Source organism: Nostoc sp. UHCC 0302 (genome assembly GCF_038096175.1).
In the GTDB taxonomy this organism is placed as follows: domain Bacteria; phylum Cyanobacteriota; class Cyanobacteriia; order Cyanobacteriales; family Nostocaceae; genus UHCC-0302.
The window spans coordinates 4,616,951-4,674,621 of sequence record NZ_CP151099.1 but is presented as its reverse complement, the minus strand read 5'-3'; the positions used below and the strand labels follow the sequence as shown (position 1 = coordinate 4,674,621).

Genomic DNA, 57,671 nt, shown 5'->3' with positions numbered 1-57,671 from the left:
CTGATAGGAAAAGAAGATACCCCCAGAGTCAATAGTTATTAGTGAGATTAGATGACTATTGACTACTGATTAAAGAGGGCTGATTGATAAGACATTGTAAGCGCCAAAAATTTTTAAAATTTCTGTGTATGAGGATAAATCTGCTAAAGCAGATTTCATTTGTGGTGTGGCTACATCTGATTCTAAATCAACAAAAAATAAGTATTCCCCTAGCGATCGCTTCGTTGGACGAGATTCAATTCGGCTAAGGTTAATCCCTAATTGAGCAAATACTTGCAAGGGCTTAAGCAGCGCTCCTGGTACATTTTTAGGCACGCTAAAAGCTATTGACGTATGGCTAGCACCTGCTGAAGATATGTAGTAGTTAGTGTCTGCATCAGCCTTACTTACTACCCAAAAGCGAGTACAGTTTTCTGGATAGTCATTAATGCCGTTGGCAAGTATGGGCAGATTGTACAGTTGAGCGGCTCTGCTAGATGCGATTACTGCTGCGGTTCTATTGCTTTCCAGTTGTTGTAACGACTCTGTTGTGGAATTAGTTGGAATCAGCTGGACACTTGGAAGAAACATCTCTAACCACCCCTGACATTGTGCCAGTGCTTGCGGGTGAGAATATACAGTTTTAATGCCATCTAAATCAGTGGCGTAAGAAATTAATGTATGGGCGATCGGCATGACTAAAGCCAACTGAATTCGCAAACTCTCTAACTGCCATAGTGTATCCATTGTCATGGTTACACTTCCTTCAATAGAATTTTCTACTGGCACAACAGCTAACTGGGTTTGTTCTTGAGCAACAGCTTGGAGTGACTGGGCAATGCTGGGATAAGGGCATAAGACAGTTTCAATTCCCGTCTTGTTGACTAGCCAGTTGGCATAAAAAACAGTTGCTTGTTCTGCATAAGTGCCTGGAGGCCCTAAATGAGCAATGGATGTAGTCATAATATTTATGAGTTATCTGTTAAATTTATAAACTATCTTGTGGGTAAACCCAGCCTTTTTTAATAACAAGGAATTCAGTAGTCAGAATTCAGCATAAATCATAAATTCTGTACAACTGATGGATGAATGAACGGATTTAAATCCTTTACCAAATTTTTGATCTGGTGCAAAATAACCAGTGGCTATGCCAGAATCCACAACGGAAAAGCATTCTGAATTCTTCAACTTATGACTACGTACTTTGCTTTTGGGTAGCACAATGATACAGTTTGTAGCTGTATTCACCAGCAGATTTTCCGTATTGCTTGTCTGCAACACAGTGCTGAGATTCCAGATCGACTTTAGTGCGGAATTCAACTAACCACAAGTCTAGAGGTCGTGGGATTACTGATAGTTTTTCTTGAAATACTTGCAAAGCTTGAGTATAAGTTTTAGTTTCTGAATCTTTATGAGCCAGGAAAAACTGTAAATTTTGGGCAGGCAAATTTTGAAACTCCCAAGCTAAGCCCATCATTCTCCCAGTTTGCCCGTGGTGCAAGTGGGTAGTAGCAATTAGCACATCGCCTTGAGATGCTTTTTGGATAATAGATGCGAGGATATCAGGACGTTGATTTTGCAGGTAGCCTAGATTCCAGGTTGCTGTCACTCCTCCAAGCACTGCCATTAACCAAATTATGCTCACCGCAACTTTCCTATCTCTCAGAAACCAGAATTTATGGTGATACTTGTTTAAATTCTGTACTTGGTTCCAGCAGCCAGCTAATGCAGCGCTCAAGAGTAAAATTATTGCCGGAGTATAGAAAAATTGGAAACGAGCAGCTAAAGTTAAGTCTTTACCTAGAATGTAGGTAAAACACAAACACAAAGCGATCGCCCCGATAACATACTCATTTAAAATTTGAATAGCTAGATGAGAATCAGCATCTTGCTGCTGGAGTTTTAATCCATGAATGAGATTAGGCAAGCTCCAAAGTAAAAATAGCATTGTTACTACACCAGAAACAACTACAATCGCCAAAGGTAAGTTTGTAATTGCTGAAGGTAATAGTAAGAGAATACTCATAATCCAAAGTAGTAATCGCCCTATTGGTTCTATCCATCTAGTATAAGTATTACTAGCTACAATCCAGGTTGTAAGTTCATTACCAGGAATATTTTGCAAAGTAGGTATCCAGACGAGGCAACCAATCAGAGTACCCATAGCAACTATCAAGATACGCCACCAATTAGATTGCACTAGGGCAAATTTTCTCTGCTTGATTGTTAGCCAAAATTGCTTTAACAATACAAAGCCTTCAGCACACAAAGTTAGGGTGAAAAAATAATGAGTTGCCACTCCTAAACTATTGATGATTACCCAGGTGAATACTACCCACATTTGCAGAGATTGCTGTCGATGGATAGCCTGAATTGCTTTAATAAAGCAACATAAAGAAGCAATCACCAACAAAATTGCTAAAGTGTAATGACGGGCTTCTTTACCCAAGAAAACAGTGTAGGGCGAAACTGCCATCATTGCTGCTGCTATCTGAGCTACCAACTTTGAGCGAAAGGCTAAATAGCCAAAGCCAAACATGGCAGGTATTGATACTACCCCGAAAAAAGCACTGAGCGATCGCGCCACCCAGATTGAGGCTAGTTCACCTATAGGCGAAAACATTTTCATCCAGAAATGAGCTAGCACAAAATAGAACGGTGGATGAGTACTCTCATTAAATAAGTGTTTAATAACTGTGCTAATCCCAGCTATTGGGATAGGTTGCAATGGTTGCAAAAGAACATCTGAACTAATGATCTGATTGAGTGGTACTGTGCGAAAACTATTGCCCAAGCTAAAAACTAACGTGGCACACTCATCAGTCCAAGGGGGTAGAGATGCTAGACGCCCAAAGCGTAGACTAGTGCCAATCGCTAACCATAGCAGTAGTAAAAGTATGTGATAGCGGTTCTTCATGAACGCGATGTCAGTTGATTTACATCTAACAATTTATTAAAGGTCTAAAAGAAATCAGTCCTAAAAAAATACAAGCCAATTTAATTCCTTAATGAACAATAATTAGATAAAGATATAAATATGCAACCGTAATAAAAAGCTTGCAATGTACTATTTATTACTTGCTTTATTTAATTGATCGGGTTCTTTTATCCAATTACTTGCATTAGGCTAGTCTACCTGATATTAAGGTAATGCAAAGTCTAAGAAATCCTAGTTTTCAAGTATTTTTCAAAGAATCTTGGCTATTTAAGCTAAACAAGTACCTGTTCATTGATATAATTTATCTTTCTCAAGATAGTCCACACAATTTTTAAAACTATCTCAATAGTGAAGGATAACTATAAAAAAATATAGTTTTTCAAATCAGATAGGTATAATAAATATTTTTTCCACTAAATAAAAATATAAATATAAAAAAATAATTAATAATAGAAGTATCAAACAATTACTTCCTTTAATTCACCTCATGGCTACCAAGTTTACTGCCTCTCAATCGGTGGAAATTGCTGTACCACAGCAGCCTATCCCTATTCAGCACTACTTGCGTCAGCCTGAACGTCTGGTTAAGGCTTTGGTCGATAATAGCCGCATAAAAGCCATTTCAGAGGAAGTATTTCGCTTGAAAATGCGTCCGTTGACTTTTATGTCACTGAGTATTCAACCAACTGTAGACATGAGAGTCTGGGCAGAATCAAATGGAACGATTTGTTTGCGATCGCTAGGTTGTGAAATCCGTGGTTTCGAATATATTAATCAGCGCTTTTCCTTAGATTTAAAAGGCTATTTGTCTCCCCATCAAACAAGCAGCGGCACTCGTTTACAAGGAAGAGCAGATTTAGAAGTACAGGTTGAGCTACCACCGCCATTTTCATTCACTCCCAAGCCAATTTTAGAAGCCACTGGCAATGGGCTACTCAAGAGTGTACTACTGACGGTCAAGCAACGATTACTACATCAACTTCTGGCAGATTATCGTCATTGGGTAATATCACAAACTAAATTCACAAACCTTGACGATGGCAGTGCAGAATTACCCATTTTGAATCCTGAGTAATAATTTAATCACTCAGCAACGCCAGTTGCTTTAAGTCTACAAAGGCGACGGCACTTGCTCCACAACCGAGAAACCCGTCCAACGGAGTTGCGCTGCCTCCTCAGCACTAAGTTTGACAAGGACGAAAAGACTTGCGATGTAGAGGAGAGGGGCCATACTGTTGTAGAGCTAGTAAATGCCGCGGACTGCCATAACCTTTGTTACGAGCCAAGTCGTACATTGGGTACTTTGATGCCAGACGCAGCACCAAATCATCACGCCAAACTTTAGCAACAATGCTAGCAGAAGCAATAGTAAGCGATCGCTCATCCCCCTTCACGATCGTTTGTTGTGGTATTAGTAAGTCTTTTACTCGCTGATTGCCATCAACCCAACAGACAGCAGGCTGTACGGAGAGCTTCAGCACAGCCCGCTTCATCGCTAACAGTGTTGCCTGCAAAATATTCATCTGGTCAATTTCAGCAGTTGAAGCAAAGCCAATTTTCCAGTCTGTCGCCAGCCCACAAATTTGCTGCGCTAGCAGAGTTCTACGAGAACTAGAGAGTTTTTTACTGTCTTTGATTTCAGCTGCTATCAGTTTTGGCAAAGCATCAGCTGGCAGTATTACAGCTGCTGCAACTACAGGGCCAAAGAGAGCGCCTCGCCCTACTTCATCCACGCCTGTAACCAGCCCTTGAAGACCTGACAAGGTGGAAAACTCCAGCCAGCAGGATTCACTTGAAGGTATAGGTGACAAAAGAGCAGCGTCAGTTTGCTCTGTCTTTACCATAAGGTAATATTAACTTTCGTCACTCGCTGAGGAACGACGGCGGCGGCGACGGTTAGCAGTGGAAGCGCTGTTGGCTTCATTTTCATCCTCGTTGCTGAACTGTTCTGAAGAGTTGGTGGTAAATCCTGATGGCTCAGTTATCTCTGGCAAGAAAGATTTCTGTTCTGGTTGCTCAACAACCTTTGGTACAGGTATCCTGCTTGTGGTTACTTCTGTGCTTACCCTTTCATGAACAATCGAGTCTAAGTTTGATTCAGTTGGCGTCGTTGTCGCTGATTGCCCAGGCTGAATGACGTTAATAATCACAGACTTGGGATTTTTGACCTCTTGCTCTAACTTCACTAAAGGAGAGACTCCCATTAAGGCAAAGATATCCTGTTCAGGCAGCGTCATCTCTACAGTCCTAATCTCCGGTGGTTCTACCACTGGTTTTACTGGGTCTGTCTTAATAACTTTAGTACGCTCTGATCTTTCACTCCAACCTGATTTACCTAGGGTGGGTGCAGGTATCTCTGGTGTTACTCCTAGTTCGACTTCGTTATCAAGGTCTAAGTCTGGCTCGTTAACAAAAGCTAAGGGATTGGCACTAACCCGCCCTTCATCTTTCCCATTCACCCCATTGATGCCAATGCGATGCCGACGATTACGGGTACGGCGTTTGTTGTTATCGCCAAGTTCTTGATAGCTAGGATGGTTGATTAGATTTAGGTTACCCAATTCTGAGTCGCCATCGAATGGTTCGCCAAAACCATCATAAGTTTCTCGTGGTTCTGGAGTCCGGGCAACTGGCTGACGTGGTTCTCTGTGAGGTACTGATACAAAACGCTCTGGTATTTCTACTGGTATTGGCAGTCTGTTGTCGTTTTCTCCTGGCAGACGTACTGTATGCCCTAAACCGCCACAGGTGGGGCAAGTGTCACCAAACAATTCGTAAATGTTTTGTCCCTGACGCTTGCGGGTCAATTCTACTAAACCGAGTTCAGTCAGTTGGGCAATTTGAGGACGAGCTTTATCTGCTTTGAGTGCTTTGTTAAAGTGTTCGAGGACTTGAAGTTGGTCGCGCCGTGATTCCATATCAATGAAATCTACAACGATTACCCCGGCAATATTTCGCAGACGCAACTGGCGAGCGATTTCTGTTGCGGCTTCGCAGTTTGTCCACAGTACTGTTTCTCTAGCTGTTGCTGATCGCGTAAAGGAACCGGAGTTGACATCAATTACGGTTAATGCTTCAGTCGGCTCGATAATGATGTAGCCCCCAGAAGGCAAGTCTACTCTGGGTCTTAAGGCTTCTCTAATCGCAGCATTGATCCTGAAGTATTCTAAAATCGGAGAGCGATCGCGATGGTGGTCAATTAACAATCCCTGCGGTGTCTGACCTCCACTCCAATTCTGCAAATACTGTTTTACCCGCTTCAAACCAGTACTGGAATCTACGACAATCCGATTGACATCTGCGCCGTACATATCCCGCAATACGCGCTGGATAAAATCGTCGTCCCGGTTAAGCAGTGCTGGCGCACGGGTGGAATGTGCTTCCTGCTGAATGGCTTCCCATTGCTTTTGCAGCACTTCCAAATCTTCCATAATCGCTTCTTCTGGTTTGCCTTCTGCTTCTGTACGCACTAGCAAACCCATCCCCGCCGGCTTGATCAAAATCGCCAGCGCCCGTAAGCGGTTACGCTCACTTTCACTTTTAATCCGCCGGGATAAATTTACACCTCTGCCATAGGGCATTAATACTACGTAACGTCCAGGTAAAGTAATGTTACCTGTTAGCCTGGGGCCTTTTGTCCCCGTCGGCTCTTTCATCACTTGCACCAAAACTTTTTGCTGTGGTGCTAATAGTTCCGTAATTGCCGCAGCGGTGCGCTTGAGTTTTAACGGCCCCAAGTCAGTTACATGAATAAAACCATTACGTTCGGGATCTCCGATATTAACAAAAGCGGCATCTATCCCTGGTAATACGTTTTCTACTACACCTAAATAGATATCACCTATTTGGTGATGTCCTGTAGCAACTACGAGTTCCTGTATTTGATCTTCAGAAAATACGGCAGCAATTTGATGCTGCTCCGCGATAATAATTTGTTTTGGCATTCAATTTCCTCAAAAATTGGCAGCACCAATAGGCTTGGAGGTTCGTTATGCCTCTCGCCCCTGCCAGCCCTAAAAGGCGCTACTGATAATAAAAATTGCGTATCTAAGCTCAAAGTTAAAGAGCTACTGAGGTTGTGATTGGTTTACACGACTGATTATTCCAGAACGGCTGCATATTGTTTAAGCAATTAAATCAACCGTCCGTGGTTGATTTTTGATGCAATACTCTCACCGAAGAGAGTCCTGAGTTGTAAGTTCAAAGTCCTGAGTGAACTTTTGACTCAGCACGCTTGTTTTTAGAGCAACCGACTGTAGTCGTTTAGAAAAAGAAACTAGTTCTGTCTTCTATTCCCCGGATTCATTCATCCTTAAGGGTTTCACTCAGCAAGAACTCCAAGCGGCGGCTAACGCGGGCTGTTGAAGTTCGGTAACTCAGCGAGAAGCATCTGAAGCGGCTTTTGCTGCTCAGAAGTTCCGTGACTCAATACTCAGCACTACTGTGGATTAGGCATTCAGCAGTTGTTTTAAAAAACATAGAGTTAGAGAAGCTGACGGAGACTGTTGTTGATTACTGATTCACTAGGTAGCTATAAAGAGAGTGTTCTTTAATCTGCTTACTTTTTGTCTGGAATAAAATCCTAGAAGTTGCACTCTAATATCTTTGCTATCGCCCTCTTATGTACGAGGGTATTGAATCAGTTTGTTCAATGCAGCGCCAGAAAATTTCTCTTCACCCCATTCTAACGCAACCTTGCTAAAAATCAATTCCCATGATGTGCCACATCAGAGGCAACTACCAGCAAGTTACCCTTTATGGATTATACACCTAAAACTAACCGATTGCGGTGAATGTGTATGAGTTGAAAATCTGCACTAGCGATAATTTGTAGCATAGACAGCATTTGTTCGGGACGCAATATCAAACCATCTTGGCGATAGCTACCTACATAACGCATCACAGATATGGACTCTGCTTTGTTGCTGTGGGTTTCTACTAATTCCAGTTCAAATAAGCGATCGCGCAGATTTATTAACTGGCTCTTGCCTGACTTAGTTGTTTGCTCGTACCACATCTCCTCTTTAGCTTTGATTGCATCAACCCACTCTTGCCATTGTGCAGGTGTGGTTTCATTATCTGCTGCTACGGTGATCAAATACTCTGCTGTTGCTAGCAGTTGGGAAGCAGCACTAGCTTTTAAATCCAATTGTGCTACATGATACACAGGTATATCAGTTGGCAGAAGGCTTGCTAGCTGTTCCCGGAAAGTATCGACTTCCACTGGTACAGTTAACTCAAAATCCACAATTTCGCCACTACTGGTAGCTCCTAAAGCGAGGGCAGTTGCCACAGAAATTCGCGGTAAAGGATGAAACCCACCAGTATAAGCGACTGGTAAACCTGCTCGTCGCACAACTCGGTCAAACAAGCGTAGCAAATCTAGATGACTAAGCAAAGCCATATTGCCTAGCTTACCAAACCAAACTCGCAGTCGTTGTGCTTTAGTTGTGTTGGGAACAAAATCACCAGCAAATTCTGGAATAGCAGGCGCTTCGATAACAATATTATGTCCGAAATCAGTACCGCAGACGCCACAGTGAGAACAGCCGTCAAAAGAGCAATCTGGTACAATTGCCGCTTCTAGAGCGCGTTGCAAGTCTTCTTGCAGCCACTTTTTGTCAATTCCTGTATCAATATGATCCCAAGGCAAGGGAGCATTGAGTGAGGGGGATAAGGGGGATGAGGAAGATACTACTCCCTCATCTCCCCCATCTCCTCTGCGCCTCTGCGCCTCTGCGTGAAAAAGATTCCACTCGCCGTTTTCTACTTGGCGGTATTTCCAGTCTAGATCAGCTTGGGCGATCGCACTTCCCCAAGCTGTAAAAGCCTTATCTACATTGTCATACCAGGAATCCATTCCTGCACCCAATTCCCAGGCACGGCGTAGCACTTTGCCAAGAGTGCGATCGCCTCGTCCAATAAAGTCCTCCATTGCCGAAATGCGAACATCGGTGAAATTCACCTTTACTCCCTTGATGCGGCGGAATTCTTGCCGCAGTAGGCTTTGCTTGCGCTTAAACTCAGTGGTAGAAACTGAGTGCCACTGAAAAGGCGTATGGGGTTTAGGCGTAAAGTTAGATATTGTCAAGTTAAAGTTTAGAGGTTTTCTGCCTTTGCCTCGACATTCTCGTTGTAGCCAGCTTACCGTTTCCACAATACCCAAAACATCGCCATCTGTCTCCCCCGGCAAGCCAATCATAAAATACAACTTGATTTTATCCCAGCCTTGCTCCCAGGCAGTTTTTACACCCCGTAGTAATTCTTCATTTGTCAGACCCTTATTGACTATATCTCGCATCCGCTGGGTTCCAGCTTCTGGAGCAAAGGTCAGTCCAGCTTGACGTGTACCGCCAAGGATATTGGCAATATTCTTATCAAATCTGTCTACCCGCTGGCTTGGTAAAGTCAGAGAAATATTTTCATTTTTGAGACGATTTTTAATTTCCATCCCCACCGCTGGTAGGGACAAATAATCGGAACAACTTAGAGATAGTAGGGAAAACTCATTGTAACCAGTTTCCCGCATCCCCTTTTCAATTGCTTCTACTACTTTATCTGGCTCTACATCTCGTGCCGGTCGGGTGAGCATTCCTGGTTGACAAAAGCGACAGCCGCGAGTGCAACCGCGCCGGATTTCGATTGTTAAGCGGTCATGCACGGTTTCCACATAAGGAACTAGCCCAATGGAATAGGCTGGTATGGGCGTTGCAACCCTTCGTAGAACTCGTTTTGGCACATCTGGGCGATTCGGATGAACTGAGCCATCTTCTGCCATGTCGTAAAACTGGGGTACATATACGCCTGGTATTTGTGCCAAGTCCAGTAGTACTTGTTCTCGACTTAATCCTGCTTGTTTGCCTTCTTCTAACACCAAGCCAATCTCAGGCAGCAATTCTTCCCCATCTCCAAGGGCAAAAAAGTCAAAGAAGTCAGCGTAAGGTTCAGGATTCGATGTTGCCGTTTGTCCACCCGCAAAAATCAAGGGAAATGGGGACTGGGGGCTAGTAACTGAGGATAAGGAGGAATGGGTATTGGGAATTTCTTCCCCTCTGCCCCCTTGCTCCTCTGCTCCTCTGCCCCCTTGCCTCTCTCGCCACGTCAGAGGAATTCCGGCTAAATCCAACATTTCTAAAATATTGGTTGCTCCTAGTTCGTAACTGAGGCTAAAGCCTAAAATGTCAAATTCCGTGAGCCATCGCTTTGACTCTACGGCAAATAAGGGTGTATTTGTTGCGCGTAGCTTCTCTGCCAAGTCTGGGCCTGGTAGGTAAGCGCGATCGCATAATTGACGCGGCTGGGCATTCAAAACGTTATAGAGAATGATATGCCCCAGATTGGATGCACCGACTTCATACACTTCTGGGTAGGTTAACACCCAGCGGATTGCTGCTGTGTCCCAAGGTTTGTGTACAGCTAAGCGTTCGTTACCCAGGTAACGCGCTGGTTTTAAAATATCCGATGTTATTAATTGTTCAACTGCAACAGCCACTGTGCTATCTTCTAGCTACCTTAATTACAGCTACTCACCTCCAACCTTAGCATTGATTAGGTCTCCCAACAGAGTTAAATCGTGCAAATTTACATAAAGTATGCTCCTTACTCCAGCTTTGCAAAAGTTATATATTCACTCTTGGGTATAAAGGCATTAATTTATGTAACAAAACTTCTCAGCCTCATTAAGCTAGGAGATTGGCTAACGGCACAAGCCGCTTGTGAGATTTTCTGTTGGTAACTCAGTTTCGTCTTCCAATATTTCAAAAATCCTATCGAGTTGAGTCATTTCAAAAATAATTCTCAGAGTCGGAGAAATAGAGCAAAGCTGGAAACCCCGTCCTAAACTTCCAGCCAGCTTGAGTGCAGAGACCAATGCCATCAAGCCTGCGCTATCTAAAGATTCTACTGCCGCTAGATTCACTACCAAGACGGAAATTCCATCTTGTGCCAAAGCTGTGGTCAAATCTCGTTCAAATTCCAAGGCGTTAGCAGCGTTGAGAGCGCCGTGGGGACGAATAACTGCAATTTTGGGATATTTAAGTACTGCTTGCATAGCTACATCCTATTACCTATTAAAAGTTATTGAAGCGTCAACCTGAAGTTTATTTGAACATAAACTCTTTTCTATTGCATCGACCATACGTCTTAAGTCTCTTTGCTGAATCTTTATTGCTTTAGTGGTTCTATTTAAAGATTGTCCTAAATACAGTTTGAAATGTATTTATATATACTTTTTTTTTACCAGAGTTCAAAAACAATCAACATAGACAGCCATTAAGTCAACAAATTATCCGTAACTATGCTGAGAAAGCTTGCTTAGTCTATCACTCAAGCCGATTTAACTAAAGCTAGGTGTAGGTTAAATGCTTTCATAATCATAGTTACCAATGCCAGATTACAGCCTTGATAACAAGTGAATTATTAAAGTAGATTGTGATCTTAATCACTAAAGTTTTGATATTGGATCACAATTTATACTTACGCTTATCGAGGATAATCGAGGATAATTTAGTATTATATATAATTGGTTCATTACCTATGAGAACTAAGTACGTTATTCGTCAATTAGTAGAAAAAGCTCTTGATATTAAAAAGCTAACTCCAGAAATAGAAAATGAAATCAATTCAGAATTGACGGAATTGGGTTACATATCTGATGTTGACTATGAAGCATTGGAATTATTAATGGCAGAGATGGATGCTGGTCGAGTGCAGCTGGTTCCCAGCTGGGGATACTAATCTTAATTGATTTGCAATCAAGGTTTTTACCTAAATGCAGTTAGTTTACTCAAGAATAATCCTACTACTTTACTTTCTTAGTCTTTGTGGAAGCAGGAGACTACACGTTAGTAACAGATCCTGATTATCCTGTGTACCGCACTTCAACAATTTTCGTGGGTGGTGAGTCTTTTGCTATGCCCCTGAAGGCGGACAATAATTATTTGCCTGACTTGAACATGATTCCGGAAGAAGTTGCCCGGCAGGCAAAATTGTTGTGGATTAACTACCCCAATAATCCTACTGGGGCAGTGGCAACGCTAGATTTTTTTGAGGAATTAGTAGCTTTCTGTAAGCAGTACGATATTTTGCTATGTCATAACCACGCCTACTCAGAAATGGCATACGATGCCTACAAAGCACCAAGTGTGTTATAAGTTCCAGGCGGAAAGGATGTGGCGGTTGAGTTTCACAGTTTGTCCAAGTCATACAATATGACAGACTGGCGCGTTGGTTTTGTTGTTGGTAATGCGATCGCTATTATTGGGTTGACACAGGTAAAAAGCAACGTTGATTCTGGTGTGTTTAAAGAACTGGTGTGTTTAAAGAAATTTAAGCCTGTGCGATCGCTGCTTACTTTAGCATTACTGAAGCAGAACTCTAGGCAGTGATGTCAGCTTACCAAAGTCGCCGCGACATCACAGTTAAACGATTGCAATCTCTAGGTTGGCCACTTGAGCCGCCTAAAGCTACCCTTTACGTGTGGACACCTGTTCCACCAGGATATACTTCAACAGAATTTGTATCTCTGTTGCTTGACAAATGTGGCACTTTTGTGCATCCAGGAAGGGATTTTCTCGGATCGCTTTAACTATCCCTGATGAACGGCTAGAAGAAGGCATCCAATGGATGAAATATATCGGTATTCGTTACGGCTCATGAGTGATTGGGAACTGGGGAGTTAGGGTAAGCGGGATAAGAAAACTAGCTCTTGACTCTTGTAAAGACGCGTAGACGCTCGAAGAGCGGCTTCTCGTAAGAGTATAATCGCGTCTGTACGACTCCTAACTCAGCACTCTCCATGCCCCATACCTAATCCCCAACTCCCAGTCCCTGTTGATATGCTTGCCAAAATTGCTGAATAAACTGATTTAATTGCAGTTTAGCAACTGAGTCAGGTTCATTTTTTGGTTCTTTTGCCAAAACTTGACTCAAAAAAGTAATTACTTCTGTGTCTATGGCTGGACGAAATAAATGTAATGGCCAAAGTAAGTCAGAAGCATCTCGCAAATCGGTGATTATAGGTGGTTCTTGGATGTGAGTTACAAGCACTAAAGGACGCACCCAACACGATTGGCGGGAAACTACAACTTGAATGACTTCTGCATACAGGTTACTGTCGCCATGCTCTAAAGACACAATTTGTCCCGGTTGAAAATCTAGGCTCATATGAATCATTACGCAGCTTGGGCAACGGCAAGGATTGTTTAGCAGTTTCCTTAATTTTAAAAGCGAGAATGCACTAAGCTCAAGGCAAACTCCTGTAACGCAAAAAGGCAAGGGTAAAGAAGACGCTACTTTTTAGTAAACTTCTGTTAAATTAGGGTAACATTGTCTCACTAACACTATCTTAGACATACGTCTATAAATTCCTGGATAATACTGCTGTACTCAAATTCTGGCAGTAAAAAACTCTAGTGTCAGCGTATTTGGATAGAAATACTATACAATAAGTAAATAACTGTTAAGCGATCGCTTGGCAGGAATTTTGTTGTAGTAAATCTACGAGAAAAGAGCAAAGAGCAGTGTCAGTTGAAACCATTGAAAAGCGTTCCACATCCCGTAAGCTCGCGCCTCGGTATCGCGTTTTGCTCCATAACGACGACTACAACCCTATGGAGTATGTAGTGCAGGTACTGATAACCACTGTGCCGAACCTTACCCAGCCCCAGGCTGTTAGTATTATGATGGAAGCCCACACTAACGGGTTAGCTTTAGTCATTACTTGCGCCCAGGAACACGCTGAGTTCTATTCCGAAACATTGAAAAGTCATGGTTTAAGCAGCACAATTGAACCTGACGAATAGTCAAGAGTCAAGAGTCAAGAGTCAAGAGTCAATAGCCATAGTCTGGAGTCCAACTGATTTATATGTGGGGTATTCAATTTTGAATTTCCACAAGAAATTGACTGGTGATTGTTGACTTATTTACTATGAAAATAAACATTTTCCATTTAGCCCAGCGCCCTGCCCCTATCAGGCTGGGTTGTTTTATTTTAATGTTATTGCTGCTATGGTTGCCCTTGGCTGCACCAATTTACTTACTGGTGGATGATTCAAACTTAGTAAGTATTTTGACAATGGTTGTGTTATATGTGGAGTTTATTTTCTTACTTACGTTATGGGGTAAGTATGTCTACCAACAGCCGCAAATACTGCGAACTTATGGCTTAGAATTCACGCGACAAAATGGTGTGGATTTAGTGCGTGGTTTGGCTATGGGAATAATTAATATTCTCATACTTTTTGGCATACAAGGTTTATTGGGTTGGCTGGTTTGGCAACAACCGAAAGTTTTCTTGTTGAAAATAATTTTAGAGGGTTTACTTGTTGGCTTAGGTATTGGATTTGCCGAAGAATTATTATTTCGAGGCTGGTTGCTAGATGAGTTACAGCGGGATTACAAGCCGGGTGTGGCACTGTGGACAAATGCGATCGCATTTGCTACATTGCATTTTATCAAGCCGCTGGAGGCAATTATTCACACACTGCCACAATTCCCAGCTTTAGTACTGCTTGGGTTAACGCAAGTATGGGCCAAGCGGTGGCGTCGTGGACGCTTAGGTTTACCAATTGGTCTACATTGTGGTTTAGTTTGGGGCTATTACATTATTAATGTTGGCGGAATAACAAAATCTTCTGGTCAGGTTGCTGATTGGGTGACTGGTGTAAATAATAATCCCCTTCAAGGATTGATGGGGGTCGTGTTGATGAGTGTGCTGGCATTGGGGGTACGGGGACGGACAGTGAAAAATTAAAGAGTTGTATCCAATTTGAGTTGAATTTGTAAAGTTGTAGCGATCGCTTTTTATAAAAGGCGATCGCTTTTATTTTACTTATGCCGTCTCCTGTAAAAGATACTGCACTTTTCCCAATTACGAATCCCTCTCAAGCACTGTACCCACTAAACATACCTTATTCAAATTAACGCCATTCAAATTTGCACCTTCTAACTCTGCACAGAGCAAATTCGCCCCTGTCAAATTCGCCCCTGCTAAATTCGCCCCCCGCAAGTCAGTTTCTTCGAGATTTGCTTCACTCAACAAAGTCCCTTGCAAATCAGCGCGACTCAAGTCTGCACCTTTGAGATTTGCCCCCGTCAGGTTTGCACCCCGCAAGTCAGCGCCTCGCAAGTCCACGCCTTGTAAGTTGACGTTCATCAAATTCGCGCCACTCAAGAAAGCACCCGCCAAGGATACATCGCTGAGTCTCGCTCCCATCAAGTTAGCGCCCCGCAAGTTGCTACCCCGCAAGTCAGCACCTGTTAAATCTGCTTGCATCAGGTTTGCTCCCATCAGGTTCGCCCGCAAGTCAGCTTCTTGGAGGTTCGCCCCCATTAAGTTCGCTCCCTCTAAATGCCCACCTTCAAGTTTGGAAGCATTGAAATTAGCCCCAACAAGAGTAGCGCCAGCCAGATTAATCCGGCTTAAATCAAGTTGGGAGAGTTCCTCGTCTTCTAAATTGGCTCCTGGGAGTTGTTTTAGCTTTCCTAATCTAATGGCTTCAATATTCATTTGGGGTAACTACCAATCTCTTCACTAGTCTTGCTGTGGCTATCCCATCGGGAATCAAGTAGCCAAATACCGGCGCTGAATTTGGGTGTCATTAGCGGTAAGTCGAGTCCCTGCTGCAAGCCCATGACTAACAAAGCTAGGGTATCTACAAGTTTAGGGTCAAAGCGGGTGGATTGTTGTTGTCTGCACTCATCCAAAGCTTCAGTAAATATCTGTTCTCGGCTCTGATTTGACAATTTTCGCTGATTTAATCGCCACTGAAAGTCTGCCAATAATGACAACATTCTCGACTCTAGGGGAATTTCATCTCCAGCTAAACCTGCTGGTTGCCCTGTGCCATTCCACCACTCGGTTTGGTGAGTAATTATTTGAGCAACTGCTCGCAGTCGTGGCATAGTTCGCAATACTTGCGCCCCCGGTACTAAGGGACAAGTTAAGGGAGTACTAGGGGCATCTTCCTGATAGCGTGTAGCTGTACCAGGTGCGAGGACGCTTTCTGCTTTTTGTAGTGGATCTATGCGATGCAGTAAAGCTGCCAATCGCAATCTTTTAATCTGCCATGCCGGAAGATCCAAAAGCTGTCCCATTGCTTCAGAAAGTACTACTACTTCCGTTGCTGCCATTGGATTGTTGACATCTGCCATATCCATCAGTTGCGCCATCCGCAAAAATGCTTGGATTTCGTTAGAAACCAAGTTACGGTCTAGGGCTTGTTGGCTAAGCGCTGTGGGTAAGGATAAACTATCCTGTCCAGTTTGGAGGTAATCTACTACGCGGGAGACAACTGCACTCAAGTTTTCAGCTCTGGTAATAGATGGTACAATTTCTTGTTTATATGCTGTAAGTTTTTCTGCTAATTCTGGATTGTATTGTTTAATGTGGGCGATCGCTATTTGTGCTGTCTCTTGCACTAACTGTGGCTCAAATGTCCACAATCCATAGAATTTACGCTCTAAGTCTGATGTTGGTACTCCAGTACTGCCATAATCAGCTTCTGATAACTCTTGACAAATTACCATAGCTGTGTAGTTTGGCGACAGGATAATCAAATGCCACTCTTGCGCTACTGGATCATCTGGATTTAATCCTACTAACTCTACGTTGTCTAGTTGACTAGTAGAATGTTCACTAAACCCAGAATCAAGGGCAGCCATGATGGCAATTTTGTGGCTGTGCTGGGCGATGTCTGCATATCGTTGAGCTTCTTGCAAATACCATTTGCCCTGTTGAAAGGCTGTGATGACCAAAGGCTCACCATCATTGGTTAAGATGTGGTCTTCTAAGGCATGGCAAAGAGAAACTAGGGTATTTTTGTAGTACACTCCAAATCGAATTGGCCTGGTACTATGGCGATGAGCTATTTCTAACTGTTGTAGAATTGAACCTTCTAACATGGGATTGGGTGAAAAGAATCGCAGAGGGAAAGTATGGCAGGGAGCAGAAGAGAGACAAGGAGATTAAATATGCTCTTGTCTGATTCTGCGAATTTTATCAAACAGCTGCTAACTGTTTGTTTTTTGTTTCCATTGGCGCACAAAGAGCGGCTTCTAAGTCGGCACAACCCAGTTTTTCTTCTAAGATTTTCATGACTTCCCGTCCGAAGTCATTAGGGTTTTGTTGCCAAGCTTGCAAGCAGACTTCTCCAAAGAATGAACCAAGGGGTTCGGGATTCCAGAGAAGTTTTTTAGCTGTCCACGGCATCAAGCTCATTGGATCATAACCAGGTTTGAGGATGCCTTCTTTAAAAGCATATTCTTCTAAATGGGTATGGGGTTGTAGCCCAATGAAGAATATGGCAGGTTCAACTTTATCTGCACCAAAAATCCGTTCTAGTTCGCGATGATAGGCGATAGTTTGGCGGATGGTTTCGGGGCGTTCGTCAATGACGTTAAATGAGTAATTGACGGAAACTAAATCGTTGAAGCCAGCTGCTTTCAAGTCGCGACAGTTTTGCAAGACGGTTCGCAGATTGTACCCCATCCGCATTTTCCGTACTAGTTCTTGAGAACCACTGGTAATACCAATTTCAAAGTAATTCATCCCGGTTTTTGCCATCAACTCACACAACTCTGGTGTTAGGTTATCGGCTCTAATGTATGCTGCCCAGTGGATATCAGTCATACCCGAATCAACGATTTTCTGTAATAGTTCTACAGCATCATCGATAAATTTTCGCGCTGGGATGAATTGGGCGTCGGTAAACCAGAAGTTGCGAATACCACGATCATATAATTGGCGCATCTCAGCAACAACTTCATCTGCTGGATTGATGCGTACCTGTTTACCTTCAACAACTGTGTAGACACAATAACAGCAATTGTGGGGACAACCGCGCTTAGTTTGTACGCCGATATAGAAGTCTTGGTCTTGGAGGTAATAGTTAAATTCCGGCCAGATACTTTCGATATAGTCGTAGTTACAAGCTGTTTTCTCTATTGGTGTGGGTTGTTCGTGGATCAAACGCTGTCGTGGTTGATTTTCTCCCACAACATAACAGCGTTCATCTCGAAACTCTCTGCCACTTAAAAGTTTTTCCAGCAGAGTTTCCCCTTCACCCACAGAAATAATTGTCTGTTGGGGTAAGCTTTTGCCCAGTTGTTCGTAAAAGACGCTGACAGCACCACCACCCACAACTACACGCGCATCGGAGTGATATTGTTGGGCGCGTTTTAAACCGCGTTTGATTAATGCTTGGTTGCGCCACAACTCTTGGTAGTAAGCGATGAAGATTCGTAACCCGCCCAAACCCCCACGTAATTTTAAAAGGGGATTCTTGGCATAGTAAAATTCAAAGGCGTTTTGCAGCGGGTTACCACCACGTCCACCGACAGGAGCATAAATTTGAATATCGCGCCACGAATAGACTAGTAGCGTGGGCTTGAATTCATCGATACAACGGTCTAACGCCTTGGCGTAGTCTAAAGGTGGCACTGTTCCCAAATCAAAAATCCGCTGTTCGATTGCAGGAAATAACTTGTGAACGTGATCACTCAGGTAGATAACCCCAATGGGAAAGATGGGGTTACAGGGAAGGCGAACGTAAAGAATTCGATTTTCCATTGTGCGTGTTTTAACTTCCATCTTGCCAATCTTCAGGAGAAAGCTCGATAAATATCTTTTCTTAAAGCTGTTGTTTGTTTGCTTTTCTCAATCATCATCATCATGCTTGACATTCCAGCCGATTTTTGATAAATAAAGACATTCTCCAAACAACTGTGGAAAACACTAATATTGCTGTGCATAAAATATGCATGGCATCTAATAGAGAGGCTTTATGAAGAAATTTTTCATATAGCTTTACCATAACACTGAGTTCATTCATTAAGCGATGATCCCAGCCTATTAGTCATAGGATAGATGGAATGGAAAAACTCACTCGCTAGATGGACAAAGAATTAAGGGATCGACACGATCGCGATCGCTTGACTCTTTGCTTTCTGGAAATTCAAGCTTTTTGAACAGAAAAAAATATCAAAAATTTTCATTTATAGTGTATTATTTTACGGGTAGCAAATATATTTACAAAAATTTTATAACTTAGATAAATCTTTAGATAGAAATAATCTCTAAAGGTTCAGATGGTAGTCGGAGTTACAGCAACTGGGATCAGTCAGTGTTAGGCTTGGCTAGTGTAATTTAAAATTGTGGCGTAAAGCTCCTCAGCAGTTATGGCTCAAATATTAGACTCTCTACCACCTGAGCAATCGGGGAAGATTCTCTGCTGCTATATTAATGCCACGAGCAAAATACAGGTGGCTCGCATCTCCAATATTCCCAATTGGTACTTTGAACGCGTTGTTTTTCCAGGGCAGCGCCTTGTGTTTGAAGCTCCACTCAAAGCCAATATGGAGATTCATACGGGTATGATGGCAAGCGCAATTTTATCCGATAGGATTCCATGTGAGCGCCTTATGCTCGAAGAACCTGGCAGTTATGAGTTTGATACAAACTCATTAGCAGTAAAAGACCAGATTAATACCAAACCATTGGTACAAACAATTAATACAAAAGCTGGAGATAGTACAAAACCCTTACAAGTTGCTGGTTTCGCATCAGTTGATTAATTAAAAAAAACAATTTTGCTTAATTAGAGGGTTGCTGAATTCAGCAACCTTTTTTATTATTTGTTATTTGTCATTGGTTATTGGTCATTGGTCATTGGGCATTGGTTATTGGGCATTGGTTATTGGGCATTGGTCATTGGTCATTGGTCATTGTCCTTTTTTATTCCCCCTCATCTCCCCCTCCTCCACTTTCCGTCTAAAATCATCATTATGAATTTGCCTTCTTTTCTCTGGTTATGGAAAATAGCCGCTTGGTCGATGGGGTTGTCCCTGTTGGCGTATTTGATGTTAGCTGTCACTGGCGTTTTGATGTTTCGGGCGAGAACTTTGCAGGAGTACCCTTTATTTTTCTCATTTATCGGTGGAAGTAATAAGGCGCGATCGCTTCACTATATAATCGGCATCAGCATGGTTAGTTTAGTGCTGCTACTGCTGGCAATTGGCATTGTTGGCACTTTGGGACACTTTGGTTCTTTAGGACACTCGTCTCACTTAGTAGCTGGGTTAATAGTGGTAGTGTTAGTTTTACTGTCTGCTTTGAGTGCTACGCAAATTCGTGCCAGACGACTTTGGGCTAGACCTTTACATATTGGTATAAATGTTGTTCTGTTTGTAGGCTTTGCCTGGGTGTCTTTAACTGGTTGGACTGTAGTACAAAAATATTTGCCTTAATTTAAATACTGCGCCTTTACTAAATATCTGCTGAATGAGAAACACCATATAGGCAGCAGGCGGGGTAAGCCAAACACCTACTTTACAATAAAGAAAAGCATAGTGATTGAGCCGTGACAGAAAATTCAGCCAATATTTCAGCTTCTGTTTTTCGCCTTTCTCCCTTAATTCGGATTACCCTGTTGAGTCTGTATGTAGCACTTACAGTTCCATTGCCTTTCTTAGCGCAGGTAACAGCTGCACCTGTACCACCAGAATTATTGTGGATAGGGATTAGCATCGGCTTAGTCGCCCTGTATGCGATATTGACTGAACGAGTAACAGTAGATGACCAAGGAATTCAAGTTACTTACCCTGCTTGGGTTCCTCGCTTCTTTCGTAAAGGTTGGTTCTTACCTTGGTCAGAAGTCAAAGCATTAAAACCCCGCACCACAGGTCAAGGAGGGCTAGTTTATTATTTCCTTAGCGAAGATGGTAAGGCTTATTTATTACCGATGCGTGTAGCTGGATTTGCCCGTTTTGTACAAATTGTGCAAGCAAAGACAGGCATCGACACCACAGATGTTCGCCCTTTAGCGCAGCCGTGGATGTACCTAATTTTACTAGGATTCACCCTGCTGCTACTATTAATCGATGGCTGGACGATCGCCACAGCCCTAACGACTGCACAATTAACTTAAAATTGTCATTTGTCATTTGTTATTCCCCTCATCCCCCACTCTTTTACTCCCCAGTCCCTAATCGCCAGTACCCAATCCCCAGTCCCCTTGGAAAATGCCACAGCAACAGCCATACTACGGCTAGAACAAGTAAATCTGTATGCAAAACTGAAAACCCAACTTCCGGGTAATCAGCATGGTTACCCCATGTTGCAGGATATTTCCTTTGAGGTATTCCAGGGCGATCGCATTGCAATTGTCGGTTCATCCGGTGCTGGGAAAACCTCGTTATTACGCCTCCTCAACCGCCTAATAGAGCCTAGCAGCGGTAAAATATATCTAGAAAATCAAGAATATCGCCAAATTCCTGTTCTTCAACTACGCCAAATGGTGGCACTTGGATTGCAAGAGTCGAAGTTATTAGGGATGACAGTTGGGCAAGCCTTAGCTTATCCCTTGGTTTTGCGTGGTTTGCCCAAAGATATAATTGAGCAACGAGTCAGTCACTGGATAGAACAACTACACATTCCTAGTGAATGGTTGGGGCGGACTGAGGTGCAACTTTCAGTTGGACAAAGACAGCTAGTTGCGATCGCTCGTAGTTTAGTCATCCAGCCTAAAATTCTACTATTAGACGAGCCAACCTCTGCCCTGGATGCTGGTACAGCTTCACGTGTGATGCAAGTCTTAATCGAGATGAACCAAACACATCAAACTACGATTTTGATGGTAAATAACCAACTGGAGCTAGTCCAGATGTTTTGCACGCGATTATTACACCTACAACAGGGACATTTATTAGCAAATCAAAGAATCTCTGAGATAGACTGGCTGAATTTACAACAAAGTTTGATGCAAGCAGAAGCCCAAAACGATTTTGGATTTTAGAGAAGAGACAGGGGTTAAAAGTCAAGAGTCAAGGGTAGAGACGCGATTAATCGCGTCTGTACAAGAGTTAGTATTTATCTCCCTTATCTCTCCTATGCCCCATGACGGCAGTTACTCCACTTGGGGAAACCCCTACAGTCCTTCTCCTAAAGGAGACGCTCCGCGTAGCTTGCTTCCCCATAGGGGTAAGGGCATCCTACGGCAGGCGCTAGCCTCTCCCCTTGGGAGAAGACCATACTGCCTCCCCCATGCCCTATGCCCCATTCAAACTTGAGTACTAAGCGTTGAACGTTGATTACTAAATCTTTCTTTCGTTAACTTTGTTTGTGGTTGTGGAATATTGACATTCAAAATTTCCATGTTAAATCGATATCCTACATTACGGATAGTTTGAATCAAACTAGGTTGTCGGGGATCAAGTTCAACCTTTTTCCGCAGCGATAAAACGTGAGTATCAATGGTACGCGGATTATCAATGGCGTCAGGCCAAGCACGACGCAACAATTCCGATCTACTTAAAGGCACTCCCCCAGCTTGTGCTAAAACGTACAGCAAACTAAATTCCTGCGGTGTTAAGTCGATGAACTCCCCCTGAAAACGAACGCGGCGCTGTACTAAATCGATTTGCAAAGTTCCATAATCTAAATAAGCTGGTGCAGTAGGTGTCCGCTTGCGGCGAATTAATGCCTCTACCCTTGCTAAAAACTCTTGCATTCCAAAAGGTTTGCACAGATAGTCATCTGCACCCGCCTTTAAACCTGCAACGATATCAGCTTCATTATTACGAGCTGATAGCATTAAAATCAGAGGCTGCTGCTGGCGATGCAACCAACGACAAAATTCAATCCCATCACCATCAGGTAGGTCAGCATCCAAGATGACCAGTGTAGGTTGATGAGTTAAAAATACTTCCCTTGCTTGATAAATGCTGGCGGCTTGATGCACCCGGTATTCCAGTTGTTGCAAGTGCCAACCCAGCAACGACCTTAGATGGGGATTCCCCTCAACGATTTCAATACAAACCGAACCCACGGTGGCAAGACCCCTTAGCGTCGATGATTTTCAAAGTAACAAGCCCATGCTCAAGGTTTTGTAGTCTTTGTTACTTCAATTGCTATTATCTTTACATTTCCTTATAGAAAGAGTGGCAATATCTTTAATCGGAGCCTTGCCAAAAGCCGATTAGTAATATTCTTAAATTTTTGTTAGACTTATCAAAAGTTCTTTAAGGTACATCGCTTGATACTAACAAGTTATGTAACCTAATTGACTAAATGCCACCAAAAGCATCTTTTAGCCCATAGCTAAAATACATTTCATTGTGCAGAAATTAATCCTGCATACTCCTATCTAATCAGGCTGTTGACAGATAAAATCATAAGAAAAGCTGAGTAAAATAATCATATTCCAAGTTTTCTGGAATACGATTTAACTAGATTGTAGCTGCTGGGAGTGTTATCTAAAGTCAAGTTAATAACTTTGAATCGATGCCAATGTGAAATTAAGACTTCACATTTTGGCGTGAATCATTTACAATTCTCATTCCAAAGAGATTAATACAGCAGTTATGCTCCAAGACACACAAACCATCCGCTATTACCAAAGAATTACCGACGCCTTCGTCGAGTTGTGGAATCGCGGTTATCGTACGGATGATATGCGGATGTATTTGGATGGATATTTAGCCGCACTGCGACATGGTAATGCCATTGAACCGCTTTTAATTCATCGTCTAGAAGAGGAAGCCAGCCGCTACTTGTACGATGCATCAAATTTTGCTGTGACGCAGCCACAGCGACAACACGATTACTACTAATGCCCTTGCTTCGGTAGTTTATAGTAACCGTACATTGCCGCAGATGATCATAACATATTATCTGTAGTAAGCAACGGGTTGCAGTGGTGTGAAATTTTGGAGTTATTGTATTGATAAAACGCTTCCCCTCAGTCTTCTTGGTAAAACCAAGAAGACTGAGGGGGTTTTTGATTTACCTGTTTTTGCCTGCACAAAAAAGATGCCATTAGTTTTTGGTTAATGGCATCTTTTTTGAGTTAGAACACCCTGAAACAGTATACAAAAACCAAACTAGACTGATTGAGAACTTGTTTGCTTTTTACGCTTCAGCCATAATCCCATAGCACCAGCAACTACTGCACCACCAAGAGTAAAAGGTTCGGGAACTGGTTTAATACTAAAAGAAGTCACATATACTCCTTTGAATGGGGAGTATTTATCATTAACCCGCTCATATACTCCATAAATAGGAGTTTCTAGACCCACATCGAATGCGCTTGGTATAAAGCTGCCATTTTCGACAAATAAAGATAAGGAACTATACCCGGCATCAGATCCGAACCTCACAGTATCATAAAATACACTACTAGGAGCGTAGGTAGAGAAATCAGCAACAATAGCGCCACTAGAATTCCGTAGTCTCACATCCCGACTTTCTATATCAACACTTGTACCATACGTAGTAACAGGTAGTTGTTCTACATCTACTGTGAATGTTCCATCAAATGAACCACTTACTACATCTGGAATCTCATAATCTGGCTCTGCGGGTTTTATGTAACTTGCATCCCCAAATGTTCCAGAAAAACTGTATGTTTTTAGTGTTACAGCATTAGCTTTTATTGTTCCTACAGCAGCCAAAATAGCAAAACTTAGCGCTGTTGTGGCACTAGCTTGAGATAACTTTTGCCAAGGTAATCTATTGAACATGGTTGGTTGTTACAAAAGTCTTTTGCTAGTTAAATGCTCTCAGTATTTATAACTAAAGACAAGAACAAGATGTACTCTTTATAAAAACATTACATTGCTATTTTTCTCATCTAGTTGTACGTTAAATCATTAAAAACAAGCAATAACATAATTTTTACTGAGTTTATAGCAATCTTATAAATATTATTTACTAGTAAAATATTTGATATAAATTTTACAATAATTAAGTAATACAAGTAATATTAAAAAATCTTGCAAAATTATCGACATTATTTACTGGTGTAGCGATCGCTATATTTGCAAAGCCTAAATATGATTAGTCAAGCTCTGGCTGAAGCTTGGCATTTATTTCTCACTTTTTTACAAATACGAAAATCGTTTAATCGCTAAGTTGAAATCTGCTGTATATAACAGTGTGTTAGGCTAATGCCATAACAACCCTACCTAAAATTTACTAATTGTAGGATAAGTCAAGTATTTGTAGTATAAATATATTAAAATCAAAAAACCCTCGAAAATTAGGACAACACGACAATTATCCCAGTTTTCAAGGGTGCTACAAACACTAGATAAGCTCTATAGCTAGTAGGCAAAAAGTCAGCAGCAAACCAAAGCTTACCCAGTAAAGGGAATTTTAGGAAGCTAGCGCTACTTCTACCTTTTGTTGCAATTCGCCTTTCTGATAAAGTTCAATTAAGACATCTGAACCACCGATAAATTCACCATCAATGTACACTTGGGGAATTGTTGGCCAATTGGAATATTCTTTAATTCCTTGACGGATTTCAGAGTCTGATAGAACATCAACTGTCTCAAAGGGAACTCCCAATGTATTGAGAATTTGCACAACGTTGTTGGAGAAACCACATTGCGGCATCAACTTGTTTCCCTTCATGAAAACCAAAATCTTGTTTTGTGTTACCAAGTTATCAATTTTCTCTTTAAGTTCTGGCGTCATGGTTTTTCTGTTTCCTATGTTGCGTTCAAGAATGAGGAATGAAGAGTGAGGAGTTAAAAATTCATAACTCTTAACTCTTAACTTTACGAAACGGCTGCTGTCTGCCAAGCTTCAGGAGTATATGTTTTTACTGCCAAAGCGTGTATTGCTTCAGTAGACAATGCTTGCTGTAACGCACCGTAAACTAACTGGTGTTGTTGCACTAGTCCCTTACCCGCAAAGTGCAATGAGACTACTGTCACCTGATAGTGGTCACCGCCACCAGTCAAGTCTTGCACCTGAACCTGGGCGTCTGGTAGTTCCGCCTTGATCATTGCCTCAACCTGCTGCGGACTAATCATCGCAATTCCTGAAAAAACTTACTTTTCTATTATTAACAGATATATAACAAATGCCTCTGCCAATTTCTGGTTTTAGCAAAGGGAGTGGGGAGTAGGGGAGTGAGGGAAGCTAGGGAAAAAAATTAATAACTATGACCAGTGACCAATTTTGAAGATAGACAGCCGTATACTTTGTTGTGTACAAAGTATAAAAATACTTGTTTATTTAGTTCCCAGTCCCTAGTCCCTAGTCCCTAACCCCCATTACCCCTTATCCCCAAAGGGGGCCCCACCTTCCCCACTACCCGTTTGCTTATTTTTGCGATGAGGAAGATGAACCACCTTGTCGGGGATAAGGAGCATCAACAAAACCTAACTCCAATAACTGTTGATAGGCTTTTTTACCTAAATCCCGCGTCGGGTTTTGACTTTTAACAATTTGGATCAACAAAGGTACGGCTAATTCTGGCTGATTTTGCGCTCTATGTACCAATGCTAACTGATAGGTGGCTTCATCTCGCTTTTGGGCGGTTAATAGTGCTTTTTGACGTTGGGAATCGGAAACTCGATTGTCAATTCCAGAAAAGCTAGAGTTTAACTCTTGATAAAAATTAGATAGCTGATTGTAAACTTGACGTGCTTCTTGGAGTTTCTTGGCAGCTAAGGGGTAGTTTTGAGCAGAAACAGCTTGATCTGCGTCTTTCATGAGGCGATCGCCTCCTTCAATGCTCAAAACGCTGTTACTTTGAGTTACAGGACGCAGGTTATTGGGATTGTTGGGGTCGATTGGTTGTGGTTGGCTAGTGGTGCCTGGTAACTGTGATACCTGAGCATTAGCAGGTAATAGCAGACTGAAGGCTGCTATGACTGATAGAGAAGTCAAGCGCATCAAGGTAACAGCGGCAGCAGTGTTCATGGGGTCAATTAGTGTGACAACTATATAGAAAAGGTATTTAACTTTGGGTATCTTAACTCTGTTTTCGTCTCGGACAAAGCAAAGCTATATCCTAAGTTTCTTTGATTTAGACCGAAAATCGGTTCAATAGAGTTCCCATCGCCCCTGTATACTAATTAACTAAAATCGTCTTTATGAGCGATCGAATCAATTCCTCTGATTTTTCAACCACAGGTGTACCAGCAAGCAGCTTGGGATTAGTTTTACAACGCGGTGGTGAAGAGCTGATTTTAGAAAAAGCTTTAGACCGCTTCACCGTCCGTTTGACTGCCGACTTTCCTCCCCAACAATTATCTCAGGTTAGTTGGGCTATTTGGCGCTGGAGTATTCCTCAAGCACAGCTAGAACTATTCACGATTGCACCAAACCAGTTAGAAACGGCGATGTCTCGATCACGCGCTGACCAAAATGTTGTTTTTGCCAGTCATATTTATAAACTTAAGGATAATCCTGGCACTTTTGTTTATCTCAATGACCAAATCACAATTCAATTTGCTAATTCAGTAAACAATGCCAAGATTGATACCATAGCAACCTCATTCAACTTAGTCCAAGAAAAACCAGTCCTTGGTCTTCCTAATGCTTTTGTGTTTCTTGTCAGCAAACAAGCAACAGAAAATCCCATCAAAATCGCCAACCAGTTACAAAAGATACCAGAGGTCTTAGCTGCTGAACCTAACATACTGGTGCAAACTGAGCGACATTACAAACCCCGCGACCCTCTTTATTCTCAACAGTGGTATCTCAACCACAACGGTGGTAAAGAATTGGCAGCGGCTTCTCATATTTCTGTAGAGAAAGCCTGGGATGTAACTCGCGGGTTGCGTTCTGTGATTGTGGCTGTTGTGGATGATTCTTTTGATTTGAACCATCCAGATTTTCAAGGTAGTGGAAAAATTGTTGCACCTAGAGATTTAAAAGAAAATGACTTTTTACCCCTGCCGAACGAGAAGGAAGCTAGTCATGGTACAGCTTGTGCTGGGATAGCGCTAGCAGAAGAAAATGGTACAGGAATTGCCGGAGTTGCCCCTGGTTGTGCATTAATGCCAATTCGCAGCACAGGATTTTTAGATGATGAATCAATTGAGAATATATTTAACTGGGCAATCGACAAAGGAGCCAGTGTCATTTCTTGCAGTTGGGGAGCATCGGCTGTTTACTTCCCGCTTTCTTTGCGCCAACGTGCTGCTATCACTCGTGCTGCCACCAAAGGTCGCAATGGCAAAGGTTGTGTGATTTTATTTGCTGCCGGAAATGCTAACCGCCCAGTAAACGGTACTGTGAATGAGAAAAATTGGCCGAAAAATATTTTAAATGGTGATACAGACTGGTTAAGTGGTTTCGCGATACATCCAGATGTAATTGCCGTTGCTGCTTCCACTAGCTTGAATAAAAAGGCTGCTTACAGCAATTGGGGGGTAAATATTTCGGTGTGCGCCCCTAGTAACAATGCCCCACCGGGAATATCTTTTCAGGAGACGGGTTTTGTTTACACACAACCGGCGATCGCCTCTGCCCTTCCAGGATTGGGAATGTTTACCACCGACCAATTAGGAGCCGTTGGCTATGATGCTGGCGACTTTACCAGCAACTTTGGCGGCACTTCAAGTGCCACTCCGGTAGTTGCAGGTGTCGCTGCACTAGTTTTGTCAGCAAATCCTGACTTAACAGCGCAGCAGGTCAAACGTATCCTTGAAGAAACCGCTGATAAGATTGTTGACCCTGACCCCGACCCCCAGCTTGGTTTACGTGCAGGTACTTATGATGGTAGTGGTCATTGCCAGTGGTTTGGTTATGGCAAGGTAAATGCAGCGCGGGCAGTGCAAGCAGCGCAGCAGTTGGATGTGACTGTATCAAGTGCAAAAAGACAGGTACAGGGAGCAAATTCAAATCCGGTAGAGATTTCTGATAACGATCAGCGAGGGATAAAGAGTGGAATTGCGATCGCAGAAACTAGCTTAGTCAAAGATATTCAGGTAACACTTAACATTACTCACGATTTTTTAGGCGACTTAGAAATTTATTTAATTGCCCCTGGTAATCAGCAAGTCTTGTTACAAAGTCGCACTTTAGGGCGTCGCACCAGTTTACAAACAACTTATACAATGCGATCGTACCCAGCACTCAAGCAGTTCCTCTCTCTACCAACTAAAGGAAACTGGCAGTTGTGGCTCATTGATTATGCACCGCAAGATATCGGGAGATTAAATACTTGGGAATTAGTCATTAGTTATTAATCATCAGACTTGTTACACAAATATTTTTTGTCTTACGTAGAGGCACTCCAGGCGTAGAGAGAAATTTGAGCTAATGACAAAGTACAAATGACAAATGACAAATAACTACTGATTACTCAGTACTGTCTGCTTCTGGGCGATTTCTGATTGTTGATAGCTTAATTGTTTTAGTGCTTTTGCTAAATCATCTGTGAGGCGTTTGGAATTTTCTTTAATCTTGCCATACTTATAATCTGCTACATTTATTGGGCTACCAATGTGAATGGTGACATCTGTACCCCAATTAGGATAAGGTTCGCTGTAATTGATGCCTACAGGTATAATTTTAATTCCCAGCCTTGGCTGACTAACTTCAGCAGTTAAAGACAAGCGGGCAATTCCTGGCTTTAAGGGGTGAAGTTCACCATCACGGAAAATATTACCTTCTGGATAAATAACCAACATTTCTCTGCGTTGAAGTAATTCAACTGTATGACGCAGAGTAGTGATAGCTGGACGCTGAGAATCTACAGGAAATCCACCCATACGACGGACAAACCAGCCTTGCAGACCTTGGCACTCATCGATAGTTACCATGAATTGCAGGTCTCGACCTGTCACGTAACGACCAGTGGCGTAGGGTAAAAGCAATGAATCCCAACGCGCCCGATGGGTAGGAGCAAGGATAACCGGCCCATTTGTGGGAATATTTTTTTGTCCGGTTATTCTAATCCGTCCAAAGAATAATGGTAATAGGCAGTGATGCCCCAATAAATACGCCAGAGGGCTTAACCAAGGAGAAACCCCCGAAGTAGTCGGAGCCGCCTTAGTATTTGCTGGAGTCTTCACTGGTGCGTACTGACAGGGATTTGATGAAGAATAAAATTCCATCATGACAGTGGCAGCTGATTGTCTAGTAAAATTTAACGAAAAGCCTGACTAGTTACACCGTAGATTCTCTTGCGTAAGTTTTGTTGCACAGCTGGACAGTTTGACCTCTGTCTGTTAATTTCTCTAATTTCTCTGACGTCGTTTGGTAGCAAACCAATCTTGCAACTGCTGCCGACAAGCTGACTCTAGAATGCCTCCGATTACTTTTAGGCGGTGATTAGAAGCGGCGCTATCAGGTATGTTAGTAACCGTACGAATTGCGCCAGTTTTTGTATCGTCCACTCCGTATACAAGTAGTCCAAGACGTGCTTGTACGATAGCACCTGCACACATCGGGCAAGGTTCTAGAGTTACATAGAGGGTGCATTCATTAAGGTGCCAATTTTGTAAACTTTTACCAGCTGTCTTGAGAGCAAGAATTTCCGCATGAGCCGTGGGGTCTTTGTCGCGTTCTTTTCTGTTTTCTCCTTCAGCAAGCAAATTGCCTGCTGAATCAATTATAACAGCACCAACAGGGACTTCACCTGCTTCACCTGCTGATTGTGCCAATTCTATGGCACGATTCATCCATTGGCGGTGTATAAGATATTCTGTGTAACTAGATAACATAATCTTATCGCTAAAAAATTGCAAGGCTCAAGATTATAGCGATTCTTGGATGAATAAAGGAGTCAGGAGACGCGATTATACTCTTACGAGAAGCCGCTCTTCGAGCGTCTACGCGTCTGTACAAAAGTCAGGAGACGCGATTAATCGCGTCTGTACAGTTATTTCTCCTTCTGCTCCCTTGCCTTCTCCTGCCTCATCTCCAATCCCAGTTCCTTTGAAAACTTCTAAATAGTAGCTTGGGTTAAAAGTGGGTCTAGTTGACCTTGTGTATCTAGTTGATAAAGGTCATCACAGCCGCCAACGTGCTGATTGTTGATAAAAATTTGTGGTACGGTGCGGCGTCCATTGGCACGTTCTGCCATTTTAGCTCTGGCAGCTTCGTTCCCGTCGATTTTGTACTCAGTGAATTTTACACCTTTCCACCACAGCAGCAACTTGGCACGGATACAGTAAGGACAAGTTTGCCAAGTATAAATTTCTACGTTGGCTTTTACTTGCTCTGGATGGCGATTTAACAGAGGGTTGAGAAAATCCAGCATATTGATTTTAAAAGAGATTTTAACTATCTCTAGCCTAGATCATTGCTGGTGTTGTTATCGCATTGGCGCTGGAACCCACTTCTGAAAACTCTCTAGATGATTCCAATAAGCTAAATATCCAGTCAATGCCCAAATTAGAGCAGCTACTACCAGCACAGCTGCACCAATTAGCCGCCAAGTTCGGTTCGTCTTCCAGTAGAGAGTTGGTGCAGCGCAGATACCTGCTAATCCAGTAAGAATAAAACCTACTCCTGACAAAAGCGGTTGTTTTGTCATATTTAAGTTGATGATGCGGATACCGATTAAGACTGCCACTAAACCAGCGAAGAAAGCATAAATTGCTATTGTCAGCAAATCCCAACCTTGAGACAGAGAAATCGCAGCTGCAACGAATAAGACACCAAATAGGATACTTGTCTCACCGAAAGCAATGTTAAAGCTACCAGTGATAGGCCAGGTGAAACTCATGTGTAGACCAGTTGTTAATGCGATCGCACCTGTTATCCCAAATCCCGGAATCCATTTTTTCTGATAAGCGCTATCTATTCCACGATTCACATAGTCAGCCAGTAGAACTAAACCAGCTACCATATTGATCAACATGAGTGTGATGTAGTCAATAAACATGATTAACCTCGTTAAAAGTCCTTCTGGGTTGAGCTAGTTTTTTAAATAATTTTACCAATTTTATTTAATAAATTGTTTTTATTTATACACAATACTTAAGTAGATGGGTTATGCAACCCTCAGCTTGAAGATGAACTACGCTGTATAAAGTAGAAGTAAAAATAAGAATGTCATAACTGGCACTTTTGTAACCACTTAGCAGTAAAACTTAACTTTCCGCCACGTGTATCCGCCCTTTGGTAGACTTGAAAACTGAAATAGCCAGATAAAACGACGGAAATTCAAGCAGTTTGAGAGGGCGGACTCTGTGGAAAATACACTTGGGTTAGAGATTATTGAGGTAGTAGAGCAAGCCGCGATCGCGTCCGCAAAGTGGATGGGCAAAGGCGAAAAGAACACCGCTGACCAAGTAGCAGTCGAAGCTATGCGGGAGCGGATGAATAAAATTTATATGCGCGGTCGCATTGTAATTGGGGAAGGGGAACGTGATGATGCTCCGATGCTCTACATTGGAGAAGAAGTCGGTATCTGTACTCAACCAGATGCCAAAAACTTCTGTAACCCGGATGAACTAATTGAAATTGACATTGCAGTTGACCCTTGTGAAGGTACAAACTTAGTAGCATACGGACAACCTGGTTCGATGGCTGTTTTGGCAATTTCTCAAAAAGGTGGATTATTTGCTGCGCCTGACTTCTACATGAAGAAATTAGCAGCACCTCCAGCAGCCAAGGGCAAAGTTGACATCAACAAATCAGCCACAGAAAATCTGAAGATTCTCTCCGAGGCGCTAGACCGCGGGATTGATGAACTTGTGGTAGTAGTAATGAAGCGCGATCGCCACAACGATTTAATCAAAGAAATCCGCGACGCTGGCGCCAGAGTGCAACTGATTTCCGATGGTGACGTAGGTGCAGCAATATCTTGTGGTTTTGCTGGGACTAATATTCATGCACTCATGGGTATCGGTGCTGCACCTGAAGGTGTAATTTCTGCAGCTGCAATGCGTGCTTTAGGTGGACACTTCCAAGGTCAATTGATCTACGATCCAGAAGTAGTCAAAACAGGTTTAATTGGAGAAAGCAGACAAGCCAACGTTGACCGTTTGAAGTCTATGGGTATCAATGACCCTGATAAGGTTTACGATGCTCATGAACTTGCATCTGGTAAAGATGTACTGTTTGCTGCGAGCGGCATTACCAGTGGTAACCTCATGCAAGGTGTACGCTTCTTTAAAGGTGGTGCTAGGACTCAAAGCTTGGTTATTTCCAGCCAGTCACAAACTGCTCGTTTTGTGGATACTATTCATTTGTTTGAGCAGCCTAAAGTAGTGCAATTGCACTAGTAGTTAGGGAGTAGGGAGTGGTGAGTAGTGAGTTCTCTATTCCCTACGCCCTACTCACCACTCCCTAGAAATTAATAACCCATTACCAATTATTGATAAGAAATGAATATTGCAGTGGTGGGGTTAAGCCATAAAACAGCCCCAGTTGAAGTCCGGGAAAAGCTGAGCATTCCAGAACCACAAACCGAAAGCGCGATCGCTCATCTGATCAGCTATCCTCATATTGATGAAGTCGCAATCCTTAGCACTTGTAATCGGCTGGAAATTTATATTGTTACCAGCGAAGCAGACCAAGGTATTCGGGAAGTCACTCAGTTCCTTTCGGAATACAGTAAATTACCTGTGCCTTCTCTAAGGCAACACCTGTTTATGCTGCTGCATGATGATGCCGTCATGCATATGATGCGAGTATCCGCAGGGTTAGATAGTTTGGTACTCGGAGAAGGTCAAATTCTGGCTCAGGTGAAAACTACTCATAAACTGGGGCAGCAATATAACGGTATAAAAACCATTTTGAATCGATTATTTAAACAAGCAATTACTGCTGGTAAGCGAGTTCGCACTGAAACCAGTATTGGCACTGGTGCAGTTTCCATTAGTTCGGCAGCTGTAGAGTTAGCGCAGATGAAAGTCGCAAATTTAGCAGCTTGCCGAGTGGCAATTCTCGGTGCTGGTAAAATGTCACGGTTACTGGTGCAACATCTGCTTTCTAAGGGTGCTGTAGAAATTAGTATTGTAAATCGCTCTCGCGATCGCGCTGTCGAATTGGCAAAGCATTTCCCTGGACAACCAATCCAAATTCATCTGCTTTCAGAAATGATGTCAGTGATTACTAATAGCGATTTGGTATTTACAAGTACCTCGGCAACAGAGCCAATACTTGACCGCGCTAAATTGGAAATGGTTTTAGAACCCCAGTGTTCTCTAATGTTATTTGATATTTCTGTACCGCGTAATGTCGATGCGGACGTGAATGAATTAGAAAATGTGCAAGCTTTTAATGTCGATGATTTGAAGGCGGTAGTAGCTCAAAACTACGAAAGCCGCCGCAAGATGGCACAAGAAGCAGAGCGACTTTTAGATGAAGAAGTAGATGCTTTTGATATTTGGTGGCGCAGTCTAGAGACTGTCACTACCATTAGCTGTCTGCGGAATAAAATCGAAACTATTCGCGAACAAGAATTAGAAAAAGCTTTGTCGAGATTGGGTTCAGAGTTTGCAGATAAACATCAAGAGGTAATTGAAGCTTTAACACGAGGAATTGTTAATAAAATTTTGCATGACCCGATGGTGCAGTTGCGAGCGCAGCAAGATGTTGAAGCTAGACGGCGCTGTATGCAGACGCTGCAAATGTTGTTTAACTTGGATGCCGAGGAACAGTTTAGCTGAATATCACAGGAGATAAATTCCCAAAGGATTTTCTTGATGTGTATTCTACTGCTAGGTGTGTGGCTATTTTTTAATTTAGCCTAGCACCTAGCAGTAATCTTTTAGTCTTATCGAAGTTTAATTTTTATCTAATTTTTGGTTGTGTCTGAGAACACGTTTGAGGTTATGGGTAATTACCTTTTTCGCTTCAGCTAATTTTTATTGAGTAATGCTCATAAGCTTAATAATACCTACACTCTTTCATATGTTGCCGAACAATTCTAAAAAAAACGATTAAGCAACAGACAAAGCTAATCGCACATCCAAATACACTCAGTAGTAGAGAAGATTTGGATTTTTAATCAATAAGATTTCAGTTACTTATAAGAGTGGTTTTGTTGTAGCTCTATACTTCATTAAAGCTCCTTGACTAATTACAGTCTGCCCATTTCTTCTACTAGTGGGAATTTGTCTTTTTGTAGAGCCATGTACGGCGAACTTTGGTCTAAACCTAAGAATCTGACCGCTTGTACAAGCGAAGTATCTCGTTAAAGAGTACTCCCTCTTCTTGTGTTTCTAACTGATAAGGGATACAACACGGCGAAATGTAAAGAACAAATTAAGAAATCTCAATTTTATACAGAAAAAACCTAAGAATTAACATTAATTAACAAACAACGACAAAGCTCATGCTGCGTCTGAGGAGGACAGCACAATTAATTTGATTTCTTTCTAATTAGATTGAGGTCGAATTTGCTTATCACAAATTATGAAAAAAGAACAATTTCAGAACCTGCTGCAATTTTTTAAAGCTTTAGCAGACGAGAGCCGCTTGAAGATTGTTGGTATTCTAGCGAACCAGGAGTGTAGCGTCGAAGAATTGGCGGTGCTATTACAACTCAAAGAACCGACGGTATCTCATCATCTGGCAAAACTCAAGGAATTGAATTTAGTAACTATGCGTCCTGAAGGGAATAGCCGTCTATATCAATTGGATAGCGAGGCTTTGCAAAGTATCAGCAAGAAAATTTTCGCCCCGGAGCAAATTGCATCTTTGATTGAAGATGTGGATACTGAAGCTTGGGAAACTAAAGTCTTAAAGAACTATTTTGAGGGCGACAACCTCAAAGAAATTCCCGCTAGCCGCAAAAAGCGCCTAGTAATTCTCAAGTGGTTAGCGAACAAGTTTGAAGTGGGGGTTCAGTACCCAGAACGCACGGTTAATGAAATTCTCAAGTGCTATCATGCTGACTACGCTACCTTACGACGAGAGTTAATTGGTTACCAGTTAATGCAGCGAAACAATGGGATTTATTGGCGTGGGTTTTAGTTATGTTGATGGAAGGGTGTCTTGCTTGCAATGTACTAGCTGGAAAGGTAAAAGCGCCTGGGGGAGTTATTTACGAAGATAATTACTGGGTTGTAGAACATTCTCTCAGCCCTGTTCTGTTACCAGGATATTTAATTATCAAACTCAAACGACATTGTGAACATTTAGCAGAACTTACACCAGAAGAGGCGATCGCATTGGGTAAAATTATCCAAAGCACTTGTTTAGCACTTTCACAGGTAGTTCAACCAGCTAAAATTCATGTTTGTTCTTGGGGGGAACAAGTCAAACACATCCACTTCCACGTTATTCCTCGCACCTCAGATATGCCTGTAGGAAACCTAGTACTATTAATTTATCTACGGATAAAAAAGTTATGGAATCAATTAGGTTTAGGCAAGTGGGTAAGCGACGCCCAAGCAGCAGAAACCGCCGCCAAAATCCGCCAAGAATTTGTACTAATTTGTAATTCGTAGATTCGTAGGGGCGTTTGTAATACGCCCCTACTTCAGATTCAATCTGAGCTTCCTTGTTTCTAGCTGATAAGTTATTTACCTAAATAAGCTTCTAAAACTTTCGGATTAGTTTGAATTTCTGCTGGTGTACCATCAGCTAAGTTTTGTCCTTCTGCAAGTACCCAAACGCGATCGCACAAAGACATAATTACATCCATATTGTGTTCAATAATTAAAAACGTCATCCCGTCTTGGCGGTTCCAAGCGATAATGCGATCGCATATATCATCAATTAATCTCGGATTCACCCCAGCCGCTGGTTCATCTAACAAAATTAACTTCGGATCAGCCATCAAGGCGCGTCCCATTTCTAGTAGCTTGCGTTGTCCACCAGACAAACTACCAGCGTAGTCATGAGCCTTTTGTGCCAAACCCACTGATTCTAACAAGAACATTGCTCGCTCTTGGAGTTGCTTTTCTTCTTTAGCAACGATGTGCGGTTGCAACTGCACTTGCCAAAAGTTCTCACCTGTCTGTTTTTGTGCTGCTAACAGCATATTTTCTAACACTGACAACCGCGAAAGAGTCCTAGCAACTTGAAAGGTGCGTACTACTCCTTGCTGGGCGATTTGGTATGGTTGTAAGTGATGAATTGGTTCCCCATCAAAAATTACCCGTCCCTTATCTGAGCGGATAAAGTTTGAGAGTAAGTTAAATAAAGTTGTTTTACCAGCACCATTAGGGCCAATTAAGCCCGTGATGCTGCCTCTAGCAACTTCGATTTTTGCATCGTTGACTGCTTTGATACCACCAAAACTTTTAGAAAGTCCAGTGGCTACCAGTAAGGGAAGTTGCGATGAATCAAGAGGAAGTTGTGATGACTGGTTATTTACCAAGGGTGAGTTCCTCCTTTTTACCTAAAATACCTTGAGGTCGCCAAATCATCAGTACCATCAAAATGAGACCGATTACCATGATCCGAAATGCACCCAAACGCGCTTCATCGAGGGAGACAATTCTTGGTAAGACTTCCCGCGTAATCGCATCGTAAGCAAAGTAAATTACTGCACCTAAAATTGTCCCGACATTGTTACCAGCGCCACCTAAAATCACTATAATCCAGGTGTCAAAGGTGAGTTGTGGTTGAAAATTATCAGGGTAAATGGCGCTGAGTTGCCAAGCGAATAAAGCACCAGCGATACCTGCGATCGCACCACCCAGTGTGAGAGATTGTAACTTATACCAAAAGACGTTTTTGCCTAATGCTTTGGGGATTTCTTCATCTTCACGGATGGCTTTGAGGATTCGACCCCAAGGCGATCGTACCAAAATTTCTAACCGCCAGAATACAAACGCTAATACTAACAGCGACACCAACATTAAACCCGCTTTTGGGTTGTAGTTATACAGAGCGATTACCCCAGAAACATAAATCGCTGCTGCTAATAGGGCGAACAAAATTCCTACTACCAAGCGCGATGCCAATTCTTGCTTGCTAGTCAACTTTTTACCTAAATCAGTAGTCCGAGATATTTGAGTAGTGCGAATCCACCGCCACAACGTAAAAAAAGTGACAGCAGTTAACAAAGTTAAAAGCCCAATCATCACAAATCTGACCAACAAATTTGGTTCTGTGGATAGGGGGATGGGATAACTTTGCACACCAAAAGCCCCAGATGTCCAGGTATCACCTACAGGTAACTCCTGATTATTCACCACCAAACGAATTAGTTCCCCAACACCGATGGTGACAATTGCCAGATAATCTTCTCGTAAGCGCAGAGTAGCGAAACCAATTATCAAACCCAACAGAGCGGCAACAATTGCCCCAGCCGCTGCCGATATTAATAAGGGAACGCCCTTTAAGCTTAACAACACAGTTGTGTATGCTCCAAGCGTCATAAAAGCAATATGACCAAAGTTAATTAACCCTGTGAAGCCCCAGTGTAAGTTGAGTCCTAGAGCAAATAGAGCAAAAGTAGCTGTAGAGATTGCTAAAAAAATTAGATAGTCAGCCATATGAATTTAGTTATTTGTCAAGAGGGCATTGGGTATCGGGCATTGGGCATTCTCATCTGCCTCATTTCTCCCACTCTCAACCACTCGCAGTTTCTACGGGTAGTTTAGCTTGAGGATAGTCTTGCATTGCCGTTAATCCTGGGGAATTTTATGGGAATACTATTTATTGTTGGTCTTAGTTTGTTTCGGTAATAAGTAAGTATACGGAAATAAAGCAAATTAATTAAAGATTGTTTACTGCTTGTTTCCAAAACAATGCCCCATGCCCAACCTTAATGTGTTCATTATTATGACCTACTTAATTGACATATGAATTTGCTGCGACTTAGAATGCATCACTTAATCGAGCAGTTAGCCGATGAGGATTTGCAAAGCATTTGGGATATTCTCGAAGCTTTACACTGTGACTTTTATATGCTAAGGGCAATACAACAAGTCAAGCAATCGCAGCAACCGTGGGATGTCTTAACCTATGATGAAGCGGTACGACTCTTAATGTTTTTCTGATAGAGAAGTGGTTTCGAGTTCGTACCAGTAACCCTAAAGTTTTGGTTAACGTAACCCAATTTGAATAATGATTGCGAGAAATTGAGCGTCTAAAAGCTTATCCAGTGGCTCTTTACTCTTTGAGACGCTACGCGAACACAATTCAAAATCTGTCTTGGAAAGTTTGAGTGGAGGCTTCCTTTGCTTAGACTTTCCGCAAAATCTAAAATCCAAACCAAAATGGTATAACGCCTAGTGACTCTGGAAGTGCGCTATGCAAGGTCTTTTTTGCTAGACCTGAAAAATTTAGAACCTGCTGCTTACGAGCGGGTGTATGATTTTGTGTTTGTCGAGTTTGCCCAAAAGTGGCAGTTGCATGGACTACCAGAACTGCGACAGCTTGATGGTGAAGGGATTTTTTACCGCTTTACGCTAGATAATTATCTGATAGGCATAGAAATTAGGGGTGAAATCGTGAAGTTTTTGCGTGTCATCCCTATGCCAGATGTTTAAGGTGAGGAGTTAAGCAAACACTTAAAACTGTAAACTGTATAAGGCTAGGCAGGGATCGCTATTACCTTACATTAAACTTGTTTTTGAAAAACACTTTACTTGAGATTTCCCTATGGATGCTAGGGCACTTTGGCAACGATACCAAGATTGGTTATATTTCCACGAGGGATTAGGACTGTACCTAGATGTGAGTCGGATGCGGTTCGATGATACCTTTGTGGAATCGTTGCGGCCGAAGTTTGACAAGGCGTTTGCGGATATGGCGGAACTGGAGAAGGGTGCGATCGCTAATCCAGACGAGAACCGCATGGTTGGACATTACTGGCTGCGAAATCCTGATTTAGCACCCACACCAGAACTTACACAAGAAATTGTCCAAACCCTAGAACAAATCGAAGCCTTTGCGGAAAAAGTCCAAACAGGTGCTATTCATCCTCCCAGAGCCAGCCGCTTCACCGATATTATCTCTATTGGTATTGGTGGTTCCGCCCTCGGCCCCGAATTCGTCGCGGAAGCGCTCGTTTCTGATTACCCGTCGCTAAAAATTCACTTTATTGACAACAGCGATCCCGCAGGTATTGATCGCGTTCTCAACCATTTGCGAAACAACCTAGCTAGCACTTTGGTATTGGTGATCTCTAAATCTGGAGGGACGCCAGAACCTCGCAACGGGATGATTGAAGTTAAAAAAGCCTATGCTGGTCACAATTTGGACTTTGCCCAATATGCGGTAGCCATTACCAGCCCTGATAGTAACCTTGATAAAGTTGCTAAATCTGAAGGTTGGCTTGCCAGATTTCCCATGTTTGACTGGGTGGGAGGACGCACCTCAGAACTATCTGCTGTGGGGCTAGTACCAGCTGCATTACAGGGTATCGATGTTCGCGCCATGCTCGAAGGTGCAAAAGAAATGGATGACGCCACCCGCGTCCCAGATGTAAAAAAGAACCCAGCTGCCCTGTTGGCTTTATCTTGGTATTTTTCTGGTAATGGACGTGGTGAAAAAGATATGGTTGTCCTACCTTACAAGGACAGCTTGTTGTTATTCAGCCGCTACTTGCAACAGCTGGTAATGGAATCCTTGGGTAAGGAAAAAGACTTAGACGGTAACATTGTCCATCAAGGCATCGCCGTTTACGGAAACAAAGGCTCAACAGACCAACACGCTTACGTGCAGCAGTTGCGCGAGGGTGTACCGAATTTCTTTGCTACTTTCATTGAAGTTTTAGAAGACCGTAAAGGCCCATCCCCTGAATTAGATCCAGGAGTTACATCAGGCGATTATCTTTCCGGTTTTCTGCAAGGAACCCGACAAGCGCTTTATGAAAATCAACGCGATTCGATTACAGTCACCATTCCCGAAGTTAATGCCCGCACTGTAGGTGCATTAATCGCTTTGTATGAACGCGCTGTTGGTTTTTATGCAAGCTTAGTCAACATCAACGCCTACCATCAACCAGGGGTAGAAGCTGGTAAAAAAGCTGCTGCCGTTATTCTCGATTTGCAAACACGAGTCGTATCGGCTCTGCAAAAAGAAAATACAGCTCTTTCTATCGCTGAACTTGCCCAAAAAGCAGGCGCATCCGACCAAATTGAGGCAATTTACAAGATTTTGCGGCATCTGCACGCTAATCAACGCGGTGTAGTTTTGCAAGGTGATCTCGGACAGCCCAGCAGTTTGAAAGTTTCTGCTAATTGATTGGCATAAATTTTACATCATAAGCTAGTTTCAGAATTGTTGTTAATGCAACATTTTTGATGGTTAAGCATCCTTGTTTTGAAGTGCAAACTTCGGCACTGGGATGCTTAACTAATTTGTAATTCGTAATGCTTCGGCGTCGCTCAGCACAGGTTCGTAATTCGTAATTACTCGAAAAAGCTTGCTAAAAGTGGTTCCCTATCTGTGATTTAATCATCGTTTACATAAAGGTATGAATTCTATGAGTGAGTCCAATTTTATAGATGTTTTGCGATGGACAGAGGAAGCTAAGGCAAAATTAAAAAATATTCCCTATTTTGCTCGCGCTCAAGCTAAAGCCCGAATTGAGCAACTGGCTCGTCAAGCAGAGCAAGAAGTTGTGACAGGGGAGTTAGTTGAACAGGCTAGGCTTGAGTTTGGACAGTGAGATATTTTGGCGGTCAATATTGTTGCGATCGCCAAAATAATTCTACTTATTGATAAGCTTTACAGAAGAATTCCTTTTTACTAGTCTGAATATTAATTAATACAAATGCAATCTTTTTGTTAAGTTAGTAACTAAAATTACTCGTTCGCTTTTTCGGAAATTTATCGTATTCATAGCTAAATCTAAATAACTGTTTGCCAATATGATCAGTCGTATTCTTTAGAAAGCAGCTAGTTACCCCATTCTAAAGTAATCTCTATATTGGCTGTAGAAGTACCTTTGACTAATAAGGGTATGAGTTTCCCTGATTCAATACCAATATCTATACCAAATTTCACACTTGCTCTATCAGGCTTAACTTTGTGTAATGCTTCTGCAATTTCCTTAGTAAGAGATTCTATACCCACGGTTACTTCATTAAAAGGTCGGGTTTGAAAGTTTATTTTACGCTCACCAATTGGTGTAGCTTCAACTCTGACACTTGTACCATCGGCAAGTTCTACCGAAATAATTCTAGTTTGGAGTTCCATGTTGATTTGACTGGATTACTCTGCTTTTATAGCATTCAATGATTGGTAATGAATAACAAGTCACAATCCAGAATCCAGAATTGATAATGCAATTAGATGAGGTTTTTAGACCCCACCTAATTAAAGACCTGCAAATCTCCGATTCGGATGGGGTCTCAAACCTACTTATTCATTCACTATTAAGCTTGATGCAGTCGCTTATCGGGAGCCACCGGGCTGCTTCACAAGCCAGACTCCAATTTATAGACGACTGACATCTTTGCTCTTTCTAATAAATACAAGTTTCAAGTCCAAGGCAGCCATACTTATTTTTAAGCGCGTATATGCAATAAAATTAGTCAATTACCCACCAGTCAACTCCCCCCAACATTCATTGCCGCTAAAATGGCTTTCTGGCTAACATCTTTATAAACTGTATTTAAATAGTTCATTACGACATCACCAGAATTTAAATTTACAGCATTTTCCTCTTCCTTAGCTAAAGGAATTGTTCCTAACACATCTAATATTGTCTCGCTACTTGATGGTGCAATCACTACTAAAGATGATTCTAATGGCTCATTATATTGCCAGAAAGAATCTATTTTTACTGAGTATTGATTGTGAGGAATTGACTGTTGAACATCAGATGTTTCAGTAGTGTTAGCTTCAACTCTAATACTACGTAAATGCCGTAAATCACTAATAATTTGCTCTTTAGTGCGTCCGCGCAATTGAAATAGTACGAACGGATCTTCACTAAAGCGATCGCCTAACTGATAGTAAATAGCCCCAATATGCTTACAAGGATTTGCTTTATCAGGACAAGAGCATTTACTGTGAACATCCGAGAGTGTAAAAGGAAATAACGAAAGACCATTAGTCGTGAAAACTTCTTCGATATTTTGTGGCATTTCTCCTGCTAACAGTTTGGCAGCAAAAATTGCCCTATGAGACATTGTTTCTATTACATAACCCCACTGTTCATCAGTAAATGGGTCAAGAGAAAGAGAAACTTTATAAGGTTCTACTTCACTGCCTTGAACTCTAGCTAATACTTTTGCCCCTTTAAATTCAATGCTCAAAACATTGCCTTGACGAGCATAATTTCTAGCACGTTCTAAACGCTTTTTAAAGCGATATGAGTCTAGCAAATCAAGCCAACGTTGTGACCACCATTCTCGACTTGCTTGAAGGGTGTAATTGCTCATAGTAGCTTTCCTCCAAATTAAAAATTAATTAAAAATTAAAAACTAAAAATTAGAACTTCACCAAACTAGTACAAGGCGGCTCAATCACGCCACCCATCTGGAATGTTTAAAACCATTACAGAACAGTAATTACGAATTACGTTAGCGTAGCGGGGCGGAGCATCATTACGAATTACGAATTACGAAACTAGCTTGCTTACTCTGTATCTTCATCAATTACTGCACTGCGATCAAGTAGTAGTAAGTTGCGGAGTTGGTCTGTATCCATTTCAGTTAACCACTCTTCACCTGCACCTACAACTTGTTCAGCTAGTTGTTTCTTACTTTCAATCATGTCATGAATTTTTTCTTCTAAAGTACCAGTGCAGACAAACTTATGCACTTGGACATTCCGAGTTTGACCAATGCGAAATACTCTATCTGTAGCTTGATTTTCTACAGCTGGATTCCACCATCTGTCAAAGTGGAATACATGATTTGCTCGTGTTAAATTCAGCCCTACGCCACCTGCTTTCAGAGAAAGAATCATAATTGGTGGCCCTTGGGGATCGTGTTGGAAACGGTCAATCATTTCCTCTCGTTGTTTTTTACTGCTGCTACCATATAAAAAGAAGATTTCTCGACCTAGCTGTTTTTCTAGATAAGGTTTAAGTAACTTACCCCACTCAGCAAATTGAGTGAATATTAAAGCGCGATCGCCTTCTGCTAAAACTTCTTCTAACATTTCTTCTAGCCGCAGTAGTTTTGCAGAATGCTGTTGTTCGAGTGCCGCTTGTTTTAGATATTGTGCTGGGTGATTGCAGATTTGTTTAAGTTTGATTAACAAAGCTAAAATCATGCCCCGGCGTTGTAGTCCTTCGGCAGATTCAATCTCTGCTAAAGATACTTCTACAACCTGTTGATAAAGTGCAGCTTGTTCAGCAGTCAAACCGCAAAATACTGTCATTTCTTGCTTATCTGGCAAGTCTTGAATAATTTGGCGATCGCTTTTCAAACGCCGCAGAATAAATGGTTGAACTAATGAACGTAACTGACTTAAAGAAGCGGCATCACCATACTTTTCGATTGGCATCGCAAACCGCCGCTGAAAAAATTGCCGATTTCCCAAATACCCTGGATTGAGAAAATCTAAAATTGACCAGAGTTCTTGCAGTCTGTTTTCTACTGGTGTTCCCGTCAATGCAATCCGAAACGTAGCTTCTAATTGCCGCACAGCTTTTGACTGCTTCGCCTCTGGATTTTTGACATTTTGGGCTTCATCTAAAACAATTGTTTGCCAAGAAATACTTTCTAACGACTTAATATCTCGATGAACTAGTGAGTAACTAGTGATAACTAAATCATGCTTTTTCGCGGCTTCTATAAATGCTTTGCCTTTGGAGCGTTTGTCTCCGTGATACTGTAAAACTTTGAGTGTTGGCGCAAATTTTTTGACTTCTCTTTCCCAGTTTCCTAAAACAGAAGTTGGACACACAAGTAGAGTTGGATTTTCTAATGCATCTTGTTCTTTTAGGTGTAAAAGAAAAGCAATAAACTGGATCGTTTTTCCTAAGCCCATATCGTCGGCCAGACAAGCACCCAAGCCCCAACGTTCTAAAAATGCCAGCCAAGCAGCGCCTCGTTCTTGATAAGGGCGTAACTGTCCTTGAAAACCTTTTGGTGTGGGTAAAGGTGCGATCGCCTGATTATTTGTTAACGCCCCAATCAATTCTTGTAATGCCCCAGATGCTTCAAAGCTGACTACTGGTAATTTTTCAATCACCTGGGTGTCGCCTGTGCCAAGGCGCAAAGCATCTTCCAAAGAAAGCGCCATTTGGTCTTTGCGAGTGGTAAAGAAAGTTTGGGCTGTCTTGATATCTTGGGGACGCAACTCCACCCACTCTCCGTTAATTTCTACTAACGGGCTATTTAAAGCCACAAGTTTATTAAACTCAGTTTTAGAAATAGTCTGTCCACCAATTGCTAATTGCCATTGAAAATTCAGCAGACTTTGTAATCCCAAGCGTCCCTGCTTTTTATTTGGGGTTTCGGCGGTAATTTTTAAACCCAAACGGTTTGCCCATCCCTCGCGATTCGTCAAACTAGGAGGCAAAATTACTCCTAAACCACTGTCTTCCAATCTCCAAGCTACAGCTTTGATAAACTCATAAGCTTGGATGGGTGTGAGACGACAAGATTGGGGATATTCGGTTTCAAAACTGGGTGCGATCGCTGGATATAATCGGGAAGCTAATCCTAAACCCCGTAAAAATGTTTCTTGTGGTTGGTCAATAGGACGATTTTCATAAACCAATTGCTCAACTGGGTTATTCCAGATAGTTGCCGCATCCACTAAAAACTCTGGATTGTCAGCCGCTTGCAAGAAATACGCTAATGTCCAATCTGTTTCGCCAGACTCTGGAGAACGCAGTTGAAAACAGGTACGAAATAGAGTTTTTAAAGTCAGTTGGTATTGTAGCGGCATAGTCCAAGCTTTTAATGCCGCTTCTAGCCGTTCAACTCCAATTACATCGGCATTTGCTGTATGAGATGTACTATTTATTAAGCCTTGTAACCATTGCTTTACCGCAGTTGGTAAAGACACCATCACCTTTGCTTCAATTGGGGATTGCGAACCTACCATCTGTCGCACTTGGGTATCTATTGTACTGTTGAGAAAACCCAATAGTAATTTTTGAGGTTCAACTGGAAAATCCAGATAAAGTGGGGATTGAGGAAATTCTTCCCCAGTCTCCAGCCCCTGATAAGTGCGACAAACTAATGGCATCTTCGCCGAAAATTTTTCCAGGCGAGTTCCGTCTATAGCACTATCTAAAAGTACTTGCCATTTAGCAACAAATGTGTTGCTGGGTTGCCGTTGGATCGTCGGTAAAAACTTACTCCGGGAGATTAAATCCAAACTCCAGCGGGCAATCTGCGACCAAAAGCGTAAATCTCCTCCTAAAAAGGCGTCTTCTCCATTAGTGGCATTTAAGGGAATAGAAGTAAGAAATTTGATTGCTGCGGTGGGATTTAGACAAAAACCCTCAACTCGCCACGGTTGAAGGTATTGGGGAGAGTCTATATCTAACCCCAAGCTGGCAGAATGTACAGGGATTAATGTTGTTTCTTCCTCAGTAGCTTCAGGGATATGAGTTGGCAGGGCAATTATTTGAGAGTGAGTAGGTAAACTTATTTCATTAGTTTTTGTAGCTTTGCGTGTGCGTCCAGTACTAGCTAAAGCAACTTGAGGCTGCTGGATGAAATTGGCAATTTTCATGTTCTTTGAAAGCAACCACTCGCTCAATTCAACTGGTGTCATTGCCAATGGATGCAGTGGTATATCTCCAGAGCCAATTGGCTCAGAATTCACCCGTAGCGATCGCCAAGTTTCACCCCAAACAAATAAACATTCGTTTTGATTTTTTAGTAACCAATTACCGTGTAAAATTGCCATTTGCCAACTACTCAGATTTTCGTAAAATTTAAAAATTTAAATTGCAGACTTTCTGCTTTTCACATCTTCTCAAGAATATTATTGAGCCAAATCTTAAATACAATAAGTACTTAAAATTTAGTTACCATCAATAGCAATTAATTATGAATTTTCCCCTTGTTAAACTTTTAAAAGATGGGACAGTAGTTGAGCTAAATTATATGCACACTCAAGAACAGGAGGTTGTAAGAGCATTACTAAATACTGTAATTGTTGAAGGTAAAACTTATCCCCAAAAGCAACCCCTATCTCAGGCAGAATTTGCTGCTTACTGGTTGATTCAGGATGCTTTTGTTGTCAAGGCATCTGTTGAGAATGCTACACATAGCCCACAAGAAATACTGGGGGCATTTTATTTAAAGCCCAACTTTCCGGGTCGGTGTAGCCATATTTGCAACGCTGGTTTTATTGTACAACCTGGATCGCGCGGTCAGGGTATCGGGCGGTTTATGGGAGAGGCAATGCTCTTGATTGCAGCTAGCCTCGGCTATGAGGCAGTAATGTTCAACTTGGTCTTTGAAACCAATATACCTTCAATTACACTTTGGCAATCGTTAGGATTTGAGATTATTGGGCGCATTCCCCAAGCGGCGAAGCTAGACGAGGAACAGGTGGTAGACGCTCTAATCATTTATCGGGCTTTACCTTGAGAAATTTGACTGAGGGTAAGTGGCAAAGAGCGTGATTCAGAATGACCTGTATAGTTTACGTAGACGTGAATCCAAAAGGCTGACCGCAGATTAGATTGAGTGGCGATCGCTTTCGTGTAACGTATTCGTAGAATTCACTTACAGAATCTAAACCTGCTATCTAACTTGTTCTCACTTAACCAAAAAATCCACGTTTGTCCAGCCTGTAGTCAGCCAAACTAAATTTCATCCCTAAGAGGGAGTCTCAACTTTGTATGTAACTAAAGTCAGCCATAGGGCATAAATGTTAGGATTGCCACAGAGAGAGAATAGCGAAAGAGAAGGAAAAAAAACTGAATGGCAGAAGTTGATAAGTCAATATCCTTCGATGGAAGGGATATTCGACTGAAGGTAGGACTACTAGCTCCCCAGGCTGGGGGGTCGGTTTTGATAGAATCAGGGGATACAGCTGTTTTGGTGACAGCTACGCGATCGCAAGCCAGAGAAGGCATTGATTTTCTTCCCCTTACTGTAGATTACGAAGAAAGACTCTATGCCGCTGGTAGAATTCCCGGAGGGATAATGCGGCGGGAAGGTCGTCCACCAGAAAAAACAATTCTCACCAGCCGTCTTATAGACCGTCCCCTGCGTCCTTTGTTCCCTTCATGGTTGCGGGATGATCTGCAAGTTGTGGCCATAACGCTGTCAATGGACGAGTTAGTGCCACCCGACGTACTTGCAGTAACAGGTGCTTCAATCGCTACCCTAATTGCCCAGATCCCTTTTAATGGGCCAATGGCAGCAGTACGGGTTGGCTTAGTGGGAGATGATTTCATTATTAACCCCACCTATGCAGAAATTGAAGCTGGAGACCTGGATCTGATAGTAGCAGGTTCACCGCATGGCGTGATTATGGTAGAAGCAGGAGCCAATCAGTTGCCAGAGCGAGATATTATCGAGGCAATTGACTTTGGCTACGAAGCAGTTCGGGACTTAATCAAAGCACAGCTAGATTTGGTAGCAGAACTGGGATTGCAACTGGTGCAAGAAGAGCGACCACCAGTAGACCAGACCCTGGAAAATTATATCCGCGATCGCGCCAGCGATGAGATTAAGAAAATCCTGTCTCAATTTGAATTAACTAAACCCGAACGCGATGCCGCTTTGGATGTCGTTAAGGACAATATTGCAACATCGATCACTGATCTTTCAGAAGAAGACCCAATTCGAGTAGCTGCAACCGCAAATAGTAAAGCACTTGGTAACACTTTTAAAGACATTACCAAATACTTTATGCGGCGGCAAATTGTCGAAGACAACGTTCGTGTTGATGGTCGCAAACTTGATGAAGTGCGTCCTGTTTCTTGTCAAGTTGACGTTTTGCCGAAGCGAGTCCACGGTAGCGGTTTATTTAACCGGGGTCTAACCCAGGTATTATCCGCTTGTACCCTTGGTACTCCCGGAGATGCCCAAAATTTAAACGATGACTTGCAAACAGACCAATCCAAACGCTACCTACACCATTACAACTTCCCACCTTTCTCAGTTGGGGAAACCAAGCCGTTGCGTGCGCCAGGTAGACGTGAAATCGGTCACGGTGCATTGGCAGAACGAGCCTTGCTGCCTGTACTACCAACTAAAGAACAATTCCCCTACGTAATTCGCGTCGTCTCGGAAGTTCTTTCTTCTAACGGTTCCACTTCGATGGGTTCAGTTTGCGGTTCCACCCTAGCCCTTATGGATGCTGGTGTACCAATTCTCAAACCTGTCAGTGGCGCGGCAATGGGTCTAATTAAAGAAGGGGACGAAGTGCGAGTCCTGACCGACATTCAGGGCATCGAAGACTTTTTGGGCGACATGGACTTTAAAGTTGCTGGGACAGATGCCGGGATTACTGCCTTACAAATGGATATGAAAATCCCCGGTTTGTCTTTAGACATTATCGGTCAAGCCGTTCACCAAGCCAAATCAGCTCGGTTGCACATTCTGGAGAAAATGCTCCAGTCTATCGAACAACCACGCACTGAAACCTCACCCTATGCTCCACGTCTCTTAACAATCAAGATTGACTCAGACATGATTGGTCTGGTCATTGGGCCTGGAGGCAAGACTATCAAGGGGATTACTGAGGAAACGGGTGCTAAAATTGATATCGAAGATGATGGCACTGTGACAATTTCGGCAGTGGATGAAAGCAAGGCAAAGAGAGCCAGAAACATCATCCAAGGCATGACCCGCAAGCTGCACGAAGGGGATGTTTACATAGGGCGTGTAACTCGGATTATACCAATAGGTGCATTTGTGGAATTCCTACCTGGGAAGGAAGGCATGATCCACATTTCTCAACTAGCTGACTACCGTGTTGGTAAAGTTGAGGATGAAGTAGCAGTCGGCGATGAAGTGATTATCAAAGTGCGCGAAATTGACAATAAGGGACGGATTAATCTTACACGCTTGGGTATCCACCCAGACCAAGCAGCAGCAGCGCGGGAAGCTGCGGCAGTGAATCGTTAAACTCGATTTGGGATTTTAAGAGCCAAACGACTGAAGTCGCGGCTACAAAAACAAAGCCTGCGTAAGCAGGCTCGATGTAATTAGATGTAATTAAACGATTTCCTCCGCAGCTGCAAAAGCAAAGATTGCCTACGCAGGTTCGATGTAATTAAACGATTTTCCTGTCGGGGATGAAGGATTTTTGTTAATGGTAGGTGGCTTGGTTGCGAATGTAATTGGCTATCTGATGATCAGATGATAACTAACTGTAAATGCACCACAACCACCTTGCCATTGGAAAAACTCGTGCAGTTTAATTTCATAAGTGATTAAATGGAAAGAACTGCCTTTAGCTTTTTGTATTAGCTCAGATATAGCCAATTGGGGCGAAAAACTAGTTAGTAAATGAACGTGAACTGTACCGCTAATGGCAATTACCTTACATCCTAAGTCAGAGGATTGCTTAACAATTACTGAATAAATTATCTCTTGAATATCCCGTGTAACCAGTGGCAAGCTATTTCAAGTTCCCTAAACACAATGTATTTGCAACTGCGTAATATTTCTGTGCATTTTCCCTATTTTTGGAGTTTACAAGCCTGCGTAGGCAGGCTTTGTTTGTATGACCGCGACTTTTGGCGTCCACTTGTATTAACACAACTCAGTCGATTACAAATACCTATTTTGTTAGTTTGTCTATTTCAGCTATGTCTGGTAAATAAAATAAATAGCCTATATGGTCGGCTGTTATTTTACACTTGACACAAAGCATCGTGAGTGCTAAACGTCTGCCAGAAACCATTGCCCATGTCAAAATTACCCGCCAATCTTGGCAACACGGCTTCCTTGAGGGTGAAGTCAGTGCAGGGGAATTTGAGTGGCATTTCCAGTGGCATTTCCGCCGCGGAGTACTTTCCGTTAAGCCTTCCCAAGGCCGTGCATTAATTAAAGAACCCCTCGGTCGCTTCTTGGAGCAACAAGATTATCAACTAGAGCCTGGAGGGGACTATGCTTTTATTATTAGAGCGCAACTTTAAGAGACGCGATTATACTCTTACGAGAAGCCGCTCTTCGAGCGTCTACGCGTCTGTTAATGATATGACTCCTCAGTCCTCGCTCTTGACTGCTGATTCAGTTAAGCGGTTTAAGTATTTTTCGATTAAAAGGATGGCAACAATGTCATCTATAGGGCGTGGTGGCTGTCGCATACCCTGTGGTAATAGCTTTGTCAACCCTGTGGGGGGATACATCTGCCAATAGCGATCGCGTGCTTCTAAGGTTGTATAACGCTCATCCACTAAAATGATATTTAGCTGCTCTGCTAATTCCTCGTTGAGTTGTTGTTTCCACCGTTTGGCTGTAGTTTGGTCACCCATCACCATTAAGGAAATAGGATACTTTTGACGCAGCGTGTTAATGGTAGCGATCGCTTCTTGTGCGGCTATAACTTGGTGATAGTAGAGTTGTCGGTCAAGCCCCATCACCGCTAAACCACATTTATCGCGACCTGGATCAAAGCCTAAGATAACTGGTTGCGTCGGCAAAAATTCACGGGAAGCCATAGAAAATTAAAAATTAAAAATAAATGAATGCAATTATCGTAGGTATTTTAGCTACTCTTTGTATTTAGTTTAAATGCTCATTAGCTGATTAAGTACGCTGACAGAAGTTTTCAATTGATTGAAATATACAGCAGATTTCAAGTTGATGAAGTACACGATATAGGTCTCATGGTTACTGAGCGGCTTGCCTTAAGCGTACCCCTACGGGGAAGCAAGCTACGCCTCCGGTCTCGCAGAGAAGCCGAAAGGAGTCGAAGGAAAGTCAGGTATAAAGCCTATTTTTATTCTAAATTCTGACTCACCTCGACTGCGCTCGGCGACCACCGAGCGCAGTCGAGGTGCGACCATCTGAATTCTGAATTCTGCCGTATATAGTCTCTATCTCTACTTTCTACCTTAACCGTAGTTTATAAACCAGCACAGTTCAGTTAAGGATTGTTTCTACTGATTTCATGGATATTGAGATTTTGTATTACAACCTTTGGGAGCAAGTTGTTTTTATTTTTTAAGTACTAAAAATAACTTGTCCATTTACTATTGCCACTAGTTTCACTCTTAAAGGCCCAACTGTATATGTGTCTTCCGCTGCGATCGCTTTGATTTCCAATGGTTGAGGGTACTGCCCTAGCTGGGAAACAAACCGCAGGAAAGTACCTTCTATTTGCACACTTTCGACAATTCCGGCATTACGAGCGCGAAATTGAGAAGCAGAAATAAGCAGATCCAAACGTTGCCGCAACTGATAAGATGTCATGGTTTTGGGATCAGCGGTGGCTGTAGCCAGCACTTGACCTTTCGAAAATACCAATTGATTTCGCGCTGTATCTGCAAAAAATTCTATCTGCTTTTCTCCCCTAACGTAGTTGCCAGCGGAGAAGATTCGCACCACGTATTCTCGACCATCTTGAATCTGCTTGCTTAATTGTTCAATCCTCTCTTGAGTGACACGCACTAACTGTACATTTGCAGGATTTGTACCAGGCTCGCTTAATTCCAGGTTGGCATTACGGTTGGCTTCTTGTAAAAGTTGGATTATTGCTTCACGGGCTGCGGCAGCTTGATTAACCTGAACTACAGCAGCAGCAAGAACTTGACCACGAACTATAGCAAGTTTACCCAAACGCAGATCCCGGTAGGACTGATAATATTTTTCTAGCCGGGCCACTTCCCCTTCTAAATAGTCTTGTTGTTGTTCTAACTCTTTAAGACGCGTTTCTCGTTTAGCAATCACTTGCTCTCTAGCTGTAATTTCTAAATTACGCTTTTGAATCAATTGATCTAGCTGAGCAATCTTTTGATCCCGTTGTTCAATTGCTACTTGGCGATTGGCAAGTTCGCGATCGCGTTTTTCAATGGCTGTTTTGGCTTCATCAATGGCTTTTTTGGCTTCAGCGTACAGTCGTTGGCGTTCTGCTTTGAGTTGTTCAACTGCCGCTTGTAATTCTTTTCTTTGATCGTAAACGCTTTGCAGTTCAGCGATCGCTTGTTGATAGCGAGTTACTACTTGATCTAACTGGCTTTGGGTACGTTGGAGCTGAGTTTGAGTTTGAGCTTGTTGGCTAATAGTACGGTTAAGTTGGGCTTGCGTTTGCTTTTGTTTAGCGGTTACTGCTTGCAGCGATTGATTAATTGCTTGCAAGTCTTGCTGTGCCTTAGTTTGTGCAAGTCTAGCTTGATTTAGCTCATTTTCTACTTGGCTTTTTTGAGTTTCTGCCGTTTTTAACTGTTCCCGCTTTTGTCTAAGGTCTCTTTGAATATCTTCTAGCTCAAAGACGCCTTTTCGTAAACCTTCATCAGCAGCAAACAAAATCCCTAGAGTTGATGCTGAAATTAAACCACCTGTAAAAATAGTGACTAATACAGCGGTATTTTTTGGACGCAGGTTAAAGAGTGAGAGGCGAGCCTTGCCAACCCGTGTGCCGATGCGATCGCCCACGGTTGCAATTACGCCTCCCAAAATTAAAATTGCTGCGATAAGGATGTACCCGGTGGTCATCTTTAGCTACCGAAACGCTTCCAGATACAGCCTACTACTTTCAATCATTGTCTGTGGGGGGGGGTAGAAATTTGCAATAGCTGAAGTTAACCAATTTTTAGATTTAACTCCCATTGTGGGTGTTATCTCTAAAAAACACAACCTGCACCACTTATATATCCCCCAATTGCTTTTAGGTGAATTGCCTACTTAACACTACAGGTTTATGCACAGTAATCTTTTTCTTGTGGATAGAAATCATCTTTTTCTCACGTAAATCACCTAGTAATCTAGTGACGGTAACACGAGTCGAACCAATTGCTTCAGCGATCGCTTGATGAGATAACTTCAGATCAATTGTGATTCCATCGGCACAAGGAACACCAAAATCTCTACAAAGAATTAATAAAAAACTCACCAACCGAGAACCCATATCTCGGTGAGCGAGGGTTTCAATCATCATCTCTGTTTGTAAAATCCGCGAAGATAGACCCCGCAGCATTAACATTGATAATTCTGGATTTTCCTTGAGTGCTTGCTCCACCTGTTCAATTGGCGCTGAAAGTAATTCTACAGGCGTAAATGCAACTGCATGGTAAAACCTATCTGACTTATTTCCTGTCAGCAACGACAACACACCAAAAACACTATTTTCCCGCAGTAGCGCGACTGTTATTTCTTCTCCTGCCTCGTACACCCTGGAAAGTTTAACAGCACCCTTTAAAAGAAAATAAACTCGTTCGGCAGGATCGCCAGGAAAAAAGATCGTTTTGTTGCGTTCAAACGTTTCCACAACTGGGGGAAACGCCCCGGTCGCCATCTGACGAAATACATTTGCTAGGGCTTTATCTTGTGTCACGATCATCTCCCTTCCCCTACCCAATGCCGGAAAAACAAAAACTGATTCCCTAAGAATACACCTGAAAATTCAATAAAGCACCGTCAACCTTTCTGTTCTTTACTATACTCAAAATCATTGCTTCATAACTCTCTGTTTATAATGATACATAATTGTTGATCTTTTAAGCTAAAAGTTCTTGATAACTACTTACAATAGCTGTATTAAAAAGGTTTTTTGAAGAACAAATTAAGATATCTTGGGAATATCTTAAGAAAAAATTTGGTATTTTGTGGCATCAAAGACTGTTCTCAATATTCATTTTTGCAAATGACGTGCAAAACAAAGACAAAGTAGTCTCAGATTCTAGTATGCTCCTAGTGATTGATCGCTCTAACAATTTCTATGCTTAATCTGACAGGAAAAAACGCCCTCGTTACAGGTATTGCCAATAACCGCTCGATCGCCTGGGGTATTGCCCAACAATTACACAAAGCAGGAGCCAATCTAGGTATTACTTACCTACCCGATGAACGCGGCAAGATGGAGAAAAAAGTCGCGGAATTGGTAGAACCTCTTAATCCCAGCTTATTTCTTCCTTGTAATGTTCAAGACGATGAACAGATTCAGTCTACCTTTGAAACTATCCGCGATAAGTGGGGAAAGCTAGACATCCTGATTCATTGCCTTGCCTTCGCCAAAAAAGACGATTTGACTGGAGATTTTAGCCAAACCTCCCGTTCTGGCTTCAACACCGCCTTAGAAATTAGCACCTACTCACTTGTACAGTTAAGCGGTGCAGCTAAACCTTTAATGACAGAGGGTGGTAGCATCGTTACGCTCACATATTTAGGCGGTGTCAGGGCAATACCTAACTATAATGTCATGGGAGTTGCCAAGGCAGGATTAGAAGCAAGTGTGCGTTACTTAGCATCAGAATTAGGACAGCACAATATCCGTGTCAATGCCATCTCTGCCGGCCCCATCCGGACTTTGGCCTCTTCGGCAGTAGGTGGAATTTTAGATATGATTCATCATGTAGAACAGGTTGCTCCCCTGCGACGTACTGTCACTCAGCTAGAAGTCGGCAACACTGCGGCTTTCTTATGCAGTGATTTGTCCAGCGGTATTACTGGTCAAGTTCTGTACGTAGATGCAGGATATGAAATTATGGGAATGTAGCTGGGGATTGGGTATTGAGTATTGGGGATTGGGAAAACTCTTGCCTAGTCCTCAGTTCCTAGTCCCTAGTCCCTAGCCCTAATCCTTAATCCCTAATCCCTATTAACTATGCAAACAACCAATCGTCAAGTTAATTCCTCAAACTACGAACAGTCAACTAGAGTTCCTCGTATTGCCACTGTTCACCGCACCACTGGTGAAACTGATGTGCAAGTTACTATCAACCTAGATGGTAGAGGAACTTGTACAGCAGCAACAGGCATTCCATTTTTGGATCATATGTTGCATCAAATTGCTTCCCACGGGCTGATTGATATAGATGTCCAAGCTAAGGGAGACTGGGAAATTGATGACCACCACACCAATGAAGATGTAGGCATTACCTTGGGGCAAGCTTTGAACCAAGCATTAGGTGACAAAAAAGGTATTGTCCGCTTTGGTAACTTTCTTGCACCGCTGGATGAAGCTTTAATTCAGGTAGCGCTAGACTTTTCTGGTCGTCCTCATCTCAGTTATGGCTTGCAAATTCCTACTCAGCGCGTGGGAACCTATGACACCCAATTAACACGCGAATTTTTTGTCGGATTGGTGAACCACAGCCAAATGACACTACACATTCGGCAACTGGATGGTATTAATTCCCATCACATCATTGAAGCGACATTTAAAGCGTTTGCTAGGGCAATGCGGATAGCCGTGGAAATTGACCCCCGTCGTGCTGGCACAATTCCCAGTTCTAAAGGCGTTTTGTAGGAGGCAGGAGGGCAAGAAGAATAACTATGACTTCTAACTCCTAACTACTAACTCAGCACTCAGCACTCAACACTCTCAATCCCCAATTGACACACGAGATAGTGATGGTTATTATCAGCGTACTGTGTAACCTATTACTATCAAGTTAGTCATTGAAACGAGATGAAGTCTGTTGCAGATGACCCGAATTATCAACTGAATACGAAAGACACTCCGCCGGTAGTGCTAACTTCTGAGTTACGAAAAGTCTACCGTAGTGGCTTTTGGCTGAATCAAAAAATTGTATCTCTCAAAAACTGTTCTTTAACAGTCTACCAAGGGGAAACTTTTGGTTTGCTGGGGCCAAATGGTGCTGGTAAAACTACTCTTTTAAAACTTTTGCTGGGAATTATTCGTCCTACCTCTGGGCGGGGCTTATTGTTAGGTAAGCCGCTGGGCGATCGCAGTGTTAAACAAAACATTGGCTATCTGCCAGAAAATCCCTATCTGTATGACTATCTCACTGGCTGGGAATTTTTGCAGCTAGCAGCTGGGTTATTCCAAATTCCCAGAAGTGTCCAACGTCGGCGCATTCCCCAATTACTGGAATTGGTGGGTTTATCACAAGCTGATGCCCAAAAAAAGCTGCTGCGCCGTTATTCTAAAGGAATGCTACAGCGTGTCGGTATGGCACAAGCGCTAATTAATGAGCCAGATTTAGTCTTTCTTGATGAACCAATGTCTGGGCTTGATCCGGTGGGACGCTATCAAATGCGAGAAATTATTCTGTCACTCAAAGCCGCTGGTAAGACGATTTTTTTCAACAGCCACATTCTTAGTGAGGTAGAGCAAATTTGCGATCGCATTGCCATTCTCGCCCAAGGTGAATTAATTTGTTCTGGTTCTCTCAATGAACTCTTAGGTAACAGCAGCACATATCATGTTAAAGGTCAAGGCGGTGACTGGGAAATTCTGAAAAAATGGATACCCGAACTAGTATTTCAGCCTGATGGTTCGTGGCAAGGTACACTACAAGACGATTACTATGATTTTCTTGCTAGTCTCCGTTTAATGGGAGGACAAATTGTAGCGATGAACTTATCTCGTTATTCCTTAGAAGAATTTTTTATCCAACAAATTAAATTAACTAGTCCAGTTGATTAAAAGCAACTGGCAAGATCACACCAAGTTAAAAGCTATAGACTTTTTGGTCTTTTGACTTCTAATTTAATATCAGTAACCATTTATTATTTAGCTAACTTAATAGTGTTGAGAACAATCTAGGCAACAATTAATACTTCTATTATATTTAAAATTAGAGTTTAATAGCAATAAAATTGACTTGATTAATAAAATTTTATTCGTAGATATATCGTTGCAGAACAGACACTTTTTCCTATAATCTATTTTTCTATTCCTCATAGATAAGCAAGTTTAGCTTCAAATTAACTTCATTAAAAATTCAAATTCAGTTAAGAAAATTTCTCCGGAATAATACACTTTTCTAGGAAAATAAGAGTGTCAGGGAACTCGAATACTTCAGTATAGTCAAAATTAAAATGTTTAGACAATACTTTACCGACCATAGTCTCAGAGCCTCAGGTAAATATGCTTAAAACAAGTTTGTTGAAATTCTTTACTCAGCCCGTTACAGGTGCAGCTTTGTTAACAGCTGTCAATGTGGCTGTGCCGTCTGCCAGCCTAGCTCAGGGACAAACAGTATTAGAAACAACACAAATATCACCAATTACACAGATAACACCAATTACACAAACAAGACCAAACTCGCCAATACCAAGAACAAATCAGACATTACCACCTACTCAAGCAATCCCAACTACACAAACTACACAAATAGATACTAATTACACTTTA

Annotated in this window: 53 protein-coding genes and 1 pseudogene (1 of these 54 cut by a window edge); 26 read left to right on the top strand and 28 right to left on the bottom strand. The window is 42.3% G+C overall.

The window, feature by feature from the left end:
* Positions 1-69: 69 nt before the first annotated feature.
* Together pheA and WKK05_RS20295 are read right to left on the bottom strand one after the other, a co-directional pair.
* Positions 70-942, bottom strand: coding sequence for a prephenate dehydratase (pheA, locus tag WKK05_RS20300; RefSeq protein WP_341524903.1), 873 nt, complete (start codon positions 940-942; stop codon positions 70-72).
* Positions 943-1,174: 232 nt separating this feature from the next.
* Positions 1,175-2,896, bottom strand: coding sequence for a glycosyltransferase family 39 protein (locus tag WKK05_RS20295; protein ID WP_341524902.1), 1,722 nt, complete (start codon positions 2,894-2,896; stop codon positions 1,175-1,177).
* Between the two features lie 508 nt (positions 2,897-3,404).
* Between WKK05_RS20295 and WKK05_RS20290 the strand changes: the two genes are divergently transcribed.
* On the top strand, positions 3,405-3,992 hold the full coding sequence (locus WKK05_RS20290) for a DUF1997 domain-containing protein (RefSeq protein WP_341524901.1): 588 nt from the start codon (positions 3,405-3,407) through the stop codon (positions 3,990-3,992).
* Between the two features lie 106 nt (positions 3,993-4,098).
* On the opposite strand, the gene WKK05_RS20285 is transcribed toward WKK05_RS20290, so the two are convergent.
* From WKK05_RS20285 to WKK05_RS20270, 4 genes are all read right to left on the bottom strand, one after another.
* Positions 4,099-4,761: a ribonuclease HII gene (locus tag WKK05_RS20285; protein WP_341524900.1), complete on the bottom strand. Its 663-nt coding sequence runs from the start codon at positions 4,759-4,761 to the stop codon at positions 4,099-4,101.
* A 9-nt stretch (positions 4,762-4,770) separates the two neighbouring features.
* On the bottom strand, positions 4,771-6,861 hold the full coding sequence (locus WKK05_RS20280) for an Rne/Rng family ribonuclease (RefSeq protein WP_341524899.1): 2,091 nt from the start codon (positions 6,859-6,861) through the stop codon (positions 4,771-4,773).
* A gap of 818 nt (positions 6,862-7,679) precedes the next feature.
* Positions 7,680-10,409 (bottom strand): TIGR03936 family radical SAM-associated protein, encoded by a 2,730-nt coding sequence (locus WKK05_RS20275; protein WP_341524898.1) that lies wholly within the window; start codon positions 10,407-10,409, stop codon positions 7,680-7,682.
* 204 nt (positions 10,410-10,613) lie between these two features.
* Complete coding sequence (locus tag WKK05_RS20270) at positions 10,614-10,967, bottom strand: STAS domain-containing protein (protein ID WP_341524897.1); 354 nt, start codon at positions 10,965-10,967, stop codon at positions 10,614-10,616.
* A gap of 485 nt (positions 10,968-11,452) precedes the next feature.
* Between WKK05_RS20270 and WKK05_RS20265 the strand changes: the two genes are divergently transcribed.
* A complete protein-coding gene (locus WKK05_RS20265; protein ID WP_341524896.1) occupies positions 11,453-11,653 on the top strand; it encodes a hypothetical protein in 201 nt (66 codons plus the stop codon).
* A gap of 47 nt (positions 11,654-11,700) precedes the next feature.
* A pseudogene (locus WKK05_RS20260) lies at positions 11,701-12,574 on the top strand (aminotransferase class I/II-fold pyridoxal phosphate-dependent enzyme); the annotation flags it as partial.
* Positions 12,575-12,724: 150 nt separating this feature from the next.
* Here WKK05_RS20260 and WKK05_RS20255 read toward each other — a convergent pair.
* The gene (locus WKK05_RS20255; RefSeq protein WP_341524895.1) at positions 12,725-13,081 is read right to left on the bottom strand and encodes a hypothetical protein; all 357 of its coding nucleotides are present in this window, start codon (positions 13,079-13,081) and stop codon (positions 12,725-12,727) included.
* A gap of 356 nt (positions 13,082-13,437) precedes the next feature.
* Between WKK05_RS20255 and clpS the strand changes: the two genes are divergently transcribed.
* Positions 13,438-13,719: an ATP-dependent Clp protease adapter ClpS gene (gene clpS / locus WKK05_RS20250; protein ID WP_341524894.1), complete on the top strand. Its 282-nt coding sequence runs from the start codon at positions 13,438-13,440 to the stop codon at positions 13,717-13,719.
* A gap of 125 nt (positions 13,720-13,844) precedes the next feature.
* The gene (locus tag WKK05_RS20245) at positions 13,845-14,669 is read left to right on the top strand and encodes a type II CAAX endopeptidase family protein (protein WP_341524893.1); all 825 of its coding nucleotides are present in this window, start codon (positions 13,845-13,847) and stop codon (positions 14,667-14,669) included.
* A gap of 117 nt (positions 14,670-14,786) precedes the next feature.
* Here the strand turns inward: WKK05_RS20245 and WKK05_RS20240 are convergent, their stop codons facing one another.
* From WKK05_RS20240 to WKK05_RS20230, 3 genes are all read right to left on the bottom strand, one after another.
* Positions 14,787-15,425 (bottom strand): pentapeptide repeat-containing protein, encoded by a 639-nt coding sequence (locus WKK05_RS20240; protein ID WP_341524892.1) that lies wholly within the window; start codon positions 15,423-15,425, stop codon positions 14,787-14,789.
* Positions 15,422-16,819, bottom strand: coding sequence for a DICT sensory domain-containing protein (locus WKK05_RS20235; protein ID WP_341524891.1), 1,398 nt, complete (start codon positions 16,817-16,819; stop codon positions 15,422-15,424). The genes WKK05_RS20240 and WKK05_RS20235 overlap by 4 nt, the downstream gene beginning before the upstream one ends.
* 97 nt (positions 16,820-16,916) lie before the next feature.
* Positions 16,917-18,506, bottom strand: coding sequence for a photosystem II high light acclimation radical SAM protein (locus WKK05_RS20230; protein WP_341524890.1), 1,590 nt, complete (start codon positions 18,504-18,506; stop codon positions 16,917-16,919).
* Positions 18,507-19,093: 587 nt separating this feature from the next.
* On the opposite strand from WKK05_RS20230, the gene WKK05_RS20225 reads away from it, so the two are divergent.
* The 4 genes from WKK05_RS20225 (at position 19,094) to WKK05_RS20210 (ending at position 21,708) form a co-directional block, all read left to right on the top strand.
* Positions 19,094-19,489: a DUF1830 domain-containing protein gene (locus tag WKK05_RS20225; RefSeq protein ID WP_341524889.1), complete on the top strand. Its 396-nt coding sequence runs from the start codon at positions 19,094-19,096 to the stop codon at positions 19,487-19,489.
* 210 nt (positions 19,490-19,699) lie between these two features.
* A complete protein-coding gene (locus WKK05_RS20220) occupies positions 19,700-20,161 on the top strand; it encodes a DUF4079 domain-containing protein (RefSeq protein WP_341524888.1) in 462 nt (153 codons plus the stop codon).
* Between the two features lie 113 nt (positions 20,162-20,274).
* Positions 20,275-20,841 (top strand): hypothetical protein, encoded by a 567-nt coding sequence (locus WKK05_RS20215; protein ID WP_341524887.1) that lies wholly within the window; start codon positions 20,275-20,277, stop codon positions 20,839-20,841.
* An 87-nt stretch (positions 20,842-20,928) separates the two neighbouring features.
* Entirely contained in the window at positions 20,929-21,708 is a 780-nt protein-coding gene (locus WKK05_RS20210) for an ATP-binding cassette domain-containing protein (protein ID WP_341531132.1), read from the top strand.
* 264 nt (positions 21,709-21,972) lie between these two features.
* Here WKK05_RS20210 and WKK05_RS20205 read toward each other — a convergent pair whose 3' ends face one another.
* A complete protein-coding gene (locus WKK05_RS20205; RefSeq protein WP_341524886.1) occupies positions 21,973-22,740 on the bottom strand; it encodes a response regulator transcription factor in 768 nt (255 codons plus the stop codon).
* 535 nt (positions 22,741-23,275) lie between these two features.
* On the opposite strand from WKK05_RS20205, the gene WKK05_RS20200 reads away from it, so the two are divergent.
* The gene (locus WKK05_RS20200) at positions 23,276-23,524 is read left to right on the top strand and encodes a DUF6761 family protein (RefSeq protein WP_341524885.1); all 249 of its coding nucleotides are present in this window, start codon (positions 23,276-23,278) and stop codon (positions 23,522-23,524) included.
* Positions 23,525-23,794: 270 nt separating this feature from the next.
* Here WKK05_RS20200 and WKK05_RS20195 read toward each other — a convergent pair whose 3' ends face one another.
* The 4 genes from WKK05_RS20195 to WKK05_RS20180 form a co-directional block, all read right to left on the bottom strand.
* Entirely contained in the window at positions 23,795-24,433 is a 639-nt protein-coding gene (locus tag WKK05_RS20195) for a PEP-CTERM sorting domain-containing protein (protein ID WP_341524884.1), read from the bottom strand.
* A 634-nt stretch (positions 24,434-25,067) separates the two neighbouring features.
* On the bottom strand, positions 25,068-25,391 hold the full coding sequence (gene grxD, locus WKK05_RS20190; RefSeq protein ID WP_341524883.1) for a Grx4 family monothiol glutaredoxin: 324 nt from the start codon (positions 25,389-25,391) through the stop codon (positions 25,068-25,070).
* An 83-nt stretch (positions 25,392-25,474) separates the two neighbouring features.
* Positions 25,475-25,732, bottom strand: coding sequence for a BolA family transcriptional regulator (locus WKK05_RS20185; RefSeq protein WP_341524882.1), 258 nt, complete (start codon positions 25,730-25,732; stop codon positions 25,475-25,477).
* A gap of 292 nt (positions 25,733-26,024) precedes the next feature.
* Positions 26,025-26,627: a hypothetical protein gene (locus WKK05_RS20180; RefSeq protein ID WP_341524881.1), complete on the bottom strand. Its 603-nt coding sequence runs from the start codon at positions 26,625-26,627 to the stop codon at positions 26,025-26,027.
* 173 nt (positions 26,628-26,800) lie between these two features.
* Here WKK05_RS20180 and WKK05_RS20175 point away from each other — a divergent pair, with 173 nt between their 5' ends.
* Complete coding sequence (locus WKK05_RS20175) at positions 26,801-28,903, top strand: S8 family serine peptidase (RefSeq protein ID WP_341524880.1); 2,103 nt, start codon at positions 26,801-26,803, stop codon at positions 28,901-28,903.
* 105 nt (positions 28,904-29,008) lie between these two features.
* Here the strand turns inward: WKK05_RS20175 and WKK05_RS20170 are convergent, their stop codons facing one another.
* The 4 genes from WKK05_RS20170 to WKK05_RS20155 all read right to left on the bottom strand — a co-directional run bounded on the left by WKK05_RS20170 (position 29,009) and on the right by WKK05_RS20155 (position 31,548).
* On the bottom strand, positions 29,009-29,776 hold the full coding sequence (locus tag WKK05_RS20170) for a 1-acyl-sn-glycerol-3-phosphate acyltransferase (protein WP_341524879.1): 768 nt from the start codon (positions 29,774-29,776) through the stop codon (positions 29,009-29,011).
* Positions 29,777-29,896: 120 nt separating this feature from the next.
* Positions 29,897-30,382, bottom strand: a complete 486-nt coding sequence (tadA, locus tag WKK05_RS20165) for a tRNA adenosine(34) deaminase TadA (protein ID WP_341524878.1) — start codon at positions 30,380-30,382, stop codon at positions 29,897-29,899.
* Between the two features lie 224 nt (positions 30,383-30,606).
* Positions 30,607-30,921, bottom strand: coding sequence for a glutaredoxin 3 (gene grxC / locus WKK05_RS20160; RefSeq protein WP_341524877.1), 315 nt, complete (start codon positions 30,919-30,921; stop codon positions 30,607-30,609).
* 54 nt (positions 30,922-30,975) lie between these two features.
* A complete protein-coding gene (locus WKK05_RS20155; RefSeq protein ID WP_341524876.1) occupies positions 30,976-31,548 on the bottom strand; it encodes a DUF981 domain-containing protein in 573 nt (190 codons plus the stop codon).
* Positions 31,549-31,855: 307 nt separating this feature from the next.
* Here WKK05_RS20155 and glpX point away from each other — a divergent pair, with 307 nt between their 5' ends.
* From glpX to WKK05_RS20135, 4 genes are all read left to right on the top strand, one after another.
* The gene (gene glpX / locus WKK05_RS20150) at positions 31,856-32,893 is read left to right on the top strand and encodes a class II fructose-bisphosphatase (RefSeq protein WP_341524875.1); all 1,038 of its coding nucleotides are present in this window, start codon (positions 31,856-31,858) and stop codon (positions 32,891-32,893) included.
* A 102-nt stretch (positions 32,894-32,995) separates the two neighbouring features.
* Complete coding sequence (locus WKK05_RS20145; protein WP_341524874.1) at positions 32,996-34,282, top strand: glutamyl-tRNA reductase; 1,287 nt, start codon at positions 32,996-32,998, stop codon at positions 34,280-34,282.
* Between the two features lie 748 nt (positions 34,283-35,030).
* Complete coding sequence (locus WKK05_RS20140) at positions 35,031-35,591, top strand: metalloregulator ArsR/SmtB family transcription factor (RefSeq protein WP_341524873.1); 561 nt, start codon at positions 35,031-35,033, stop codon at positions 35,589-35,591.
* Positions 35,592-35,593: 2 nt separating this feature from the next.
* Positions 35,594-36,067: an HIT family protein gene (locus WKK05_RS20135; RefSeq protein ID WP_341524872.1), complete on the top strand. Its 474-nt coding sequence runs from the start codon at positions 35,594-35,596 to the stop codon at positions 36,065-36,067.
* 71 nt (positions 36,068-36,138) lie between these two features.
* Here the strand turns inward: WKK05_RS20135 and WKK05_RS20130 are convergent, their stop codons facing one another.
* Both WKK05_RS20130 and WKK05_RS20125 read right to left on the bottom strand, forming a co-directional pair.
* Positions 36,139-36,942, bottom strand: coding sequence for an ABC transporter ATP-binding protein (locus WKK05_RS20130; protein WP_341524871.1), 804 nt, complete (start codon positions 36,940-36,942; stop codon positions 36,139-36,141).
* Positions 36,932-38,065 (bottom strand): branched-chain amino acid ABC transporter permease, encoded by a 1,134-nt coding sequence (locus tag WKK05_RS20125; RefSeq protein ID WP_341524870.1) that lies wholly within the window; start codon positions 38,063-38,065, stop codon positions 36,932-36,934. Before WKK05_RS20125 ends, WKK05_RS20130 begins: the two co-directional genes overlap by 11 nt.
* Positions 38,066-38,374: 309 nt before the next feature.
* Between WKK05_RS20125 and WKK05_RS20120 the strand changes: the two genes are divergently transcribed.
* The 4 genes from WKK05_RS20120 to WKK05_RS20105 all read left to right on the top strand — a co-directional run bounded on the left by WKK05_RS20120 (position 38,375) and on the right by WKK05_RS20105 (position 41,190).
* Positions 38,375-38,572, top strand: coding sequence for a hypothetical protein (locus WKK05_RS20120; RefSeq protein WP_341524869.1), 198 nt, complete (start codon positions 38,375-38,377; stop codon positions 38,570-38,572).
* Positions 38,573-38,806: 234 nt separating this feature from the next.
* Positions 38,807-39,064, top strand: coding sequence for a cytotoxic translational repressor of toxin-antitoxin stability system (locus tag WKK05_RS20115; protein WP_341524868.1), 258 nt, complete (start codon positions 38,807-38,809; stop codon positions 39,062-39,064).
* A gap of 112 nt (positions 39,065-39,176) precedes the next feature.
* Positions 39,177-40,763: a glucose-6-phosphate isomerase gene (locus WKK05_RS20110; protein WP_341524867.1), complete on the top strand. Its 1,587-nt coding sequence runs from the start codon at positions 39,177-39,179 to the stop codon at positions 40,761-40,763.
* A gap of 241 nt (positions 40,764-41,004) precedes the next feature.
* Complete coding sequence (locus WKK05_RS20105) at positions 41,005-41,190, top strand: PCP reductase family protein (protein WP_341524866.1); 186 nt, start codon at positions 41,005-41,007, stop codon at positions 41,188-41,190.
* Between the two features lie 230 nt (positions 41,191-41,420).
* On the opposite strand, the gene WKK05_RS20100 is transcribed toward WKK05_RS20105, so the two are convergent.
* From WKK05_RS20100 to WKK05_RS20090, 3 genes are all read right to left on the bottom strand, one after another.
* Positions 41,421-41,720, bottom strand: coding sequence for a CU044_2847 family protein (locus WKK05_RS20100; RefSeq protein WP_341524865.1), 300 nt, complete (start codon positions 41,718-41,720; stop codon positions 41,421-41,423).
* Positions 41,721-42,073: 353 nt separating this feature from the next.
* The gene (locus WKK05_RS20095; protein WP_341524864.1) at positions 42,074-42,910 is read right to left on the bottom strand and encodes an SWIM zinc finger family protein; all 837 of its coding nucleotides are present in this window, start codon (positions 42,908-42,910) and stop codon (positions 42,074-42,076) included.
* A gap of 196 nt (positions 42,911-43,106) precedes the next feature.
* Complete coding sequence (locus tag WKK05_RS20090) at positions 43,107-46,346, bottom strand: DEAD/DEAH box helicase (RefSeq protein ID WP_341524863.1); 3,240 nt, start codon at positions 46,344-46,346, stop codon at positions 43,107-43,109.
* A gap of 143 nt (positions 46,347-46,489) precedes the next feature.
* Here WKK05_RS20090 and WKK05_RS20085 point away from each other — a divergent pair, with 143 nt between their 5' ends.
* Both WKK05_RS20085 and WKK05_RS20080 read left to right on the top strand, forming a co-directional pair.
* Positions 46,490-47,035, top strand: coding sequence for an N-acetyltransferase (locus tag WKK05_RS20085; RefSeq protein ID WP_341524862.1), 546 nt, complete (start codon positions 46,490-46,492; stop codon positions 47,033-47,035).
* Between the two features lie 336 nt (positions 47,036-47,371).
* A complete protein-coding gene (locus WKK05_RS20080; protein ID WP_341524861.1) occupies positions 47,372-49,528 on the top strand; it encodes a polyribonucleotide nucleotidyltransferase in 2,157 nt (718 codons plus the stop codon).
* A 219-nt stretch (positions 49,529-49,747) separates the two neighbouring features.
* On the opposite strand, the gene WKK05_RS20075 is transcribed toward WKK05_RS20080, so the two are convergent.
* Positions 49,748-50,023 (bottom strand): transposase, encoded by a 276-nt coding sequence (locus tag WKK05_RS20075; protein WP_341524860.1) that lies wholly within the window; start codon positions 50,021-50,023, stop codon positions 49,748-49,750.
* A gap of 257 nt (positions 50,024-50,280) precedes the next feature.
* Here WKK05_RS20075 and WKK05_RS20070 point away from each other — a divergent pair, with 257 nt between their 5' ends.
* A complete protein-coding gene (locus WKK05_RS20070; protein ID WP_341524859.1) occupies positions 50,281-50,544 on the top strand; it encodes a DUF3146 family protein in 264 nt (87 codons plus the stop codon).
* Between the two features lie 69 nt (positions 50,545-50,613).
* Here the strand turns inward: WKK05_RS20070 and WKK05_RS20065 are convergent, their stop codons facing one another.
* The 3 genes from WKK05_RS20065 to ntcA form a co-directional block, all read right to left on the bottom strand.
* Entirely contained in the window at positions 50,614-51,069 is a 456-nt protein-coding gene (locus WKK05_RS20065; RefSeq protein WP_341524858.1) for a pre-16S rRNA-processing nuclease YqgF, read from the bottom strand.
* Between the two features lie 505 nt (positions 51,070-51,574).
* On the bottom strand, positions 51,575-53,065 hold the full coding sequence (locus WKK05_RS20060; protein ID WP_341524857.1) for a DUF3084 domain-containing protein: 1,491 nt from the start codon (positions 53,063-53,065) through the stop codon (positions 51,575-51,577).
* A gap of 172 nt (positions 53,066-53,237) precedes the next feature.
* Positions 53,238-53,909 carry a global nitrogen regulator NtcA gene (gene ntcA / locus WKK05_RS20055; RefSeq protein ID WP_341524856.1) on the bottom strand — a complete coding sequence of 224 codons (672 nt, stop codon included), beginning with the start codon at positions 53,907-53,909 and terminating at the stop codon, positions 53,238-53,240.
* 378 nt (positions 53,910-54,287) lie between these two features.
* Between ntcA and fabI the strand changes: the two genes are divergently transcribed.
* The 4 genes from fabI to WKK05_RS20035 form a co-directional block, all read left to right on the top strand.
* A complete protein-coding gene (fabI, locus tag WKK05_RS20050) occupies positions 54,288-55,064 on the top strand; it encodes an enoyl-ACP reductase FabI (RefSeq protein WP_341524855.1) in 777 nt (258 codons plus the stop codon).
* A 108-nt stretch (positions 55,065-55,172) separates the two neighbouring features.
* The gene (gene hisB / locus WKK05_RS20045) at positions 55,173-55,817 is read left to right on the top strand and encodes an imidazoleglycerol-phosphate dehydratase HisB (RefSeq protein ID WP_341524854.1); all 645 of its coding nucleotides are present in this window, start codon (positions 55,173-55,175) and stop codon (positions 55,815-55,817) included.
* Between the two features lie 162 nt (positions 55,818-55,979).
* Complete coding sequence (locus WKK05_RS20040) at positions 55,980-56,960, top strand: ABC transporter ATP-binding protein (RefSeq protein WP_341524853.1); 981 nt, start codon at positions 55,980-55,982, stop codon at positions 56,958-56,960.
* A 444-nt stretch (positions 56,961-57,404) separates the two neighbouring features.
* Positions 57,405-57,671, top strand: the beginning of a protein-coding gene (locus WKK05_RS20035; RefSeq protein ID WP_341524852.1) for a polysaccharide biosynthesis/export family protein. It continues 1,284 nt past the right edge of the window; 267 of the gene's 1,551 nt are visible here — the first part of the coding sequence; the start codon lies at positions 57,405-57,407; its stop codon lies off the right edge, out of view.

What these genes read in the sequence shown, in the direction of transcription:
- pheA (WP_341524903.1), bottom strand. Translation starts at nt 942, where the DNA reads ATGACTACATCCATTGCTCATTTAGGGCCTCCAGGCACTTATGCAGAA.
- WKK05_RS20295 (WP_341524902.1), bottom strand. Translation starts at nt 2,896, where the DNA reads ATGAAGAACCGCTATCACATACTTTTACTACTGCTATGGTTAGCGATT.
- WKK05_RS20290 (WP_341524901.1), top strand. Translation starts at nt 3,405, where the DNA reads ATGGCTACCAAGTTTACTGCCTCTCAATCGGTGGAAATTGCTGTACCA.
- WKK05_RS20285 (WP_341524900.1), bottom strand. Translation starts at nt 4,761, where the DNA reads ATGGTAAAGACAGAGCAAACTGACGCTGCTCTTTTGTCACCTATACCT.
- WKK05_RS20280 (WP_341524899.1), bottom strand. Translation starts at nt 6,861, where the DNA reads ATGCCAAAACAAATTATTATCGCGGAGCAGCATCAAATTGCTGCCGTA.
- WKK05_RS20270 (WP_341524897.1), bottom strand. Translation starts at nt 10,967, where the DNA reads ATGCAAGCAGTACTTAAATATCCCAAAATTGCAGTTATTCGTCCCCAC.
- WKK05_RS20265 (WP_341524896.1), top strand. Translation starts at nt 11,453, where the DNA reads ATGAGAACTAAGTACGTTATTCGTCAATTAGTAGAAAAAGCTCTTGAT.
- WKK05_RS20255 (WP_341524895.1), bottom strand. Translation starts at nt 13,081, where the DNA reads ATGAGCCTAGATTTTCAACCGGGACAAATTGTGTCTTTAGAGCATGGC.
- WKK05_RS20245 (WP_341524893.1), top strand. Translation starts at nt 13,845, where the DNA reads ATGAAAATAAACATTTTCCATTTAGCCCAGCGCCCTGCCCCTATCAGG.
- WKK05_RS20240 (WP_341524892.1), bottom strand. Translation starts at nt 15,425, where the DNA reads ATGAATATTGAAGCCATTAGATTAGGAAAGCTAAAACAACTCCCAGGA.
- WKK05_RS20235 (WP_341524891.1), bottom strand. Translation starts at nt 16,819, where the DNA reads ATGTTAGAAGGTTCAATTCTACAACAGTTAGAAATAGCTCATCGCCAT.
- WKK05_RS20230 (WP_341524890.1), bottom strand. Translation starts at nt 18,506, where the DNA reads ATGGAAGTTAAAACACGCACAATGGAAAATCGAATTCTTTACGTTCGC.
- WKK05_RS20225 (WP_341524889.1), top strand. Translation starts at nt 19,094, where the DNA reads ATGGCTCAAATATTAGACTCTCTACCACCTGAGCAATCGGGGAAGATT.
- WKK05_RS20220 (WP_341524888.1), top strand. Translation starts at nt 19,700, where the DNA reads ATGAATTTGCCTTCTTTTCTCTGGTTATGGAAAATAGCCGCTTGGTCG.
- WKK05_RS20200 (WP_341524885.1), top strand. Translation starts at nt 23,276, where the DNA reads ATGCTCCAAGACACACAAACCATCCGCTATTACCAAAGAATTACCGAC.
- WKK05_RS20195 (WP_341524884.1), bottom strand. Translation starts at nt 24,433, where the DNA reads ATGTTCAATAGATTACCTTGGCAAAAGTTATCTCAAGCTAGTGCCACA.
- grxD (WP_341524883.1), bottom strand. Translation starts at nt 25,391, where the DNA reads ATGACGCCAGAACTTAAAGAGAAAATTGATAACTTGGTAACACAAAAC.
- WKK05_RS20185 (WP_341524882.1), bottom strand. Translation starts at nt 25,732, where the DNA reads ATGATTAGTCCGCAGCAGGTTGAGGCAATGATCAAGGCGGAACTACCA.
- WKK05_RS20180 (WP_341524881.1), bottom strand. Translation starts at nt 26,627, where the DNA reads ATGAACACTGCTGCCGCTGTTACCTTGATGCGCTTGACTTCTCTATCA.
- WKK05_RS20175 (WP_341524880.1), top strand. Translation starts at nt 26,801, where the DNA reads ATGAGCGATCGAATCAATTCCTCTGATTTTTCAACCACAGGTGTACCA.
- WKK05_RS20170 (WP_341524879.1), bottom strand. Translation starts at nt 29,776, where the DNA reads ATGATGGAATTTTATTCTTCATCAAATCCCTGTCAGTACGCACCAGTG.
- tadA (WP_341524878.1), bottom strand. Translation starts at nt 30,382, where the DNA reads ATGTTATCTAGTTACACAGAATATCTTATACACCGCCAATGGATGAAT.
- grxC (WP_341524877.1), bottom strand. Translation starts at nt 30,921, where the DNA reads ATGCTGGATTTTCTCAACCCTCTGTTAAATCGCCATCCAGAGCAAGTA.
- WKK05_RS20155 (WP_341524876.1), bottom strand. Translation starts at nt 31,548, where the DNA reads ATGTTTATTGACTACATCACACTCATGTTGATCAATATGGTAGCTGGT.
- WKK05_RS20145 (WP_341524874.1), top strand. Translation starts at nt 32,996, where the DNA reads ATGAATATTGCAGTGGTGGGGTTAAGCCATAAAACAGCCCCAGTTGAA.
- WKK05_RS20140 (WP_341524873.1), top strand. Translation starts at nt 35,031, where the DNA reads ATGAAAAAAGAACAATTTCAGAACCTGCTGCAATTTTTTAAAGCTTTA.
- WKK05_RS20135 (WP_341524872.1), top strand. Translation starts at nt 35,594, where the DNA reads ATGTTGATGGAAGGGTGTCTTGCTTGCAATGTACTAGCTGGAAAGGTA.
- WKK05_RS20125 (WP_341524870.1), bottom strand. Translation starts at nt 38,065, where the DNA reads ATGGCTGACTATCTAATTTTTTTAGCAATCTCTACAGCTACTTTTGCT.
- WKK05_RS20120 (WP_341524869.1), top strand. Translation starts at nt 38,375, where the DNA reads ATGAATTTGCTGCGACTTAGAATGCATCACTTAATCGAGCAGTTAGCC.
- WKK05_RS20110 (WP_341524867.1), top strand. Translation starts at nt 39,177, where the DNA reads ATGGATGCTAGGGCACTTTGGCAACGATACCAAGATTGGTTATATTTC.
- WKK05_RS20105 (WP_341524866.1), top strand. Translation starts at nt 41,005, where the DNA reads ATGAGTGAGTCCAATTTTATAGATGTTTTGCGATGGACAGAGGAAGCT.
- WKK05_RS20100 (WP_341524865.1), bottom strand. Translation starts at nt 41,720, where the DNA reads ATGGAACTCCAAACTAGAATTATTTCGGTAGAACTTGCCGATGGTACA.
- WKK05_RS20095 (WP_341524864.1), bottom strand. Translation starts at nt 42,910, where the DNA reads ATGAGCAATTACACCCTTCAAGCAAGTCGAGAATGGTGGTCACAACGT.
- WKK05_RS20090 (WP_341524863.1), bottom strand. Translation starts at nt 46,346, where the DNA reads ATGGCAATTTTACACGGTAATTGGTTACTAAAAAATCAAAACGAATGT.
- WKK05_RS20085 (WP_341524862.1), top strand. Translation starts at nt 46,490, where the DNA reads ATGAATTTTCCCCTTGTTAAACTTTTAAAAGATGGGACAGTAGTTGAG.
- WKK05_RS20080 (WP_341524861.1), top strand. Translation starts at nt 47,372, where the DNA reads ATGGCAGAAGTTGATAAGTCAATATCCTTCGATGGAAGGGATATTCGA.
- WKK05_RS20065 (WP_341524858.1), bottom strand. Translation starts at nt 51,069, where the DNA reads ATGGCTTCCCGTGAATTTTTGCCGACGCAACCAGTTATCTTAGGCTTT.
- WKK05_RS20060 (WP_341524857.1), bottom strand. Translation starts at nt 53,065, where the DNA reads ATGACCACCGGGTACATCCTTATCGCAGCAATTTTAATTTTGGGAGGC.
- ntcA (WP_341524856.1), bottom strand. Translation starts at nt 53,909, where the DNA reads ATGATCGTGACACAAGATAAAGCCCTAGCAAATGTATTTCGTCAGATG.
- fabI (WP_341524855.1), top strand. Translation starts at nt 54,288, where the DNA reads ATGCTTAATCTGACAGGAAAAAACGCCCTCGTTACAGGTATTGCCAAT.
- hisB (WP_341524854.1), top strand. Translation starts at nt 55,173, where the DNA reads ATGCAAACAACCAATCGTCAAGTTAATTCCTCAAACTACGAACAGTCA.
- WKK05_RS20040 (WP_341524853.1), top strand. Translation starts at nt 55,980, where the DNA reads ATGAAGTCTGTTGCAGATGACCCGAATTATCAACTGAATACGAAAGAC.